At 49.4% G+C, this 56,656-nt stretch carries 64 protein-coding genes and 1 tRNA gene (2 of these 65 only partly in view); 51 read left to right on the forward strand and 14 right to left on the reverse strand.

What is annotated here, in order from left to right; genetic code table 11:
* On the reverse strand, positions 1-2,419 hold the 5' portion of the coding sequence (locus tag NFR55_RS04250; protein ID WP_251546639.1) for a DUF5011 domain-containing protein. The gene continues 2,156 nt to the left of window position 1, outside the view; only the first 2,419 of its 4,575 coding nucleotides appear in the window; its start codon is at positions 2,417-2,419; the stop codon falls past the left edge of the window.
* 186 nt (positions 2,420-2,605) lie between these two features.
* Between NFR55_RS04250 and NFR55_RS04255 the strand changes: the two genes are divergently transcribed.
* Positions 2,606-3,403, forward strand: a complete 798-nt coding sequence (locus tag NFR55_RS04255; RefSeq protein ID WP_251546641.1) for an AraC family transcriptional regulator — start codon at positions 2,606-2,608, stop codon at positions 3,401-3,403.
* A gap of 61 nt (positions 3,404-3,464) precedes the next feature.
* Here the strand turns inward: NFR55_RS04255 and NFR55_RS04260 are convergent, their stop codons facing one another.
* The 3 genes from NFR55_RS04260 to NFR55_RS04270 all read right to left on the reverse strand — a co-directional run bounded on the left by NFR55_RS04260 (position 3,465) and on the right by NFR55_RS04270 (position 7,142).
* Positions 3,465-4,757 (reverse strand): Gfo/Idh/MocA family protein, encoded by a 1,293-nt coding sequence (locus NFR55_RS04260; protein WP_251546643.1) that lies wholly within the window; start codon positions 4,755-4,757, stop codon positions 3,465-3,467.
* Between the two features lie 364 nt (positions 4,758-5,121).
* Positions 5,122-6,351, reverse strand: coding sequence for a HipA domain-containing protein (locus tag NFR55_RS04265; RefSeq protein ID WP_251546645.1), 1,230 nt, complete (start codon positions 6,349-6,351; stop codon positions 5,122-5,124).
* Between the two features lie 203 nt (positions 6,352-6,554).
* A complete protein-coding gene (locus tag NFR55_RS04270; RefSeq protein WP_251546647.1) occupies positions 6,555-7,142 on the reverse strand; it encodes a hypothetical protein in 588 nt (195 codons plus the stop codon).
* 133 nt (positions 7,143-7,275) lie between these two features.
* Here NFR55_RS04270 and NFR55_RS04275 point away from each other — a divergent pair, with 133 nt between their 5' ends.
* From NFR55_RS04275 to NFR55_RS04480, 43 genes are all read left to right on the forward strand, one after another.
* A complete protein-coding gene (locus NFR55_RS04275) occupies positions 7,276-7,449 on the forward strand; it encodes a hypothetical protein (protein WP_251546649.1) in 174 nt (57 codons plus the stop codon).
* A gap of 14 nt (positions 7,450-7,463) precedes the next feature.
* Positions 7,464-7,667, forward strand: a complete 204-nt coding sequence (locus NFR55_RS04280) for a hypothetical protein (RefSeq protein WP_251546651.1) — start codon at positions 7,464-7,466, stop codon at positions 7,665-7,667.
* Complete coding sequence (locus tag NFR55_RS04285) at positions 7,668-8,711, forward strand: phosphoadenosine phosphosulfate reductase domain-containing protein (RefSeq protein WP_251546653.1); 1,044 nt, start codon at positions 7,668-7,670, stop codon at positions 8,709-8,711.
* Positions 8,712-8,930: 219 nt separating this feature from the next.
* A complete protein-coding gene (locus tag NFR55_RS04290) occupies positions 8,931-9,566 on the forward strand; it encodes a hypothetical protein (protein WP_251546655.1) in 636 nt (211 codons plus the stop codon).
* Positions 9,556-9,957, forward strand: a complete 402-nt coding sequence (locus tag NFR55_RS04295) for a hypothetical protein (protein ID WP_251546657.1) — start codon at positions 9,556-9,558, stop codon at positions 9,955-9,957. Before NFR55_RS04290 ends, NFR55_RS04295 begins: the two co-directional genes overlap by 11 nt.
* On the forward strand, positions 9,951-10,682 hold the full coding sequence (locus tag NFR55_RS04300) for a DNA-methyltransferase (RefSeq protein WP_251546659.1): 732 nt from the start codon (positions 9,951-9,953) through the stop codon (positions 10,680-10,682). Before NFR55_RS04295 ends, NFR55_RS04300 begins: the two co-directional genes overlap by 7 nt.
* Complete coding sequence (locus tag NFR55_RS04305; protein ID WP_251546661.1) at positions 10,679-11,698, forward strand: radical SAM protein; 1,020 nt, start codon at positions 10,679-10,681, stop codon at positions 11,696-11,698. Before NFR55_RS04300 ends, NFR55_RS04305 begins: the two co-directional genes overlap by 4 nt.
* Positions 11,685-12,386 carry a DNA-methyltransferase gene (locus NFR55_RS04310; protein ID WP_251546663.1) on the forward strand — a complete coding sequence of 234 codons (702 nt, stop codon included), beginning with the start codon at positions 11,685-11,687 and terminating at the stop codon, positions 12,384-12,386. Before NFR55_RS04305 ends, NFR55_RS04310 begins: the two co-directional genes overlap by 14 nt.
* On the forward strand, positions 12,383-12,976 hold the full coding sequence (locus tag NFR55_RS04315) for a hypothetical protein (RefSeq protein WP_251546665.1): 594 nt from the start codon (positions 12,383-12,385) through the stop codon (positions 12,974-12,976). Before NFR55_RS04310 ends, NFR55_RS04315 begins: the two co-directional genes overlap by 4 nt.
* Positions 12,977-12,990: 14 nt before the next feature.
* The gene (locus tag NFR55_RS04320) at positions 12,991-13,251 is read left to right on the forward strand and encodes a hypothetical protein (RefSeq protein WP_251546667.1); all 261 of its coding nucleotides are present in this window, start codon (positions 12,991-12,993) and stop codon (positions 13,249-13,251) included.
* Positions 13,252-13,374: 123 nt separating this feature from the next.
* Positions 13,375-13,893 (forward strand): hypothetical protein, encoded by a 519-nt coding sequence (locus tag NFR55_RS04325; protein ID WP_251546669.1) that lies wholly within the window; start codon positions 13,375-13,377, stop codon positions 13,891-13,893.
* 1 nt (position 13,894) lies between these two features.
* Positions 13,895-14,131: a hypothetical protein gene (locus NFR55_RS04330; protein ID WP_251546671.1), complete on the forward strand. Its 237-nt coding sequence runs from the start codon at positions 13,895-13,897 to the stop codon at positions 14,129-14,131.
* A complete protein-coding gene (locus NFR55_RS04335) occupies positions 14,115-14,675 on the forward strand; it encodes a hypothetical protein (RefSeq protein ID WP_251546673.1) in 561 nt (186 codons plus the stop codon). Before NFR55_RS04330 ends, NFR55_RS04335 begins: the two co-directional genes overlap by 17 nt.
* Positions 14,675-15,247 carry a helix-turn-helix domain-containing protein gene (locus NFR55_RS04340; RefSeq protein WP_251546675.1) on the forward strand — a complete coding sequence of 191 codons (573 nt, stop codon included), beginning with the start codon at positions 14,675-14,677 and terminating at the stop codon, positions 15,245-15,247. Before NFR55_RS04335 ends, NFR55_RS04340 begins: the two co-directional genes overlap by 1 nt.
* A 404-nt stretch (positions 15,248-15,651) precedes the next feature.
* Positions 15,652-16,521 (forward strand): rolling circle replication-associated protein, encoded by an 870-nt coding sequence (locus tag NFR55_RS04345; protein ID WP_251546677.1) that lies wholly within the window; start codon positions 15,652-15,654, stop codon positions 16,519-16,521.
* A gap of 3 nt (positions 16,522-16,524) precedes the next feature.
* On the forward strand, positions 16,525-17,283 hold the full coding sequence (locus NFR55_RS04350) for a DNA adenine methylase (protein ID WP_251546679.1): 759 nt from the start codon (positions 16,525-16,527) through the stop codon (positions 17,281-17,283).
* Complete coding sequence (locus NFR55_RS04355) at positions 17,262-17,528, forward strand: DUF3850 domain-containing protein (protein ID WP_251546681.1); 267 nt, start codon at positions 17,262-17,264, stop codon at positions 17,526-17,528. Before NFR55_RS04350 ends, NFR55_RS04355 begins: the two co-directional genes overlap by 22 nt.
* Positions 17,513-17,722: a hypothetical protein gene (locus NFR55_RS04360; RefSeq protein ID WP_251546683.1), complete on the forward strand. Its 210-nt coding sequence runs from the start codon at positions 17,513-17,515 to the stop codon at positions 17,720-17,722. The genes NFR55_RS04355 and NFR55_RS04360 overlap by 16 nt, the downstream gene beginning before the upstream one ends.
* Positions 17,723-17,746: 24 nt before the next feature.
* Positions 17,747-18,343, forward strand: coding sequence for a hypothetical protein (locus tag NFR55_RS04365; RefSeq protein ID WP_251546684.1), 597 nt, complete (start codon positions 17,747-17,749; stop codon positions 18,341-18,343).
* Between the two features lie 2 nt (positions 18,344-18,345).
* On the forward strand, positions 18,346-19,041 hold the full coding sequence (locus NFR55_RS04370; RefSeq protein WP_251546692.1) for an AAA family ATPase: 696 nt from the start codon (positions 18,346-18,348) through the stop codon (positions 19,039-19,041).
* 124 nt (positions 19,042-19,165) lie between these two features.
* Complete coding sequence (locus NFR55_RS04375; RefSeq protein WP_251546694.1) at positions 19,166-19,513, forward strand: hypothetical protein; 348 nt, start codon at positions 19,166-19,168, stop codon at positions 19,511-19,513.
* Positions 19,494-21,362: a terminase large subunit gene (locus tag NFR55_RS04380; RefSeq protein WP_251546696.1), complete on the forward strand. Its 1,869-nt coding sequence runs from the start codon at positions 19,494-19,496 to the stop codon at positions 21,360-21,362. Before NFR55_RS04375 ends, NFR55_RS04380 begins: the two co-directional genes overlap by 20 nt.
* 2 nt (positions 21,363-21,364) lie before the next feature.
* Positions 21,365-21,544, forward strand: a complete 180-nt coding sequence (locus tag NFR55_RS04385) for a hypothetical protein (RefSeq protein WP_251546698.1) — start codon at positions 21,365-21,367, stop codon at positions 21,542-21,544.
* A 318-nt stretch (positions 21,545-21,862) separates the two neighbouring features.
* Positions 21,863-23,143: a phage portal protein gene (locus NFR55_RS04390; protein WP_251546700.1), complete on the forward strand. Its 1,281-nt coding sequence runs from the start codon at positions 21,863-21,865 to the stop codon at positions 23,141-23,143.
* Positions 23,143-23,835: an HK97 family phage prohead protease gene (locus tag NFR55_RS04395; RefSeq protein WP_251546702.1), complete on the forward strand. Its 693-nt coding sequence runs from the start codon at positions 23,143-23,145 to the stop codon at positions 23,833-23,835. Before NFR55_RS04390 ends, NFR55_RS04395 begins: the two co-directional genes overlap by 1 nt.
* Positions 23,832-25,037 (forward strand): phage major capsid protein, encoded by a 1,206-nt coding sequence (locus tag NFR55_RS04400; RefSeq protein WP_251546704.1) that lies wholly within the window; start codon positions 23,832-23,834, stop codon positions 25,035-25,037. Before NFR55_RS04395 ends, NFR55_RS04400 begins: the two co-directional genes overlap by 4 nt.
* 68 nt (positions 25,038-25,105) lie before the next feature.
* On the forward strand, positions 25,106-25,363 hold the full coding sequence (locus tag NFR55_RS04405) for a hypothetical protein (RefSeq protein ID WP_251546705.1): 258 nt from the start codon (positions 25,106-25,108) through the stop codon (positions 25,361-25,363).
* A 1-nt stretch (position 25,364) separates the two neighbouring features.
* A complete protein-coding gene (locus NFR55_RS04410; protein WP_251546707.1) occupies positions 25,365-25,775 on the forward strand; it encodes a hypothetical protein in 411 nt (136 codons plus the stop codon).
* Positions 25,775-26,188, forward strand: a complete 414-nt coding sequence (locus NFR55_RS04415; RefSeq protein WP_251546709.1) for a hypothetical protein — start codon at positions 25,775-25,777, stop codon at positions 26,186-26,188. Before NFR55_RS04410 ends, NFR55_RS04415 begins: the two co-directional genes overlap by 1 nt.
* Positions 26,181-26,615, forward strand: a complete 435-nt coding sequence (locus tag NFR55_RS04420; protein WP_251546711.1) for an HK97 gp10 family phage protein — start codon at positions 26,181-26,183, stop codon at positions 26,613-26,615. Before NFR55_RS04415 ends, NFR55_RS04420 begins: the two co-directional genes overlap by 8 nt.
* Positions 26,616-26,617: 2 nt before the next feature.
* On the forward strand, positions 26,618-27,256 hold the full coding sequence (locus tag NFR55_RS04425) for a hypothetical protein (RefSeq protein WP_251546713.1): 639 nt from the start codon (positions 26,618-26,620) through the stop codon (positions 27,254-27,256).
* A gap of 14 nt (positions 27,257-27,270) precedes the next feature.
* Positions 27,271-27,663: a hypothetical protein gene (locus tag NFR55_RS04430; protein WP_251546715.1), complete on the forward strand. Its 393-nt coding sequence runs from the start codon at positions 27,271-27,273 to the stop codon at positions 27,661-27,663.
* A gap of 179 nt (positions 27,664-27,842) precedes the next feature.
* The gene (locus tag NFR55_RS10505; RefSeq protein ID WP_275556908.1) at positions 27,843-27,971 is read left to right on the forward strand and encodes a hypothetical protein; all 129 of its coding nucleotides are present in this window, start codon (positions 27,843-27,845) and stop codon (positions 27,969-27,971) included.
* Positions 27,972-27,975: 4 nt separating this feature from the next.
* Complete coding sequence (locus NFR55_RS04435; protein WP_251546717.1) at positions 27,976-30,138, forward strand: phage tail tape measure protein; 2,163 nt, start codon at positions 27,976-27,978, stop codon at positions 30,136-30,138.
* Entirely contained in the window at positions 30,138-30,995 is an 858-nt protein-coding gene (locus NFR55_RS04440) for a phage distal tail protein domain-containing protein (protein WP_251546718.1), read from the forward strand. Before NFR55_RS04435 ends, NFR55_RS04440 begins: the two co-directional genes overlap by 1 nt.
* A 12-nt stretch (positions 30,996-31,007) precedes the next feature.
* On the forward strand, positions 31,008-32,186 hold the full coding sequence (locus NFR55_RS04445; protein WP_251546720.1) for a hypothetical protein: 1,179 nt from the start codon (positions 31,008-31,010) through the stop codon (positions 32,184-32,186).
* A 10-nt stretch (positions 32,187-32,196) separates the two neighbouring features.
* Entirely contained in the window at positions 32,197-33,294 is a 1,098-nt protein-coding gene (locus tag NFR55_RS04450) for a hypothetical protein (RefSeq protein ID WP_251546722.1), read from the forward strand.
* 3 nt (positions 33,295-33,297) lie between these two features.
* On the forward strand, positions 33,298-34,362 hold the full coding sequence (locus tag NFR55_RS04455; RefSeq protein ID WP_251546724.1) for a hypothetical protein: 1,065 nt from the start codon (positions 33,298-33,300) through the stop codon (positions 34,360-34,362).
* Positions 34,363-34,683: 321 nt separating this feature from the next.
* Positions 34,684-35,736: an RNA-directed DNA polymerase gene (locus NFR55_RS04460; protein ID WP_251546726.1), complete on the forward strand. Its 1,053-nt coding sequence runs from the start codon at positions 34,684-34,686 to the stop codon at positions 35,734-35,736.
* A gap of 6 nt (positions 35,737-35,742) precedes the next feature.
* Positions 35,743-35,961, forward strand: coding sequence for a hypothetical protein (locus NFR55_RS04465; RefSeq protein WP_251546728.1), 219 nt, complete (start codon positions 35,743-35,745; stop codon positions 35,959-35,961).
* A 1-nt stretch (position 35,962) separates the two neighbouring features.
* Positions 35,963-36,304, forward strand: coding sequence for a hypothetical protein (locus NFR55_RS04470; RefSeq protein WP_251546730.1), 342 nt, complete (start codon positions 35,963-35,965; stop codon positions 36,302-36,304).
* 2 nt (positions 36,305-36,306) lie between these two features.
* Entirely contained in the window at positions 36,307-36,699 is a 393-nt protein-coding gene (locus NFR55_RS04475) for a hypothetical protein (protein ID WP_251546732.1), read from the forward strand.
* 2 nt (positions 36,700-36,701) lie between these two features.
* On the forward strand, positions 36,702-37,196 hold the full coding sequence (locus NFR55_RS04480) for an AAA family ATPase (RefSeq protein ID WP_251546733.1): 495 nt from the start codon (positions 36,702-36,704) through the stop codon (positions 37,194-37,196).
* A 33-nt stretch (positions 37,197-37,229) separates the two neighbouring features.
* On the opposite strand, the gene NFR55_RS04485 is transcribed toward NFR55_RS04480, so the two are convergent.
* On the reverse strand, positions 37,230-38,201 hold the full coding sequence (locus NFR55_RS04485; protein ID WP_251546735.1) for a hypothetical protein: 972 nt from the start codon (positions 38,199-38,201) through the stop codon (positions 37,230-37,232).
* A gap of 2 nt (positions 38,202-38,203) precedes the next feature.
* Positions 38,204-38,608 carry a helix-turn-helix transcriptional regulator gene (locus NFR55_RS04490; RefSeq protein WP_251546737.1) on the reverse strand — a complete coding sequence of 135 codons (405 nt, stop codon included), beginning with the start codon at positions 38,606-38,608 and terminating at the stop codon, positions 38,204-38,206.
* Between the two features lie 417 nt (positions 38,609-39,025).
* Here NFR55_RS04490 and NFR55_RS04495 point away from each other — a divergent pair, with 417 nt between their 5' ends.
* The 5 genes from NFR55_RS04495 to NFR55_RS04515 all read left to right on the forward strand — a co-directional run bounded on the left by NFR55_RS04495 (position 39,026) and on the right by NFR55_RS04515 (position 40,931).
* On the forward strand, positions 39,026-39,163 hold the full coding sequence (locus tag NFR55_RS04495; RefSeq protein ID WP_251546739.1) for a hypothetical protein: 138 nt from the start codon (positions 39,026-39,028) through the stop codon (positions 39,161-39,163).
* 129 nt (positions 39,164-39,292) lie between these two features.
* On the forward strand, positions 39,293-39,469 hold the full coding sequence (locus tag NFR55_RS04500) for a hypothetical protein (protein WP_251546741.1): 177 nt from the start codon (positions 39,293-39,295) through the stop codon (positions 39,467-39,469).
* Between the two features lie 13 nt (positions 39,470-39,482).
* A complete protein-coding gene (locus NFR55_RS04505) occupies positions 39,483-39,650 on the forward strand; it encodes a hypothetical protein (protein ID WP_251546743.1) in 168 nt (55 codons plus the stop codon).
* 14 nt (positions 39,651-39,664) lie between these two features.
* Entirely contained in the window at positions 39,665-39,856 is a 192-nt protein-coding gene (locus NFR55_RS04510; protein ID WP_251546745.1) for a hypothetical protein, read from the forward strand.
* Positions 39,857-39,911: 55 nt separating this feature from the next.
* Positions 39,912-40,931 carry a DDE-type integrase/transposase/recombinase gene (locus NFR55_RS04515; protein WP_251546747.1) on the forward strand — a complete coding sequence of 340 codons (1,020 nt, stop codon included), beginning with the start codon at positions 39,912-39,914 and terminating at the stop codon, positions 40,929-40,931.
* A gap of 199 nt (positions 40,932-41,130) precedes the next feature.
* Here the strand turns inward: NFR55_RS04515 and NFR55_RS04520 are convergent, their stop codons facing one another.
* Both NFR55_RS04520 and NFR55_RS04525 read right to left on the reverse strand, forming a co-directional pair.
* A complete protein-coding gene (locus tag NFR55_RS04520) occupies positions 41,131-41,274 on the reverse strand; it encodes a hypothetical protein (RefSeq protein WP_251546749.1) in 144 nt (47 codons plus the stop codon).
* Positions 41,275-41,385: 111 nt separating this feature from the next.
* Positions 41,386-41,471, reverse strand: a tRNA-Leu gene (locus NFR55_RS04525).
* 158 nt (positions 41,472-41,629) lie between these two features.
* On the opposite strand from NFR55_RS04525, the gene NFR55_RS04530 reads away from it, so the two are divergent.
* The gene (locus tag NFR55_RS04530) at positions 41,630-45,910 is read left to right on the forward strand and encodes a 2-hydroxyacyl-CoA dehydratase (protein WP_251546751.1); all 4,281 of its coding nucleotides are present in this window, start codon (positions 41,630-41,632) and stop codon (positions 45,908-45,910) included.
* Between the two features lie 15 nt (positions 45,911-45,925).
* Here the strand turns inward: NFR55_RS04530 and NFR55_RS04535 are convergent, their stop codons facing one another.
* Positions 45,926-46,723 (reverse strand): amidohydrolase family protein, encoded by a 798-nt coding sequence (locus NFR55_RS04535; protein ID WP_251546753.1) that lies wholly within the window; start codon positions 46,721-46,723, stop codon positions 45,926-45,928.
* A gap of 119 nt (positions 46,724-46,842) precedes the next feature.
* Here NFR55_RS04535 and NFR55_RS04540 point away from each other — a divergent pair, with 119 nt between their 5' ends.
* Positions 46,843-48,114 carry an adenylosuccinate synthase gene (locus tag NFR55_RS04540; RefSeq protein WP_251546755.1) on the forward strand — a complete coding sequence of 424 codons (1,272 nt, stop codon included), beginning with the start codon at positions 46,843-46,845 and terminating at the stop codon, positions 48,112-48,114.
* 191 nt (positions 48,115-48,305) lie between these two features.
* Here NFR55_RS04540 and NFR55_RS04545 read toward each other — a convergent pair whose 3' ends face one another.
* The 5 genes from NFR55_RS04545 to NFR55_RS04565 all read right to left on the reverse strand — a co-directional run.
* Entirely contained in the window at positions 48,306-49,883 is a 1,578-nt protein-coding gene (locus NFR55_RS04545) for a CTP synthase (RefSeq protein ID WP_251546756.1), read from the reverse strand.
* 14 nt (positions 49,884-49,897) lie between these two features.
* A complete protein-coding gene (locus NFR55_RS04550; protein WP_251546758.1) occupies positions 49,898-50,746 on the reverse strand; it encodes a hypothetical protein in 849 nt (282 codons plus the stop codon).
* Positions 50,747-51,058: 312 nt separating this feature from the next.
* A complete protein-coding gene (locus NFR55_RS04555) occupies positions 51,059-54,505 on the reverse strand; it encodes a hypothetical protein (protein ID WP_251546760.1) in 3,447 nt (1,148 codons plus the stop codon).
* A gap of 187 nt (positions 54,506-54,692) precedes the next feature.
* Positions 54,693-55,970: a homoserine dehydrogenase gene (locus tag NFR55_RS04560; RefSeq protein WP_251546762.1), complete on the reverse strand. Its 1,278-nt coding sequence runs from the start codon at positions 55,968-55,970 to the stop codon at positions 54,693-54,695.
* Positions 55,967-56,656, reverse strand: partial view of a type III pantothenate kinase gene (locus NFR55_RS04565; RefSeq protein ID WP_251546764.1) — the 3' portion only. It continues 93 nt past the right edge of the window; only the last 690 of its 783 coding nucleotides appear in the window; its start codon lies beyond the right edge, outside the window; the stop codon is at positions 55,967-55,969. Before NFR55_RS04565 ends, NFR55_RS04560 begins: the two co-directional genes overlap by 4 nt.

A 56,656-nucleotide genomic window follows, 5' to 3' on the forward strand; every position in this document is an offset into this window, starting at 1 on the left:
CGTCGAACAACAGTTCCACCTCGGGGAAAACATATTCTTCGAGGATTGATACTTCTCGCACGTCGTCGCCCGTCACGTTGACGGTGCGCACCACGTATTTGCCGTCGATAGACAACCACTTGACGATATTGTCTCTACCCGTCTGCTTGTCGCCGCAATAGGTGGTCACTTTCAACCAACCCGCTTTCATCAGATTTTTATAGCTCTCCGACAAAGCAAGACGCGACCGAACCGCGAGATTTCCGTCGGCATCTTTGACTTCGGCCCACGTCCAAGGCAAATCCGCGCTACCCACGCGCTTTCCGTCCAACCAAAGCATAATGCAACAATAGTCGAGGCTTCCGTCCGCTTTGCACACGTCGATTACTTGATATTCAAGCAAAACGTCTTTATCGTAAAAAGCGTTGCGCAGATTTTCGAACGAAAGCTTTGCCAACATTGTCGTGCCATGTCCCGCCACCCGAACAGTCAAATGATCATGCGGATCTATGAGGATACTCAATCCTTTCGGCCATTCATTCGCAAACGCAGACGTCGGAACATTGCCGAGCGATTCGCCTCCGCGCATATTGATTATTGTAAGGTAAGAACCGTCCCAAATACCGCCGATGGTACTAACGTCTTCGGTGCTGGCAATCGTCCAATCCAACAGCATACTGACCTTTTCACCGTAAATCATTTGCCCCGTATATGCGAAACCGCCTTCGCCGCTTTGGAGCCGAAGCTCATTGGATTGCAAGACTGCGGTACCGCTTTGTATAAAAGCGTCGGGGTTCGCCGTGAGCTGGTTTCCCTTATTTTCTTCCGGAGAAGCCACGGCAAGAGTAAGCGTTACGGTCTTCTCCTTATTCGTCAGATCCGATACCGAATATATAACTTTGTAGGTACCCGCCGCATAGGGAGTGAATTCGCCGCCGGCGCTCGCTTGATAGTTCATCGGTCCAGTAATTTCTACCGAAAGCCGCGAAGTCAAATCTTTGCCGTTGGCATCCTCGCAAGTCGTCACCGCGGGAAGCGTAAGAGCCGTCATCGCCGTGCCCTCAATGATATCTCCGTCATCATATCCGTCTACCGTCAACGTCGGCAGCGCTTCCGTAGGTGCATCGGCGCATAAAATTTCAAACGTTTTGACCGCTATGTTTCCGTAATCGTCGACAACATAGTATTTAAGCGTATATTCGCCGGACTCCGTAAACGTGTACGAACCGTCGATTTTTGTAGCTTCGCCTGCAGCGTTCAGAATAAACATCTCCACTTTGTCGGATATATCCTTGCCGAACGTACCGTCTTTCGCCGTGGCGATAGGGAAACTCGTCGCTTGATTGATGTATAATGTACTTACAGGTTCATCCACACGCAAAACGGGTTTCTCTATTTGTGCCTTTGCATCTACCGTAAACGCCTTTAGCAACAATGCGTCGTTGGCGTCGGACGTATTATTGCGCGTTCCCATAATGCCGAACCAACCGCAAAAGTTTTCTTTGATAAAGAGATTTTCGTCGTATGCTCCTTCGGTAAACTCGTTTGTATACAAAACTTCCACCAACGAAGTAGCCGACGAAACGGGAGAGTCTATCCAAAGCGAATAAGTCACCTTTGTTGCCGTGACGTCGAATTTCGCGGAAATCGTGTGGTCTCTTCCATCCAACAAATTTCTTCCGAGCTCTTTGACGCGCAAACCGTTGCGTACATATACTTTATTTTGTACGATTTCCAAAATGCACGGATAGTTCGTGTCGGAAAGCAACGTAGGTCTCTCCGCAACGTAGCCAGGCGTAAGTCCGAATGCCATGTACCAGGGTGACACGCCGCCGTCCGCGTATGTTGCGTTAAACGCAAACGAAACAATGCTGCCCGCGGCAATCTTTTCTCCCGAATACGCTACGGCGGGATTTCTTTCGACTGCTTCGCCTGCACTAAGAGCGCCTATCGCCAAATAGCCGTCTTGATTGAACGCGGCGTTTCTCGTAATCCAATTTTCTCGCTCGGCTATCGCGTTCATTCCGGTATTGAGTACGTTGACTTTTATCGTCTTTTTCGCGCTTTTGTTCGCGGAATTGACAACGGAGTACGTCACCGCATAAGCGCCGGCAACATCGGGCTTCCAATTCGCGTCCGTTAAGGCAATGCCGTCGCCTTCGGCGGGATACACTATAACGTCGTTTAACCAAACGCTCACACGGATACCGCTTGTAAGATCGCCGTCTTTACCATCCGTAGCGGTAGCCGAAGGAAATTCCATTTCAGCGCCTATGGGAATTGTCACCGTGTCCTCGCTCACTGTGATTTTAGGCGTAAATGTTTCGTCTAAGTTCCCCCCCCCGTTTGTCTCGGGGTTGCCGCCGCATGCCGCCATGCACATAACCGCGGCCATTAGCAATACCGTGATTGCCATGCTCCATTTGAAATTTTTACTCATCAACGTTCCTCCTCAAAGTTTTCGATTTGTTGCCGTTTTTATTTTGAGCATTGAATCATATTATAATTGTAACACATCAAAATACCGTTTTCTCGTCAAAAACATATAGATAATTGACAAAAATTACGATATTATTGACATCCGAAGCTTTTTATGCTATACTTAAAAAAATCTTTCGAGGACTTTATGCAAACCGAACAATACGAAAAAATATGGGATTTCGAACTCTGCCCCATCGTGTCTTTGCATGCCATCGAAAGCGAACCGCATTTTCACAGCGCGATTGAAATACTCATCGGGCGGAAAGGCGCATTGCGCGCGCTCATAAATCAAACGGAATATTTCGTCCGTCCGGGCGATATCCTCGTAACAAATTCTTATGACGTACACGGCTACACGTTTTGCGGCGAAGAATCGCCCGTCGTAAACGTCGTTATTTTTCCGCTCGACTATGTGGACTATTTTTTCAAACTGCGCAAAAACAGGAAATTCGCCATGCACGTTTTACGCGACGACGCTATCTACAAAAACGCCACCGAGTTACTCGACATGTTCGACATAGCCAGAACAACGAAAAAACCGTCGCTTGCCAAATGTCTCGGTCTTGCGCTCTTCGAAATGATAGCCGTAAATATTCCTCTCACGCAAAATAAGGACGAACAGGCTGACCTTATAAAAGATATTTTGCACTATTTATACGCAAATTACCGCGAGGATATCTCGCTCTCCGCACTTTCCAAAAAATACGGTTATTCTCCCAACTACTTTTCAGCGCTATTCCACTCCTATCTTAATATAAATCTAAACGAGTTCGTCAATCGCTTAAGGTTGAACGAAATAATAAAGCAAGTCCACAACGGCGCCGATCTCATTACCGCCGTTTTCGACGCCGGTTTCAACTCTCTGCGAACATTTTATCGCGCTTTCCATAAAAAATTCGACATGACGCCCAAAGAGTACTTTCGGCAATCGCAACATACGTGATAAAAGGGCGTACAACAGCCGAAGCTATTGTACGCCCTTTGCATATCGTTTGTTTGCTTTCTCACTCGACAAACTTCACCACCGTGCCTTTTTGCATCGCCTCGTCCGCACGGTATACCAACACGTGACCGTTTATCGAATCTTCTATCGATGTATACGATACGGACGGCGTTTTGCCCGCAAGCACGTCGCAAAAATCAGCCATCAATCCTTTATCTCCGCCGAAATGACCGCCCGTCTCTCCGTAAAGCTCGCAGAAATCGAATTTTTGCTCGGTATACGCTGATGTTTTGCGATCGTAATTACGCAGAAACAGTATGCCGTCATCCGCTCTGCCCTCTATCTCCCCTCTTGTGCCCGATATCCATATACTGCGTCCCGGTTTGGCGCAACCGAGAACCATCGTGTGCACCGCCGTAGAACTGTTGGCGAATTTTATGCTCACTACTTGATGATCCACTATATCCCCGCCCGCCTTAAACGCGCACACGCCGTGCGGGTTATATGTTTTGAGCGAATCGATTTTTTCCTCGTCAGATATTTCACGATAGTCCTTTCCCGTGCACTGCCATGGATACCATGGCAAAAGGCAGTTGTTCAAATACATGGGCGTCACATCGAAAATACAGTTACGGCGCACTTCTTCCGAGCAATCCGTAAGGCAACGCGTGCCCGCGCCATCCGGCGCGTTTTCCGGCGTGATAAAATCCCGGCCGCCGAAACTCGACACCTCGTCGGGAACGGTGGAATTATTCAGCCAACACAATAAATCGAGATCATGACAACATTTTGCAAGCAACAGCGACGAGCCGCACTCACTCTCTTTACGCCACTTTCCGCGTATGTATGACATGGAAGAATGGGCATATCCCACCCGCTCGCTCGTCTGTATACTAATCGGCTTTCCTATCGCGCCGGCGAGTATCGTTTCTTTGATTTTTCGGTAAAAAGGCGCAAAACGAAGTACGTGACATGTCATGAGAATACAGCCGTGTTCGTCCGCGATTCGCTTTATTTCCATTAAATCCGCTTCATTATTTACAATCGGTTTTTCAAGAAGCATGTGATAACCTTGTTCCAAAAAAGGAATAGCAGTCTGCTTGTGGTATTGATCCATAGTGCCGTTTATTACGCAATCGGCTATCTTTCCCATTGCCAAAAGCTCATCTTGACCGGTAAAACACATTTTTGCCGGCACACCGAAATGCTCCCGCATATATTTCAATCTGTTTTCGTCGGGATCCACCGCCGCAACTACTTTTATTTTTTTTAGCGAAAATACGCCCTCTTCCGCATAAACGCATGCTCTGTCCCCGCAACCTACGACTACTGCGGTTATTGCTCCTATTTTCATAAACGCCTCCGATATATAAAGAGTATATCATGTTTTTCGCATGTTTTCTTGCCATCTTTTTAATTTTATGTGCCACATATTACGTTTTTCGCAAAATAGTAAGTTTTACGGTATTTCAAGTTCGTGTTTTACACGTTATTAGGTAAACGGCAAGTGAGGTTATTCACTTATTCGCCCAAAACCGTTATAAGGAGAAATTCAACAATGGATTTAATTCAAACCAAAGTCTACTTTAACGGCAGTCATTACATAGCCATATAAAAGAAAACACCCAATCAAACACAAAAGGTTCGACTGGGTGGGGCTTGTAAAGCGACTACGAAAAAGATATTTTGCGATTTTTCGTGGTGTCTTGAACTCAAATTTATTGCTTATGAATATAGTCTGCCGCTATATTCTTGTCCACGTCGTCATCTGTGGTCAACTTTATCAGGGCATGTGACTGCGCAATACTTTGTAACACTTCCACGCGCCTAGCCACCGATTCGGCTATGGCTTCTATACGTTTCTCTCCCACGCGCTCTTTTGCTCGCTCGGCGGAGAATGCACTTTTTACAATATCTTTTATGTCGGATAGCTTTCCGAAGTCTATCCAACCGAAATCCGATACCAGCTTCACCTGTTCATCGTGGTGCTTCTTAAACGGCTTACAATCTATTCCGCTCGACACGCTTATTTGCGACGCGAGCTTATCATAACCGAGCGAACTGCCGCTGTCGAATATAGGCGCAAAGCCAAGCCATTCAAGCGTTTCGGCGTTACGCAACAATCCGAAATTATTCAAATGTCTGTCCTCGTTAGCTATAATGTAATCGAGTACAATCATCCTATCAAGCATAGGCACGACGTCAGGCGCGCCGAGCAATTTACAACAGTACACGAAATGCCCGTACACCGACATACTGTTGCTCTTTTTCTGCGTTTGCATAATGCGCCATGCGCTGACGAGTTCGGTATCTTTTGTAACAAAATCCTCGCAAACGCTGTACGGCTCGTCTCCGTCCCAAATCACCATATACGGCACGTGCGGAATATTCAGCCGTTCCATGATTTCAGATGCAATCACTTCGTTGAACGGTTGCTGAACAAACGGATTGCTTCCGCCTTTAATGAGGCAACGCTTTCCATTGATGATTTTCCACCGCTTTTTAAGGCAACCATCCGAAGTGTTATCCGGCGAGGAGAAGTCGAATCCATCCGTCTTTTTCGTTCTGCCGAACAACGCGTCGCCTATATCGTCCGAAAAAGGATTGTCAAAAAAGTTGACGTCATCCCACTCAATTTGCGCTCTCTCGGGGCGAATCCAATATTGGTCGGACAGGCTCAACCCGAAGCACCGCGTAAGCAGTAGCTTGGTATCCGCTACATTTAAGGTTTCCAACGCCTGTCTCACACCGCTTCGACTTGCGGGTATTGCTCTGTCCGTCCACCATTCGTTGAGTGAGGCTCTATCCACAACGCCGCCGCGCACGGAAATACCGACAGGCAAATGTTGCGGCGCATATACTTTTTGTATCTTTTGTATCGTGCCGGTTGCATCATCTAATGTAATGTCGGCAACGGCAATCCTCTTATGCAACAACGTACATTGCATCGGTACTCCTCCTTTTTCTTGAAATTTGCTTTTTCATTATACCACAAACAAAGCGTCTGCGTCAATGCTTAATAAACAAAAATGCCGCAATCGAATTTTCGACAAATTGCGACATTTTCCGTTGTAAACCGGCTACAAAAAAGATATTTTGCAATTTTTCAAGAGGAGTTGAACTAAAATCCATAATTACAATAGAATTCTGCTTATACTATCAAATCTTTAATTTTGCTTGCTTTTATAGATTTTAATTGCACATTTAATAACGGATTCTCGTCACCTAAAAGTTTTTTAAGCTCTAACGGATATTCTTGATAAGCTACAATTTCTTTAATATCTTGAACAATATATGTTTTTACTATATTAGGAAAAGCCATATATATTTCTAAATCTATATGCCATAAATCAACGGGACTAGTAATGTATAATATTCCAAAGCTTGTACTATGATTTTGCGTTTTATCGACACGCAACTCAAATAACTCAGTCTCTAATCTTTCTGTTGGAAAATGAACCGTTCCTTTTCTAATACATTCTTCAAATGGCTCACTACCAGCTCTCTTTTTCCCACTAATATTTTTTAATTCAACTCGATTAAACTCACAATCATCTAAGCTATATGTCGGTACATAATATCCAGAACTCTTCTTCAAAGTATCTATTTCCAACTCATAAATATCTTGATTGCCATAATCACTGTCTTGATAATAGACAACTTGAACATTCAAATTCTCAATATCCACTAATGCCGTTATCGTAACAAAAATAGAATTAGGATATACTGAATATTCCAATTTCAAATCATTTTTGCTAATTTACAATAGGTTTGTTAAAAAAACAAGCCTATTTTTGTTTTATTCGGGTTTTTACCCTTGCAAAGTGGGTTTGTTGCAACAAACCCACTTTTATTTTTTAGGAGGTACACCTATGACCGAAGCAACCACGACCGCAAAAATCAAGCAGGAACGCGTCCCCGTAACGGCGTTTATCGGGAAAGATACCCGCGACGCATTGTTGCGTATAGCCGCCGAAAAAGACTTGACATTAAGCGATATTTTGCGGGCGGCGTGCAACGAGTACGCAAAGAAAAACAACGATTAAAAGGAAGGCGCAAAATGAACAATCAAATCAAAAACCCGTTATTAGCGTTTGGCACACCCGCAAAGGTCGTTATTAACGGGACGCAAGCAACGCACCCGCAACTCATTGAAGCGTACACAAAGGTAATTGCAGAAAACCCCGAACACATACGCGCGATTGCTTTTAGTATTATTAACGGCGTTGTAAAAATCTACATCAAAACGACGGTGGAGGCATAAATGACCGCACACGACGAAATTAAAAACCTTGCCGAATTAGAAGCCTTTTTCAAATGTGAGCGACATTTATTTTTACATCGCAAAGTTATGGTGTCTATAAGCGGCGGGTCGGATAGCGACATAATACTTGATTTAATACTGCGCGTGATTGCCGCCCGGTACAATGACTATACTTGCGAATTGCATTTTGTATTTTTCGATACGGGCATAGAGTACGAAGCGACAAAACGGCACTTGCTTTATTTAGAGCAAAAATACAACATCACTATTGAACGTCGCCGCGCGGTAACGCCCGTCCCGAACGGTTGCAGAAAATACGGCGTGCCGTTTTTGAGTAAATACGCAAGCGAAATGATTAACCGCCTACAAAAGCACAATTTTGATTTTTCGCAAGGCGACCGCCCGTTCGACGAACTACTCGCGGCATATCCGCAATGCAAAGGCGCGTTGCGTTGGTGGTGCAGTATCAACGGCGAAAAGTCAGCGTATAGCATAACGCGGTTTTATATGTTGCGCGAGTTTATGATTGAAAACCCGCCCGACTTCCTTATATCTTGCGAATGTTGCAACGGTGCAAAAAAGAACAACGCAAAAAAGTATGAACGCGAGAACAATATCGACCTCAACGTGTTAGGCTTGCGCAAGGCTGAAGGCGGCGTGCGGACGGTTGCAATCGGGACGTGCTTTACCGAAGGGGTCGGTTATCGCATAGACACATATCGCCCGATATGGTGGTTTACAGATAAAGACAAAACCGCATACGAAACGACGCACAATATCACGCACTCCGACTGTTATACAAAATACGGCTTGCGCCGCACAGGTTGCGCGGGTTGCCCGTTCGGGAGCGACTTTGAAAACGAATTAAACATCATACAACAACACGAGCCGAAACTATATAAAGCGGTTTGCGCGATATTCGGCAAAAGTTACGAATACACGCGCAAATATCGGGAATTTGTAAAAAAGCACAAAACAGGCACACCCGACAATCAAATGAATTTATTTGACATATTCGACGGAGGCGAAAATGGACTTGCTTAACGAACTACAAAAGCGCGTCCGCAAATGCGGCGACGACGTAAATGCAATTATCGAAATATCAAACGAAATGCACAAATACGATTGCCGCGTTTGCCCGCGCAATATGTATCAAGACGAATTATCAAAAACAATATGCCCCGCACATCGCGGCAAACCGTGTCGGCGTGATTTTGCGGTATGTTGGCGGGCTTATTTTAAGAAAAAAGCGGAGGCGGAAAAATGAAACATTGTTGTATATGCGGTCAACTTTTTGAAGGTTACGGAAACAACCCCGCGCCCGTCGAAACACGCGGCGAATGTTGCGACGATTGCAATATAAACATCGTCGTCCCCCGCCGCTTGCTTGACGCGAAAAAAGCGCAGATACTGACGGCGGCGGACTCGCTTACATCAACGCCGTTGCAACGTGCGGAAAGCGCAAAATTAAACGCACTCATCGGCAAGGTGGTTGAAATCGAATACACCGACGGCGACATCGAAGTCGGCATTTTACACAAAGACACGCCCGCAATAAAGTACCAAAACCCCGACGGCGACAATACGACGATATGCGGATATTGGCTCGACCGTATCAACGGCGAATTGCACTTCAAAAAGACGCACGTTAAAACCATACGACCGACGGAAGCGGCGCATACATCGCAGGAAAGCAAGCAATTAAACGAACTTTGCGGCAAGTCGGTATTTATCAAGTTTAATGACGGCTCGGTGGCGGCGGGTTTTTTGCATAAGCAAACAATAATAACCGACAATAATGCGCCGATAATTCGCTATTGCCTTGTAACGCCTATTCGCAACATCGTTTTCTTTAATTCGGACATCAAGTCGATACGGGAGGAGCGTTATGGAAATTAAAAAGTGTAAATTTTGCGGTGCGCCTATCGTATGGCTCAAAACACAAAACGGTCGCGCTATGCCGTGCGACGCGGACGCGGTCAAGTATCAAGAAAATTACAAGGGCAAGGACGTTATCGTTTTATCGGACGGCAAGGTTATAAAGGCAACCGTCGTCAACCCGAACGGCGGCGGGCTTGCACCTATTGTCGACGGCGAAGGTTACATATCGCATTTTGCAACGTGTACGCACGCGGACGAAGCGCGGCAACCGCGCCGCACGGAGTCCCCCACTTCCGCCCCGCCCGAACAAAAGCCCGCCCCGACCTATCCCGACCCAGACGCGGGCGATTATTACGCCGATTTATACACTATGGCGGAAGCGGCAAGCAAGGAGCGGCGCAAATGGTAACGGGCGGCGGCGCATACATCGCAAACGGCTTGTATAACGCCGATTGCATAACGGCAATGCGCACAATGCCGAACGAGTGCGTCGATATGGTTTTAACCGACCCGCCGTACAACATCAATTTTGTACCGCAACGTACCGCCGAGCGCGGCGCAATACTTAACGACAATTTATCGGTGGCGGACTTTGATAAATTACTCGGCGACTACTTTACGGAATGTTACCGCTTATTAAAACCCGATACCTTCCTTGTATCGTTTATGTCTTGGGCGACGATACCCGCGTTTGAAAAGGCGATACGGGCGGCGGGTTTTCAAATCAAGTCAATGCCGATATGGGTCAAAAATAACTTCGGTATCGGGTATTACACCCGCCCGCAATACGAGCCGATGTACCTTGCAATCAAGGGCAACCCCGCCCCGCCCGAAACGGCAATATCGGACGTACTGAATTACGCCCGCGTCGTCAAGCAAGTACACACTTGCGAAAAGCCCATACCGCTATTGCAACGGCTTATAACGACGTTTTCGCACGAAGGCGACGTTGTATTCGACGGGTTTGCGGGGGGGGTACAACCGCTATTGCCGCCCGCAAATTGCGGCGTAAATATATTTGTTTTGAACTCGATAAAAACTACTTCGATATTGCGACATCGCGTATCGAAAACGAATTTGCGCAAGCGTCGTTTTTATACGATTAACGGACGCGGCGAAAGGAGGCAAATGTGAAAATTGGTATATACGACGTTGACAGTCATAACTTCCCAAATTTGGCACTTATGAAAATATCCGCGTGGCACAAACAAAACGGCGACGATGTGGAGCGCGTTATGCCGCTTTACAAATACGACCGAATATATGCGAGTAAAGTTTTCGGCGACGAATACACGACCGTCAAAAATCTTTGCTTACAATCGGACGATGTACGGCTCGGCGGTACGGGTTTTGCAATCACAGTCGAAAACGGCAAAGAAGTTTACCACAAAGAAAAAGACGGCGACCTTCCGTATGAAATTGAGCATATATACCCCGACTACTCGCTTTACCCCGAATTAACCAAAAACACCGCTTACGGGTTTTTGACGCGGGGTTGCCCGAATAATTGCGGGTTTTGTATAGTGAGCAAAAAAGAAGGCTTGCAGTCGCGCAAAGTTGCCGACTTGTCGGAATTTTGGCGGGGGCAAAAATACATAAAACTTTTAGACGCAAACATACTCGCTTGCCGCGACCGTATCGAACTATTAAAACAACTCGCCGACAGCGGCGCAAAGGTTGATATTACGCAGGGACTCGACGCACGGTTTATTACCGACGAAATCGCCGACTTACTCATAAAAATAAAAACCGACTGTTTTCACTTTGCTTTTGATTTTATGAAAAACGAAACCGCTATTGTGCGCGGTTTACAGACGTTCAAAAAGGTATGCAAAAAACATATTAGCCGCTTAACGGTTTATATGCTTACGAATTACGACACCACGATTGACGAGGACTTGTACCGCGTCAAGGTAATAGAAAGTTGCGGATATACGCCCGATGTACGCATATATCGAAAGCCGTCCGCGCCGCAAATACTCAAAGACTTGCAACGGTGGTGTAACAATCGGTACATACACGGCTCTTGCGACTTTATGAACTATGTGCCGCGCAAAAAAGACGGACGCACCATACGCGAATTGTACTTTGCGGGGGGGGCAATAAATGACCCTCGACCGCAATCACGTTTACAATATGAATTGCCTTGACGGTATTCGGCAAATGATTGCGCAGGATATGCGCGTCGATTGCGTCATAACCGACCCGCCGTATTTGATAGACTACAAAACCCACAGGCGGCAAGACAAGCAACATAAATTTTGCAAGGCAATTCAAGGCGATACCGACCCACAGTTGATTATTGACCTCGTCCCCCTTTTATTCGATGTAATGAAAGATAATACCCCGCTTTATATGTTTTGCGGGTGCGACAAAGTCGATTTTTTCAAACAGCAAGTCGAGCGATACTTCACTATAAAAAACCTTATTATATGGGATAAAGGCAATCACACGGCGGGCGACCTTGACGCGCAGTACGGCAAGCGGTACGAAATAATCATTTACGCAAACAAAGGACGCGCCCCGTTTAACCCCGAAATGCCCCGATACGACGATATATGGAAATACAACAAAGTTACGGGCGAAAAGCAAATACACCAAAACCAAAAGCCGACCGACCTACTATCCCGCATTATTCGGCAACACACGCGCGAAGGCGACTTGATATTGGACGCGTTCGCGGGAAGTTGCTCGACGGCGGTTGCGGCGTATCGGTTGCAACGTGATTATATCGCGTTTGAAATATCGCCGACCGAATACGCCGACGGCACGCAATGGCTTGACTCGGTACGGTCGCAAGTATCAATTTTCGATTTAATTAAAGGAGGCACAATATGAACAATCAAACCACAACCACACAACAAACAGCGACGATACGGTACGCCGCACCCCGCCCCGTCAACATCGGCGACGTATTCTATCGCGTCGAACGCGGCGAAGCGCAACACTTCCGCGAGCCTTGCCGTGTGTGCGGCGACAAACGCAAATTAACGGTAAACGGCGTTACGTTTAATTGCCCTTGTTGTGATATGGAAAAAACGACGATTAGCGTTGCACCATACGTCGTCCGCCGCTATCGCGTAAACGTAATTAAAGAGGAGGCTCTCGACGGCGAGTGGAAACTCGGCGACCGTTATGTGCATTTTCGCTTTTATCGCAAAGTCGGACGCGGCTATGCGTCGGGATATTGGAGCAGAAACGGCGGCTCGTTTGAAATGCGGTCGGACGACTTCGAGCGTTGTTACAATGCACCATACAACGACAAACTCGAAAAATGCAACGGCGTTTATGACGATTATAAACTCGCGGTAAAAATTGCCGAACAATACACCGCCCGCGAATTACAACGCTTGCAGGAATACAACGAGAAATTCGGCACAACATACGTCGCGGAATTTAAGGACGAACACGACCCGAAATCGAATTGACGGAGGCGGCAACAATGGCAAAATACGGTTACAAGAAAACAAAAAACGGGTTTTCGTTTTACGGCGACCTTCAAGAATGTATAAACGCCGCAAAGCGCCGGCTCGAAAACTTACACAAAAACACCGCTTATATTGTGCGCGTTTACGACGAAGCAAGAAGCAGACGCGACGCGCATTTTAAGGCGATAGAAACCGCAACGGACTTTATCGAAGTTGCGACCGAACATCTTAAAAAACAGGCGGCGGAAAATGAAGCAAACAAAACCGACGAATAAAAAGAAATCGAAACCCGCACCAAAACCGCAGCCCGACTATTGCTTGACGTGCCGCGTACCCGTCGGCAAATGTAAAGGGAATTGCACCAAACAACAACAAAAATTAAACGGAGGTATATAGAAATGACAAACAACCCGCTCAACGGGTATCAACCCGAATACGCCGACGCAATCGCGGACGCGCAGGAGCACAACATCGAACACGCGAAAGCGTCGCAGGGCGGCGGCTCGCCCGACTCCCCCATTTTGCCGACGTGCCGCTTTTGCGGGCGGCAGATACTCCCCGTCGACAAATACGCCGACGCGGAAGCGGCGAACGAAGCGGCAACGCGACAATGCGATTGCCCGCAAACCCGCGAATATCAAGCGGAACTCGAACGGGCGGAAAAGCGCGAAAAGAACATCAACAAATTGCGCAAAGCCCTTGACGATGTATCGGCTTACTTTACGAAAGAGCGCGGGGTCGAATACACCGACGCGCTTTACAATCTTTTATTTAATTGCGGCGTTGCCGTAATCGACGCGCAGGTCGAAAAAGCAAACTTAAACTTCGGGCGCGTGAAGGTCGCAATATCCACGAACAGCAAGGGCGCAATCGTAATCGCGCTTGCGTATTCCGACGGTTTTCGCGTGGAGGTTTGATATGGCAAGTTTACCGCAACGCGTCGACGTTGCTTTTACAATACCGATTGAACAAACCATAACGCCCACAATGCCGAAACCCGACGGAAGCGGCGGGCAAGTGCGGCTCACTATGCGGGCGGACATCACAAAGACAAAACGCTTTTTTAGGCGGTTACAAAAACTTTGCAAAAAGTACGGTTACACTATCGGCGAAATACAACCCGCGAAGGAGTCCCGAAATGAAAAACCCGTATAAAAAAATTGTTGCCGTCGACTTTGACGGTACACTATGCAAAGACGCATACCCGAACATCGGCGAGCCGCTCCCCTATTCCTTATATTATATAAAGGAACTCGCAAAAGACGGCGCAATACTTATTTTACACACTTGCAGGAGCGGCGCATTGTTGGACGCGGCGGTCGCGTGGTGCAACGAGCGCGGCGTTGTGTTTGACTACATCAACGAAAACGTCCCCGAAAACATTGACCGATACGGCGGCGATACGCGCAAGATTTACGCGGATATATACGTCGACACAAATGCGGTCAACCCGCGCCGCCTTTTCGGTATCGGCGAATTTGACGAGAATATCGGCATATTTGAACTTGCGGACAAAATCGCCCGCCGAGAACTTTGCAACACTCGTTGTCTTTGCCCCGATATTCGGGCGGCGGGCAAATGTTGTAATTGCGATGTGTTTTTTACCTTGCGGCAATATCACGCATTGAGAATTATCGAAAATGCGGAAGCGGAAGCGGCAACGGACGAGCCGCCCACATCGGCGGCGGGAGGTACATAATGCCCCGTTACAAAAAACTAATGATACAACGCGGCGTAATGCAAAAGGCGGTTGCCGAAAAGGTACACAAAACCGACCCGCGCGTCGATACGTCTTTAATGAGTAAATTCGTAAACGGCGTTTGCTTACCCACGCCGCACACGCTTGCAACGATATGTAAAACGCTCGCTTGCGACCCGCTCGATATTTACGACCGCGACGAAATCACGCTTGCGCCGCCGCCTACAATCAAAATCGAAGGACTCGACGCAAAGATGTCGCCCGCCGAACTTGCGGCGGCTATAAACCACGATGTACGCCTTTTTATGGCAAATGCGAACAACCCCGCGCCGACGGCGGAAGCGGCAAAGAAACGCGAACGTCGCCGCGTAAAAGGCTTGTACAATCTTACGGTCGAAATACCCCGCGACGTTGCCGAGCGCGTATTTGCGCCCGAAGCGTTGCGAAAACTCGGCTATTTAAGTAAAAGCGACTTTGTGCGGCAAGCGGTCGCCGCGCTCGACGCTCGATTATCCGCAATCGAAGCAAAAGAAAAAGCCGACAGCGCAGGAACGCCGAACGGCAACAAGTAAATAAACCACAATTAAAGACAAGGAACGGGCGGTCGAAATTGGCACTTCCGACCGCCCGCGAAACTTGACACAAAATGCGTATCAATCAAACCGATAATATTATACCACATTGGCGGCGAAGTGTCAATGTTTTGCAAGCGAAAAACCGTGCTTTTGCGTCCTCGTAATGAAGTATTATCGTATCAACGACGCAAGCAGGAAAAAAGACAACGCGCCCCGCGCTCCTTCCCCCTTATCGGTAAACTACATCGGGGGTCGAGAAAGGGGGTGGCGGGGGAAAACATCGGGGGCGTTTGATAAACTCGATAAAGAAAGAACAAACCCCCTTTTAGCCCCCGCGTGTTGTCCCCCGCTTTTTTGGCTATTCTTTGTCTTTTACGTTAAAGCAATTTATCGGAGGCAATATGGCAAAACGCTACTACACACTCGACCCGCACAAATACGACTATGACGAGATATTCGGCGACGAAGCGCGGGAAGCGGAAAGCGACGCTCTCTTGCAATCGTTATCCGACCCGCACATCGTCAAGTATCGAACAAAGACGATTAAAAGCGGCAACGTGCTTGAAGTCGAGGTTTACCCGATATGGGAAACGCACACGTCGACATCAAGGGCAAGAAAAACAAAGGAAAGCCGCGAAGCGCAAAAGCGGCTCAATTACAAAAATGCAGTCAAAACCGTTGTACGGCTTATCAATGCGAATTTTACCGACGCGGACTTTTGGGCGACGTTCACTTACAGCGAGAAGCGACTCCCGAAAACGTATGCGGACGCACAAAAGGAAATGCAAAAGTTTATTCGCAGATTAAAGCACTATGCCGAACGACACAACTTCCCGCCGCTCAAATACGTTTATTGGACGGAATTTGAAAACGACGAAAAGAAAGGCAAACACCGTATGCACCACCACCTCGTAACGAACTTTGCCGACCGCGACAAAATGGAGGACTTATGGGGCAACGGCGGGCGCAACAATGTACGTCGGCTCGTTGCGGACGACAGCGGTTACGAGGGTATGGCGCGGTACTGTATGAAAGACCCGAAAGGACTCAAACGATACGTCGCGTCAAAGAACTTGAAAAAGCCGCAAATCACGGTATCGGACACAAAGTTTACGCGGCGCAAGGTAAACCGCATTATATACGACAAGGTCAACCCCTATTCCGTTTTTGAGGGCTTATACAAGGGCTATCAAATGACGGACATCACAAAAAAAACAAGCGAATACACGACGGGCGCGTATGTGTACGTCAAAATGAAACGCAAGGAGTGAAAAATGAAATACATCGGCAGTAAGGCAAAAATCGCAAACGAAATCGTCCCGATATTGCAACGCTACATATCCGCGTACAACATCAAGCAGTACGTCGAGCCGTTTGCGGGCGGTTTTAACGTGATTGATAAAATACAATGCGAATACAGGCTCGGCAACGATATTGACCCGCTTGTATGCGAACTCGTCGAAGCGTGCCGCGAAAACCCCGCACTTTTGGACGAATTGGAAACGCCGACCCGCGCCGAATATTACGACGTGCGGGACAACCCCGACAAATACGCCCGTTGGTATCGGGCGGCGGTGCTTTTATTCGGCTCTTACAATGCCCGCGTGTACGGCGGTTGCTATGGCGCGACGGCAGTCATAAAAGGCGGCAAAACGCGAAATTACTTTATCGAAGCACGCGAGAATTTTCGCCGTCAATTACCCGCCTTGCGCAATATCCTTGTCGGCAACGCCGATTATCGGGAATTGCGACTCCCCGAACGGGAGCGCGTGCTTGTTTATTGCGACCCGCCGTATTCGGACGGTATCGGTTACGGCGGCGGCAAATTCGATACGACGGAATTTTGGAATTGGTGCAGGAAGCAAACGGCGGCGGGACATATCGTAATCGTAAGCGAATACACCGCGCCCGACGACTTCGTTTGTATTTGGCAACACGAAATAACGACGCACTTAAACAACCGCGACAAGCAAAAGCGCGTCGAAAAATTATTTATTCACGGAGGCGCAAAATGGCACAAATACACGACTTGAAAATTTTACCCGAATATTACGCCGCAGTTGACAAAGGCGTAAAAACTTACGAATTGCGGTTTGACGACCGAAATTACGCCGTCGGCGATATGTTGATATTGCGCGAATGGGAAAACGGGCAATATACGGGGCGGCGGCTTACGGCAACAATAACGCACATCTTGAAGGACTTTGTCGGCTTGACCGACGGTTGGGCGGTTTTAAGTATCAAGAAAATCGGAGGTAAAAAATGCTTAAAAAAATAATATCGGCAATTTACGTCGTTACGTTGCTTGTAATTGTGGTTTGCGTGCCGCTATCGGCGATATTCGTCGTTTGTAAACTTTGCGGCGCGACTCCCCTATCTTGGCTCGGCGCGTGCGTGCCGCTTTTAATCGCATTTGCCGTTTTGCCGTGCTTTATTCTCTCAAAAATTTTGCTTGACATCGGCAACAAATAAAATACCGAAACAAGGAGGTCAATAATGCCGAAACAACCCCGAAACGACACCGAAAAGAAAACAGCCGCGACAAAGGGCAAAAAACAGCCCGTCAAGGCTCGAAAGAAAGCGGACGCAAAACCGCCCGCCGAAGCGGAAAACGCCGCAGAAACGGGCAAGCGCGGCGCAAAATCGCAATACGCAAATAAGGTTTTACCTTATTTGGCGGATATAGAGCGTTATGCGCGATGTATGGTTACTGAAGGCGATATATGCAAATTTTACAAAGTCGGTAAAACGCAATGGGCGCAATACAAAAAAGATTATCCCGAACTAACCGAAACGCTTTTACGCGCGCGCGAAGCGGGAAAAGCCGACTTACTCGATAACGCATACCGCGTCGCGGTCGGTTATTACTACGAGGAAACCCACACGACAACGGTCATTATCGACGGCAAACCGCACACCAAAACATACGTCGACCGCAAGTACGCAAAGCCCGACGCGGGTATGATACAATTCTTGCTAATCAACCGTTTTTCGGGCGAATTTGCACGCGACCCGCAAGCAATCGAATTACGCAAAAAGGCGTTGGAACTTGCAAAAGAAGGCAAGTTGCCCGACGGTTGGGAGGGTATTTGATTATGCCGCTTGACCCGATACACGCCTTTTATTGCCGCAAAGATTATTTAACGCTTGCACAGTATTGCAAGATAAAAAGCGGAGGCATTTGCGCCCGTTGCGGCGGCGTATTCGATATTGACGAATTGCGCCCGCACCATATAACCGAACTTACGCTCGACAACATCGACGACGTAAATATCACGCTAAACCCCGCAAACATCGAAGTATTGTGCCACGATTGCCACAACGCGGCGCACGCGCGTTTTGGTAATGTTGTCGGTCAAAAGCACGTTTACGTCGTTTACGGCGCACCGTGCGCGGGCAAATCAACGTATGTACAAAGCGTTGCCACACGCAACGATATTGTTGTCGACCTTGACCGAATACACGGCGCAATATGCGTATGCGGGCAATATGATAAACCCGACGCAACAAAGCGCGTCGCGTTCGCCTTGCGTGATTATTTACTCGACGAAATACGCACGGCAACGCCGCGCCGCCGTTGGCAAGACGCGTACATAATCGGCACATATCCCGACCGCATAGACCGCGACAGCCTTGCGCGGGAATATCCGCCCGACGTGATAAACTTTGTACACATCGACACATCGAAGGCGGAATGTATCAAGCGGGCGCACGAAACAATCAAGCAAGCGGCAACGCGCGACGCGGTTGTCGGTTGGATAGAAAAATATTTTGCACGTTATACGGAATGATACCCCCCTATCCTTGCAAAATTTTTGAAACCCGAAAAGACTCCAAGCCGCAGGTAAAAAAAATTCACACCGAAGTTTTGACTTTTCGGGTGAAAAGTTTTCAAATTCCAAAAAGGAGGCGGAAATGAAAAAAAGCAAAGACAAAAAAACGCTTGCCGACGACGAATACAAGCGGCTCGTCGACTTATACAAGGCGGCGGGCGTGGACGAAATCAAGTTACAAATTTACGACGAACTTATCCGCAAGGTTGCGGAGGTTTTTGCGTGTTTGGAAGCAATCAAAGAATTGCCGTCGATAATTTACGACCCAAAAAACCCGTCAATACAACGGGAAACGGCGGCGGGTCGGGCGCGGGTCAAGTATATGGCGCAATACACTTCGGCAATGCAAAAACTTAACAAGGAATTGCTCGGCGGCTTAAACGGCGACGACGACGGCGATTTAGAAAAATATGACGACGACAACAATTAACGGCACGGAAGCGGCTACACCCGCCCCCGCAGATTGGACGCTTGTAAACCCCGATATTGACCCGCTTACGGGTTGGCAAGTGTTAAGCGACGACATCGGCGGCAAGCATAGTTTTTTAATCGAGTATTACAAGCGTTGCCGTTCGGGGGAAATTATCGTCGGGCGCGAACTGAAAACAACGCTCGAAATGTTGATACAAGACATATTTTGCGGCGGCGGCAAGTATCGTTTTATACTCGACGCGGCACATCGGCGCATTGACTTTATCGAACACGAAATAAAGCATTTTCAAGCCCCCTTCGCGGGCAAGCCGTTTATTATGGCACTTTGTCAAAAGGCATTTACGGAGGCGATATTCGGGTTTTATGTTTACGATACCGAGTTATCATACGGCGCGGGTTGGGTACGGCGTTTTCAAGAGGTTTTATTCCTTGTCGCTCGCAAAAACGGAAAAACCCCGCTCGTCGCCGCGCTTGTGCTTGCCGAGTGGTTTTGCGGCAAAATGGGGCAAGCGGTAATGTGTGCGTCAAATGATTATGCGCAAGCCGCGCTCGTATTCAACGCAATAAACGCCTTCCGTGAAGAGTCCCGCACAATATCGCGCGTTACGCGGAAAAACAACAAAGGTATATTTTTCGGCAACCCGAAGCAGCGCCGCAAGACGGGCAAATTCTCGAAGCAAAACAAGGGGTCAATCGAATTGATGTCGGCGAAGCAGGGCGCAAAGGAAGGTCGAAACCTTACGCTCGTTATTGCCGACGAAATTCACGAAATGAAAGACAACTCGACCGTGTTGCCGCTTATAACGTCGGTATCGACGCAGGACGAGCCGCTTTATTTTGAAATCACGACCGAAGGCATTGTGCGCGACGGCTACCTTGACGCGCGGCTATCCGACGCGCGAAAAGCACTTAAAGGCGAAGCGGAAACCGACCCGTCGCGTTGGTTGATATGGCTATACACGCAGGACAGCGAGGCGGAAATATGGGACGACGAGCGCAGTTGGACGAAATCAAACCCGATGTACGGAATTGCGAAAAAGCCGTCGTATTTGCGCAAAAAGGTTGATACGGCACGACACAGCGGCGCAGACCGCGCGTTTATTCTTGCGAAAGATTTTAATATAAAGCAATTAGCGAGTAACGCGTGGTTAGAGGAAAAATACATTGATTGCCCCGCCACGTTCGATATTGCCGACTTTGCGCATTGTTGGTGTGTTGTCGGGGTCGACCTTGCCGAAACAAACGACCTTTGCGCTTGCACGTTTTTATTTATGCGCCCGAACGACCCCGTCAAATACTTGCATACGATGTACTTTGTTACGGCGGTTAAAGCGGGCGACGGGCAATCGACCGACTCCCCCACTAACCCCGAAAAAAAGAATTACATCGAATGGGCGGACGCGGGGTTGGTGCGCATTGTGCAAGACAACGTAATCGACGATACGGTTGTATCAAATTACATTTGGGATATATTCAAGCAATACAATATACGCCCGCTTACGGTCGGTTACGACGAATGGCACGCAAAGGACTTCGCGAAAGAAATCGCGCAAAAATTCGGTAAAGAAGTGCCGCGCAAAATACGAATGACGACCGACGCGCTTAACGTGCCGACCCGCAACATCGAAACCGATTTACGGGCGCGGCTTATCAATTACAACAACAACGATATTTGCCGTTGGAACTTCCGCAACACAGCCGTCCGCGTTGATAAAAACGGGTTTGTAATGCCTTGTAAAATAAACGGCTACATCGGCAACAAGATTGACGGCACGATGTCAAAAGTAATCGCATACGCCGCGTTGCGGGAAGTCAAGTCGGCATTTATGGCGAAAATCGGAGGCTAACTATGGGCAACAAAAAAACACCGCAAAATCAAGACGAAAAATACACGAGGAGCGTGCGTTGCCCCGTACATCGCGCCGTAATCGGCAAATACGATATGCGCGACGGGTTGATTAACGCGGTTTTTCTTTGCCCGAAATGTCGCCGCGAATACACCTACACGATACCACCCCGCAAACCGTGAAAAAACTTCTTAAAAAATATTAACGAAAAACCGTTGACTTCGCCCCGCCCGACGAGTTATAATGCGGTCAAACTGAATACCCGCACCACCACCGCCGACGCGGTGAGTGCGCCGCAATCGCCTTGTATTGCCGCCCGTTCGGGCGAGTGCGCCGTTGGTGTCTGATTGTTGCATTATCCACCGCCGACGCGGTGAGTGCGCCGCGATTATCCTTTAATCGCCACATTAAAAAAACGTGAGTGCGCCGATATTTACGAGTATTTTTGCTCGTCTATATCGGCGCACTTTTTTGTTATTTTTCGCAAGGAGGCAAGCCGATTGTCAACGCTTAAAAACGCTATACACAATTTGCTCGGTTGGGATAGACCGACCGCATACAACCGCGTTGTGAACGCAAACACGGTTTTATTTTCGTCGTTCGGCAAAGACGTTACCGCGTCGGACATCGTAAAAACGGCGATACATCGCGTTTGCGAGGAAGTATCGAAATGCAGTATCAAGTCGGTTACGGAAACACAAAACCCGCACCGCGTAACGGTTGCGGACGACGACATCAATAGCGTTTTGCTCGGTCGCGTCAATCCGTTATGCGGGCTTAAAGATTTTTTATACAAAATCGCGTACATAACGCTCGTCAATCGAAATTGTTTTATTTATTGGGCGTATGACGAAGTGCCGATAAAGGTTGACGGTAAAGACTACGTCAAGCGCGTTACGCGCGGTTTTTATCCGTTGGAAAAAGCCCGCGTAAAACTCTACTATGCGGGCGACGAAATGCGGGCGGAATTGCAAAGCACGACGGGCGGCGGCGTAACGCTTGACTTGCCGTATAGCGATTTAATTCACTTGCGACTCGGTTATGGCGCAAACCCGTATTTAGGCGGCGACGCAGACGGTCGCGCCGATTGGCGGGCAATTCTCAAAAACTTACAAACATTGCACGTCATACAAGAAGCGATACCGAAGTCGCTCGAAGCGTCCTTATCGTTGCACGGCGTTTTGACAATGCGCACCGTTGCGGAAGCGGACAAACGCGAAATATCCCGCAAGGAATTTGAAGAGCATTTATTTAACAGCGAACTCGGCATTGTTGCAACCGACTACGAGTCCGAATTTACGCCGATACAAATTGCGGCGCAGGACATACCGCAAACCGTTTTAACCTTTTTGCGCGACGAAATTTTGTCGGTATTCGGCGTTAGCGTGCCGATATATCTCGGCAAATATACCGACGACGACTTTACGGCGTTTTATCAAACGGCGGTCGAGCCGTTGCTTATGACGATTGTCAACGCTATGAAAATAACGCTCTTTACGCCGAAGCAACTCGCATACGGGCGCACGATAAAGTTTTACGACAAAATTGTGCAATCGCTATCGTTCGCGCGTCGGTTGGAAATCGCAAAAGCAACGCAAGAGGACGCGCTACTATCACGCCCCGAACGGCGCGAATTGTTGGGCTATGACCCCGACGACGAGCCGACCCGCGTATCGTTGAATTACATCGACGTATCAATCGCAAATACCTATCAATTAACGGCGTTGTCGCAGGGCAAGAAGCCCGCCGCGCCGAAACAAAGCAAGGAGGACGACGAATAATGCCCGACGAAATCAAACCGTACACCGCGCCGCAGTACATCAAACGCGCCGCGCCCGACGGAAACCCCGCGCAAATCGACCCGTTAAAGGGCGTAATCGAAGGTTGCCCGATAGTATTCAATCAACGGACGGCAATCGGCGACTTGTTTTACGAGGAAATCGACCCGCACGCGCTCGACGACGCGGATATATCCGACATCAAGTTTATGGTAAACCACGACGACGGAATGATACCGCTTGCACGCCACAGGCGCGGGAAGCGGTCGACTATGGACGTTGAAATCAAGCCCGACGGTTTACACATCAAAACAACGCTCGATATTGAAAACAACGCGACTGCCCGCGAACTTTGCTCGGCGGTTACGCGCGGCGACATCGAGGATATGTCTTTTGCGTTCGGCGTTTTGGTATCGGGCTACGAATGGCGCGACCTCGATACGGATATGCCGACGCGCCGAATTACCAAAATATCAAAGGTTTTCGAGGTTAGTGCCGTAAACGACGGCGCATACCCGCAAACTTCGATATATGCCCGCTCCCCCGCCTCGTTGGATAACGACAAAATTGCGTTGGATAACGCAAAGGCGGCGGCGTTGGAAAATGAACAAAGGCGGCAAACCGCCGACTCGCAAGCGGCGTTACAACTTGCGAAAGAAAAATTTATTTTTGTGGAGGAACAAAAAACACTATGAACATCAAACAGTTGCTCGAAGAGCGTGCCGCCCTTTTGCAGGAAGCGGCAAAACCCGAAACCACCGCCGAGCGTCTTGCGGAAATTCGCGCAAGGGTTGAAGCAATCAACTACACCGTAACGGAATTGCGCAGGGACGAAGCGGACGCAAAAGCCGAAGAGGAAAAACGCGCGGCTCGCCCCGCAAACGGCGGCGCACCCGCCCCCGCTCCCGTCGTTGTACACGACGACGCACAGGTCGACGCGCAGAAGCGTACCGCCGCAAATGCGGAAGTAATCGAGAAGCGCGGAAAGGCACTTAAAAACGGCGAAAAGGTGTATATCGAACATCGCGCCGTCGCGTCCACGTCTACGGCTCTCGGTACGGTTGCAAGCGGCGACATCACGCCCGCGTTTGAACAGGTCGGAACGCTTGACACGCTTGTCAACGAAGTACACCTCGAAGGCACGGGCGCGGAAAGTTACAAGAAGCCTTTTGCAAAGACTATCGGCGAGGGCGGCATTACCGCCGAAGGCGCGGACGCAACCACCGCCGAGCCGACGTTCGACTATGCGTCGATTAACAAGGTCAAAATCACGGCTTACGCCGAAGTCAACGAGGAAGTCGAAAAGTTGCCCGCCGCGCGGTACGACGCGGAAGTTAGCAACGCCGTCGTCGGTGCGTTGCGTAAAAAGATTATCGGACAGATAATCGGCGGAAGCGGCACGGACGAACTTGTCGGCATTGTAAACGCCCCCGCGAGCATTATCACGGCGGCACAGCGTAAAACCGTTGCCACCGTCGACGAAAACACGCTCGACAACATCATTTTCGATTATGGCGGCGACGAAGATGTCGAAGGCGACGCTTACCTTGTACTCAACAAATTGACGCTCAAAGAATTTGCGAAAGTCAAGGGAACGGACAAACGCCGCGCATACGACATCGTTGTACGCGGAAATTCGGGAACGATAAACGGCATACCGTTTGTTTGCACGTCGAAACTTGCCGCCTTCGGCGCGGTCAAGGCGGGCGACCCCTACTTGATTTACGGCAAATTGAAAGGCTACGAATTGGCGTACTTCGCCGACATCGAAGTCTTGAAATCGACCGAGTACAAATTCAAGCAGGGCGTTACCGTATTCAAAGCGTCGGTAATGTGCGGCGGCTCGCCCGCGATGTACAACGGCTTTATGACCGTGCAGAAAGCGGCGAAGGCTTGATAATTCGGTTTTTGGTTGCGGGTCGGCGCAAGAGCCGATACGAAACGGTATTACGTTAGGAGGTCGAAATGCAAGAAGTCGACGAAATCTTATACAAATTGGGCTACTATGACGCAGACCCGCAATTAAAACAAACCGTACAAGGCTACATAAAGACGGCGGAGGAATTTATGCTCGACGGCGGCGTGCCGCAAGAGCGTTTATCGACGCAACGTGCGCGTGCGGTCAAAGCACTTTTCGCCGACGCGTTCGATAAAGGAACGCCCGACGACGTAATCAAGAAGGACGGTATGGTTGTCGCGCTTATTGCGCAGTTGCGGAGGTAATATGGCAAAGCAAACGGTCAAGGAACGGCGCACGCTTGTCAAATTCGCCGTACAACGCACGACGCATATTGCAGGAAGCGGCGCGGCGACAACGTGGGAAACAATCGCGGTCAAAATAGGCGAAGCCGACGACGGCTCGCCTATAATGACCGATTGCTTTTATTGCGAATGGTTGAACGCATACGGGCAAGCGGCGACGCAACAGCAAGCCGACGGCGTTATACGCCCCGCCCGCTTGCGCTTGCCGTTCGTAAAAGCACTTTACGACGCGCTCATCACAAAGGACGTGCGAATTTATTTACACGGCAAACGCGACGACGCGCATACGTTTTGTCTTGCAGGGGCGGCGGATAACTACCTCGAACAATGCAAAATGATTGAACTACAAGTCAAAAAGTACGAGGGCAAATAATGAACGTAACGGCGATAATGCAACAAATACTCGACGAAACCCTTTTACCGTTCGGCGTTTTATCAAACCACTTGCGGCGGGTTGAAGCGGATAATATCGCAAATTCGCAAGTCAAGGTCAACGGCGACGAGTACGTCGTTTATAAAATCGTATCAAATCGCCCGAAAACATACGGCGACGGCAAAGCAAAGACGCGCCGCGTGTACATCGACGTGAATTACTATTACTTGTACGAAAAGACCGACCCACGCTATTCGAGCATTGACGAACGCTTAAAGGCTATCAAACGCGCCGTATTGCAAGACCCGCATTTTACGATTGCGAACGACGAAAGCGATATACCCGACAGCAACAACCCGTATCGCGGCGTAAACATCGAATTTGTGTACATCGGGGCGGTTGATTATGGCTAATAAAGGAATATCGACGGGACATATTCCGCTCGGCGAATTGCCCGACGCGTTGACGGGACTTTTAACCGATTTTCAACACGCGAATTTTGAAGCAAGGCAACAGGCGGTACAACGCGGCGCGGAGGTTTTCAAAAGCACGGTCGAAGCCGTAACGCCCCGCGACACGGGCGAAATGGCGCAGTCTTGGCAAATCAAGACAAAGTACAAAGACCGCCGCTACGTCGGCAATACGCGCGTTGCAAGCGGCGACGTGCGCCGCAAAACAAAAGACGGCTCGAAAGGCGAAGCGCGAAGCGGAGTACCGTTGTCAAACGTGCTTGAATATAGCGACAACCCGCACGACGGTTTTATACGCCGATGTTTTGACGAAACCGAGCCGCAAATCTTTGAAGCAATCAAAAACACCATTAAAAACGGAGGTAAATAACAATGACAAACACAAACGCGGCGGCTACGCCCGCGCAAAATCTTATTCGTTTTAATATCCGCAACGCGAAGTACGCCTTCCCCACGCCCGACGGCGGTTGGGGCGACTTTGTGTCTATGGGTACGTCGACGAAAATGGCACTTGAAACCGACTCGTCCGAAAAGGAAGTTTACGGCGACGGCGAGTGCATTATCCACTACGTCAACGAAAAAGGCAAGACGGGAACGCTCACGCAAAACAACATTTGCAACGCTTACGAAATCGCGTGCGGGCGTAAAATCTTGCTTGAAAACGGGCTTGCCGACATCAAGCCGACCAAAAACACGCCGCACGTCGTTTATTTTGAAATATGCGAAATGGACGGCGACAACGAAATATCGGTCGCAAAATGTATGTTGTACGGCGTAACGTCCACCCGCCCGTCGGAAAGTTACGACCAAAACAACGGCGAAATCAACGAGTCCTCGTTCGATACCCCGCTCAAAATCAAGGGTATCAAGGTACTTGCGGCGGACGGCAAGGTTTACGTCGACGAAAAAGGCAACAACCGCCTCGTATGGCAGTTGACGAAAACGCCCGATATGGAAGGTTACGCGGACTTCGGCAGTACGGTCGTTGTGCCGAAAATGAAAGCGGCATAACCGGAGGCGGCAATATGATAAATACCACTTTACCCGTGTTTGAAACCACGCTCGACGAAACGAAGGGCGAACTTATCCATAAAACGCGCGACATCAAGGTGCAAATCGACGTATCGCTTTTTGCCGAGAAGCGTTGGGAAGAGAACTTCCCCGCAAACGCGAAAAACGAAACGCTTTTTGCATACGTCGAGCGTATCGGCGACAAGGGCGCGAAAAACCCCGCTTACCTTATGTCGAACTTAAAGGCGGTTTATTGCTTTATCGTAAGCGACGAAATCGCCGACTTCGGCGCGTTTTTGCGCCTTTTCGATATATCGGGCGGCGAGTGCTTTACGCGACTTTTAGACAAGATAAAGTTTGTTTTTGAAATCGCGTTAAAGGCGGCGGCAAGCGCAAAAAACTCATAGAGCACGGTCAAGAATATACGCGGCTATCGGGAATATACGCGAAATTAAACCCGCGCCCCGAAGCCGCAAAACCCTTGACCGTGCCGCGATACATAACCATTGCGCAAAAGTGTGTCGAGCATAGAATACCCGACGCAATTATCACAAATTCACATTTTAACGACCTTTACGTTTTGATTATGTCGATTGATATTGCGAACTTAAAACACGCGATAGAACAAGCGCAGAAATCGAAAAGTAAAAACGGCAACCGCGTTGTGCGCGATGTATCGGCGGCGGAAGCGGTCAAATTCTTAAAAGGAGGCTAACACTATGGCGGACAATATTCGCGGCTTAACGGTTGAAATCGGCGCGGACGCGTCGACGTTTAACAAAGAATTGAAAAACGCACGGAACGAAGCGAAAGCGACGAAAACCGAATTAGACGCCTTGCAAAAAAGCCTCGAATTAAAGTTTGACGCGGATAAATTCGCGCGGGCGCAAAAGGTCGCTCAACAGGCAATCGACCAAACGGCGGCGACGGCGGACTTGTTGCGCCGCCGTTTGGCGTACTTGGAAGAGTCGGGAAACATCGACACCGACGCATACCGCAAATTGCAAGCTGAACTCGCAAAAACCGAATTGCAAGGACAGCAGTTGCAACAGCAACTCGAAAAAATAAACTCTATCAAGTTTACGCAACTCGGTAATCAAGTATCGAAAGTCGGCGGCGCAATTACGGGCGTCGGGCAAGCGTTGACTCCCCTATCCACACTCGCGGCGGCGGGCGTTACCGCTCTCGGCGGCTTAAACGTCGCGGCGGCAAGCGCGGGCGCGGCGGTCGACGACCTTGCTTTACGGCTCGGCATATCCGCCGAAAAAGTACAAGAATATCAATACATAACGGCGCAATGCGGGGTCGAGTGGAGCGTCTTTGAAAAAGCAATGATAAAAGCCCGCGCCGCAATGCTTGACTTGTCGACGGGTACAATGAACGCCGCGTCGCAAGCGTTACAATCGCTCGGCTTAAACATCGCCGAATTTGAAAGCAAAGAGGCGATGTTTGACGGCATTATCGACGCTTTATCGAATATGCAGGACAAAACCTTGCAAGCGGCATACGCAAACGAGATTTTCGGCGACAAGGTCGCAAATCAAATGTTGCCGTATCTTAACGCAGGGACGGACGCAATCGCGCAATTTAGGGGCGAATTTGAACAAATCGGCTATTTATCGAACGAACAGGTCGCCGCGCTTGCAACGCTTGACGACACGTTTTTTTTGCTGAAGGAGTCGATTAAAAACGTCGGCTTGCAAATTGGGACAGCCCTTGCGCCGCTTATGCAACGGCTCGCCGAAAACATACAAACAAACTTGATACCGAAATTACAACGGCTTGCGGAGTGGTTTAACGGTTTATCGGTCGCGCAACAATCTTTTGCGTTAAAGGCAATGCTCGTCGTCGCCGCCCTTGCGCCGCTGACGCTCGGTATCGGTAAACTTATCGGCGCGGTCGGCAACATCATAAAGATATTGCCCGCACTACAAGCGCAATTAACCGCGCTTGCGGCTAACCCGATAATTTTGATTATCGCGGCAATCGTCGCAATACTTGTCATTTTGTACAACCATTGCGAAGCATTCCGCGAAGCGATAAACAACCTTGTATCGGTTATCGGTCAAGCGTTGAAGCCCGCGCTCGACGCGGTAATGCAAGTGCTTGACCTCGCAATGCAAATCATACAACCGATAATCGACCTTGTCGGCGGTATCTTGGCGGTCGTCGTCAATCTTGTATCGGAGGCGTTGCAACCGTTCGTCGAAATCATACAAATGATTTTCGGCTTGTTACAACCGCTTTTCGATATGCTCGGTATGGCGGTCGATATGTTTTTAATGCCGATACAAATTGCTATATCGGCGTTATTTAGCGTATTACAACCGCTTTTAAGCGTCGCGCTTATCCCGATTAAACTTTGTTTACAGGCGTTGCAAGTGCCGTTAAAAGTGCTTGGCACGTTGCTCGGTTGGCTTACGCCGCTTTTTTCGCTTTTCGGCAAAGTTGTTACGACGATATTTAACGGCGTTGTAAAAGTAATCAACTTTGTACTCGGTTTTATCGAGGACGCAATCAATTTTGTAATCGGCATTATAAACGGGCTTATCGACGGCGTAAACGGTGCGCTCGGTTGGCTTGGCGTACACATCGACCGCATTGCCGAAGTAAAGTTACGCATTGATACAAGCGACATCGAGGATATGGACGACGTAAACGCTATTATCGACAGCACCCCGCCCGACACGTCAAACGTGGGCGGCGGCGGTACGGTTTACGACGGCGGAAGCGGCGGCACATACGGCGATACTTACAACTACGACAACTCCACCACGAACAAAACGCAGAATATACAAGTCGTTATACAAAACTATGCCGCCGAAGTCGACACCGACGCGCTTGTACGCGACATCAACATTAAACTTGCGGAGGCGATGTAATGCGTAAATTTATTTTGCACACCTACGACAAATCGAAATCGTTTGACTTGAATACCGAAACCGCGCTTGCCGCCGAGCCGCAAGGACTCGGCAACAAATTCTCGCTATCGTACAAAGAAAGCGAAAAAGGCAAGCATTTAACGAACGTAAAACCCGACTTTGAACAAATACAATTAACCGTATATTTTAACGCCGACGGCTCGAACGGTTACGGCAATTATAAAAGTTTGTTGTTATTCTTTGCGGAGTGCGGTACATCGCCGTTTTTGTTTGAATACAACGACGGAATTACCGACAAATTTTGCGAAGTGGTATTGAACACGATACCGAAGTCGGAAATCGACGCGGAGGGCATTTTTGCCGAAACGCTTGTATTTGACCGTCAAACGTATTGGTACGAACGCGTCGAACAATCTTTTGCGTTGAAGCGCACAGACGCGGCAAATACTGCCTTCCCCTTGCACTTCCCTTTTGGTTTTGCGGGTATGGTTTTCAAAAACAAATACAAGGTATCAAACCCGTTTTTTGTGGACGCGCCTATCGTCATAAAAATTACGGGCGACATCGCCGCAAATATCCGCCTTTACTTGGCGGATATGAACGACCGCGTCGTTGCCGAAATAGCGTTATCGACGAACAACACCGACGGCACGGAAATTTTGATTGACCCCACTACTAAAAAAATAACCGTTACAGACACCGACAGCGGCGCAACGTCGAACGGTTACGGGCTTACCGATAAAACAAAGCAATCGTTTTTATACTTGCCGCAGGGCGAGTATTACATCGGCTCGAATATGACGGCGGACGACGACGGCACAATCGAAATGTCGATAAAGCGTTATTTATTCGATTAAGGGGGCGGCGGCGTGTATATAGCAATTTACGACGAAAACAAACGGCATATAACGAACGTCGACAACGCGACGTATGACTTGACGACGCGCGTTTACGATAATGACTCTTTTACCGCCGAAGGCGTGAACGACGAGGACGTGAACGACGCAAAAATCGTTGTTTTGAACGACGACGCGGGCAATTATCAATACGCTTGTTTTGCCGACGAAGTTACCCCCGAAAACAACAAACGCAAGGTAAAAGGACTCGACTTCAAAACTTTGTGGGACACCGAAATATTGCTTGATTTTACCGCCGACGGCAGTTTTGACGCGCGGTTATCGAAAATCTTTGAAAAGGTAAAAGCGGCGGTATTTAACGGCGCGGACGCGGCAACGCGTTTGATACCAGTCGACGTGATTATTCCGACCGACAATACCGATACGACCGATACATACGGCAGTTTGCAAGGAACGTATCAACTCGTAAACGCGTACAAGTTTTTGAAATGCTACTTGAAATATTACGAGTACAACATCGAAAGCAAGTACAACGTCGCGGCGGGCAAAATCGTTTTTACGTTCGTTAAGTGCAACGACCGCGTAACAATCAATTTAAGCGACTTTATACACGAGTTGACAACTACATCGACCGCAACAAACAAAGCGGTTGCAACTATCAAATACAAGGTTGACACGCCCGAAACGGACGCGGACGGCAACATCGTTTACACCACCACGCAAAAGACCGACGAAAACGGCAACCCCGTATTTAACGACGACGGCTCGCCCGTATATATCCCGAAATATAAACCCCGCCCGTCCACCCTTGCGACCGTGTATTATTACCGAACGAAAAACAACGATATTGTACAGGCGGACGCAAGCGGCAACATCGCGGGCAGATTATACCCCGTAAAGGCGAAATATTACGAGTCCGAGTATTTAGCCGACGCGCAGTTTAACGCCGTCAACGAACTTGCAAACGCCCGATACGTCGATAATATCATAATCGACAATAACGCCGTAATCGACCCGCTCGATTTTTCGGGCTATCGGCTATATACGAAGGTTGCGCTATACTACGACGGCAAACTTTACAAGACGCTCCCCATAAGCGAAAAAATAACGACGCTAAACGGAAGCGGCAAAAGCACCAAAATTAAACTCGGTTTTAAGAAAATACTTTTGACCGAAATAATCAAAGCATAGGAGGCAAGCAATGATAAAACCCGTTACTTTTCAAGGGCAAAGCAATTTTAACGCGAATTTATACGCGCTCGAAGTAAAATCGCGCTTTATCGACCAAAACAACGCGCACGGCTATTATTTGAATTACGGCGACGAACTCGCCGCAAGCGTCGTCGGCGGCAATCAAATTCAAGTCGGGACGGGCGCGTTTGTGGTTTGTGCGCGTATGGCGGAAATTACCGCGCCCGAAATCTTGCGCCCGCAAATTTTCGACACGTTCAAGGGTTACGTCGTCGCCCGTATCGAAACGTACCACCCCGCCGACGAATTGAACGTAACGCTCATTGCGAAAGTGCAAACGTCTTGGGAAGCCTTAAACCGCGAACTCGAACAAAACGACGTTTACGCGGCGGAAGCGGACAACGTAAATACGGCATACGAACTCCCGATATATTCCTTTGAAATATCGGGGACGCAAATCGTAAATTTAACGCGCTTGATAAAACCCGTTTGCGATTATGCCACAATGAAGGCAATCGTCGACAATGCGCTTGCAACCGCAAAAAACGCCGTTACAACGGCAAATAACGCGGTTGATACATCGAACGACGCACGCACCAAAGCGGCGGCGGCAGTTACCACAGCAAACGGCGCAAACACAAAGTCCGATAATGCGGTATCGACGGCAAATGCGGCAAAGACAAACGCCGATAATGCGCTTGCAACCGCAAACGGACTTGACGCGCAAATCAAGTCGGCAAACGATACGGCGGCGGACGCAGTCGATACGGCAGACGCGGCGGCGGAAACAGCAACCGCCGCAAGCGACAAGGTCGCCGAACTTGAAACGCAAATTGCCGAAAAGCAAGGCACGAAGGTTACACTTAACGGCGAGCCGCAAGCGACATACCCCGCCGACGACCTTGTACATAGCGGCGACAAAATCGCAAAAGCCGCGCACGCGGACACCGCCGCAACCGCAACCGAAGCGGAAGCGGCAAAAACCGTTATTTACGCGGCGCAGGCGGCGGAAGCGGAAAAAGCCGTCGGATATACGCGCGGCGGCGAAATCGACAAAGTATTCAAAAAAATATTTGCGGAAATATCCGCCCTTAAAGGAGGCAATTAAACAATGTTAAACTTTGAAAAAGCGAAAATTTACGGCGTTGATAAAGTCGGGTCGTCTAACCCCTCCGCCCTTATCCGCACAGACGACGCGGTCGGGTTAAACGTAACGGTTGGCACGACCGATATTACGTCCGACTTCGACCGTTGTTATCCGTATTGCGATATGCAGGAAGTAACGGACGCGGCGGGCAACGTATTTATCAAGATACCGAAATTTTACGCGAAAATCACGCCGAACGCCGACGGCACGTTTAAGCACCAAATATCGGGTGTGCGGTACGACGGTTTTTCAACCCTTTTCGTCGACGGCGAAGGCAACGAACTTGATTATATCCTTGTCGGCAAGTACGAAGCGAGCGGCAATTCGTCCCGCGCCTACTCCAAAACGGGCGCGACCGTGCTTGTAAACATCACTTGCGACGCGCTCCGTACCGCTTGCAAAGCGAACGGCGACGGCTATCAACAGTACGATTTTTTGATTGACTTGATAATCAAAGAATTATGGCTCGTTGAAATGAAAACGACGAACTCGCAAAGCATTATGTACGGATATGCAAACGGCAATTCGGCGGCGGTTGCAACAGGCAGAACGGACGCGGTCAAAACGCCGTCGGGGTCGGAGGTTAGTAACACCGACGGAAAACACGCTTGCAAATATCGCGGTATCGAGAATTTATGGGGCAATACTTATACTTGGTGCGACGGTATATCGTTTGGCGGCGACAACAGTTACAAAGAAAAAATATTTGTTTGCACCGACCCGAAATCTTACGCGGCGGGCAAAATCACGTCGCCGTATGTTTATCACGGAAACCGCACGTCGGGCGGCTACATAAAAAAGGTCGCTCCGCTTAACCGAAACCCGCTTATACAGTACGCCGCCGAAACGAGCGGCGGAAGCGCAACAACGTATTTTTGCGACTACTCGAACTCGGGCGGCTCGGTGCTGTACGTTGGCGGTGATTGGCTCAGCGGCACGAGCGCGGGTTTGTGGTCTTGGGACGGTGGTTATTCGCCGTCGAGCGCGTACGCGTTCATCGGGGGTCGCCTTTGCAAAAAGCCTCTTTAAGGGGGTTTGTTAAGGGGGACTCCCCCCTTAACGTATAAATCAATTTAACCGAATAATAAAGGGCAGTCGGCACACTCCCCGCTCGAACTCGGGCGGCTCGGTGCTGTACGTTGGCGGTAATTGGAACAACGGCACGAACGCGGGTTTGTGGAATTGGAACGGTAATTATTCGCCGTCGAACACGAACGCGAACATCGGGGGTCGCATTTAATCTTGATATATTCGCTTAAAGCGCGGACAGTCCTTGCCACTTGGCAAAAAACACTCCACAAAGAGGGCGGTTTAGTAAAGAATTGAACGACCGCAAGGAGATTAAAGGAAATGAAGCGGGTCGGTCATTTGTACGAAACTATGTGCGACATCGACTTTATCAAAAAGGCGATACGCAATGCGGCAAAGGGCAAAACCGACCGCGCCTATATACGTCAGATAATAGACGACATCGACCGCTATGCGCAGGAAATCAAAACAATGCTCGAAGCGGGCGACGTGAAATTATCGCCGTCGCAAACGTGCGTAATATACGACAATTCTTGCCGCAAGCAACGCACTATTACGATACCGAAATTTTACCCCGACCAAATTATACATTGGCTCGTTATAACGGCGTTGCAACCCGTAATAATGCGCGGTATGTATCGGTATTGTTGCGGGAGCATACCAAATCGCGGCGGCATTGACGCGAAGGCTTACGTCGAAACGGCAATACACGACGGCAAAATGCGGTATTGCGCAAAACTTGATATATCAAAGTTTTTCGACAGCGTGCGCCCGCCCGTCTTGCTTGATATGTGGAAGCGCAAAATTAAAGACGGGCGAATGTTGGAACTTATCGGCAAAATACTCGAAAACGGCGGCGACCACTTACCTATTGGCTACTATACGTCGCAATGGTTTTCAAATTTTTACTTGGAGGGACTCGACCACTATGTAAAAGAACAATTACACATCAAATATTATGTGCGGTACGTCGACGATATGGTTTTAATCGACAGCAACAAAAGAAAGTTGCGCCGAGCGGTCGCGGCGATAAACGAGTATTTGCACGGTATCGGCTTAAAGTTAAAAGATAATTGGCAAGTATGGCGGTTAAACTCCCGCCCGATAGACTTTGTTGGGTATCGCTTTTATAAGCACAAAACCATTTTGCGCAAGCGCATATTTTTTCGATTATGCCGCCGCGTGCGCAAGGTCAAAAAGACGGGTTATATCACGGTGCGGCAAGCGATGAGTCTTTTATCGCTTATCGGTTGGTTATCGCACATAAACGCTTGCGGGTTTTATAAAAAGTACATTTACCCGTATGCGCCGAAAAGTAAACTCAAACGCATTGTAAGCAACTACACCAAAAAGCAAAATAAAAAACGGAGGTAATTTATTATGGCAAACAAGCAGGAAGCAAAAAGCGGGACGGCGGTTTTTAGTGTTGACAAATGGCTCGAAACCGCGAACGCAGACAAGGCGAAGGGCATACTCACGCAACGCGAAATCGACGACGCGCGGGAAATATGGGTAAACGCCCTCGACGGCAAAACAAAGGACGAAATCGCCGCAAGCGGGCAAACGTCGTTACGCGACGAGTGGTTTATCGAGGTGTAACGTGAACATCGCGGCAACCATTTTAACGGCGTTTATAAGTACCACCGTCGGGGTCGTCGTAACGGCGGTTATCGCGCATTTTAAGTCGGGCAAACAGCGGCACAAAGCCCTCGAAAACGGCACGCAATGTCTTTTACGCGCCGAAATCATACGGCAAAATGAAAAGTGGGTCGAGCGCGGCTATTGCCCCGTTTACGCGAAGGACGCGGTGCGGCGCGAATATGAAGCATATCACGCGCTCGGCGGCAACGGCGTTATAACGGAACTTTACAACGACATTATGGCGTTGCCCGAAACACCACCGAAGCAGGCAAAGCAAAATAAAAAATCGGAGGACGATTAACTATGAATTGGCAACAAATTTTAATCAACATCGCAATTACGGTCGCCGCCGCGTTGCTTACCGCGCTCGGCTCTTGGGTATTGGTTAAGGTCAAAACGCTTGTATCGACCAAAATCAAAAACCAAAAGGCGCAAGCCCTTTTATCGGGCATTGTGGACGTTATCGCGTCGGTCGTCAAGGCGACGTATCAAACCTATGTACAAGCAATCAAAGGTACGGAAGCGTGGACGCAGGAAGCGCAAAAACGCGCCTTGCAACAGGCGGCGGAAGCGGCGCAAGCGCAGTTATCGACCGAAGCAAAAGACTACATACAAGCGAACTTCGGCGACGTGGGCGCGTGGGTACAAAACCAAATCGAAGCGACGCTCTACGACTTGAAAAACAAGAAGGTGTAATTATGGACGTTGTAATTGTATGCGGTGCGCCCGCAAGCGGCAAAACGCGTTACGTCAAAGAAAATATGCAACTCGGCGACTTCGTTGTTGACCTTGACGCGATACGGGCGGCGGTAAGTTTTTACGACGGCAAAATGCCGTTAAACAATTTGAACGCTACAATATTCGATATACGCGATTATATTTATGCCTTGATAGAACAAAGCGCAATCGACGCGCCCCGTTGTTGGGTTATCGCGGGTTTACCGAAAAAGGCAGACCGCGACCGACTTGCCGCCCGCCTAAAAGCAAAGGTCGTATTTTTGAATACTACGGAGGACAAGTGCGTGCGGCGGGCAATCGCGGACGATACGCGCACCGACAAAAATTTTCAAATCAAAATAATTACGGAGTATTTTACGACGTATTACAAAGACGCAAAAATCACGCCGCGCGAAAGCCGCGACAAAACGATTGCACGCTATACGGCGGCACTATACAAAACGATTAACGACTAAAAAAGCGGGACGCATATTTGCGCCCCGCTTTTACTATGCTTGCGATAAAATCATTATATCGACTCCGTAATTCTTACCACCGCCCCCGCCGTATATAGACGTTATAACGCCGTTGAATTTGCAACCCGCTTTATATTTTTTTAACAGTTTTTCGCCGTTGTCGCTCGGTATCACACCACAAGAAGCGTCAAGCGCGACATTAAACACTTCGACGGTATTCGGGTATTCGTCGTTCGGGTTATGTTTTATCAATACGCTATCCCCTACGACCGACGCGGCGAGCGTATCTTGCCGCCCGTTAAACGTAACACCGTTTAATTTTGTTATAAGCGGCAATTTGCTATCTTTTATGAACGGCAAGTCAATGTTTACCGATATATCGTATTTGCCGTCGTTATTTTCGATTGACGCAATCGAACAAGGATAGTCGCGCCCGCCGTAAATTGCCCGCAAATATTTACCGTATGGGAATAAACCTATTTTTACGTCGCCGATATAACAATTTGCGTCGATTATAGGATAGCCGCCGCTCGACCGCATAACCGCGTCGCCCTCATACTTTATAACAACCGCGTCGCCGACCTTTACATCAATTCCCGCGACACGGCGGTCAAATGGCGTAATTCTAACCGTTGTCGGGTATGTATTAAGCGGCGCGGGCTTGCGCTTTTCGGGAGCGCGTATTGCCGCGTCGGACATTGTAACAACTGAAGGTCGCCGTACATCGGCGGCGGGCGGCGTATCTTTTTGCCGTTCGGGCGCGGCGGCGGGTTGCGCGTCCCGCTCCGCTTGCTTTTCACGCTTGCGGGCAAGCACGGCAAAAACCGTAAACACCACGCCGACGGCAAGCAAAAGCAAAAATACAATCGCTTGCCACGTTTGCAAATTCTCGGCGTTTTCGCCGATGTCGCCCCCGATAATGCCGCAGAATATGAACACGGGCAACCACGCAACGACGGCAATTATAACCCGTACCGACCGTTTAAGTTTGTAAAACCACATCATAATTAAAAGCCTCCTTCGCTTTTTATTTGTTTTTTAATTTGATATGCAAAGTTTAATAATTCGGTTTTGCGTCGCATATCGAACGCCCCCGCAACTTTTAATAATTCACGCTCGTATTCCGTAAGCACCGCCCCCGTCGCGTCGCCCGCTATGGCGGTATTATTCGAGTTATTGTTGCCGATAATTTGTTGTACGGGTGCGCCGCGCGGCTCGCGCCCCGTAATTAGGTAATCAAGCGAAACGCAGAAATAGTCGGCAAGCGTTACGCAATGCTCGACCGTCGGCGCGTACTTGCCTTTTTTCCACTCCGACACGGTTGTCGGGCGCACGTTAAGCAATCGGGCAATATCCGTTTGCGACTTGCCTTTTTGTTTTAATAGGTCGAATATTCGGTCGTTTAGCGTCATAGAAAAAGACTCCTTGTACGGGTTATTTTTTCTTATAACGCGCTCAAGAAGCCTTGACAATCTCGGTCAACCGATATATAATATAAGCAAGGTTGTCGCAAGACCGATAAAAAGGTTTTTGCGGTATTCCGTTAGCCTTGCCGCGTTTGGCGGCTCTTGCGCGTGTATAAGGTTTGTAGCAAAATTATTATACAACTTCCGCAAGGGTTTGTCAATGCGACGCGGCTATAAAATTATGTGTTGACCGTTATCGGCACACCGAAAAACGCCCCAACATCGGGAGCGTTTTTTGCTTAAAAAAAGTAAAAATTTTTTTGAAAAAGTGCGTTAAAAGTGTTGACATATCATAGGCACTATGATATAATATAATCACAAGGTAAGGAAAAAGACCTTGAATAATTAAAGGAGGTGCGCGTTATGGAAAACATAACAAAAGCCTTGCAGGACTTGGCGAAAGCGGTTGAAAGTAACGACACGGTGGAACGAGTCAAAGTTACGATAACCCTCAAAAAGCCGAAGCCGAGCAAGGCAACCACAACAACCGATAATAAATAATCGGTTATAGGCAGAGCGGGGCGGGCGCAACCGCCCCACTCGTAAGACCTATTATAGCATATCGGGCGGCGGGTTGTCAACCCGTATAAAAGCACATTGACGGCAAATAATTAAAAAACGGAGGTAATTATGGCAAGCGCGGAAACAATGCACGCAAACAGCGCGGACGAATTAAAGAAAATACACAAACAACTTCGCGCCGACGGCTACAAGAAAGAATACGACGGCTACGTCGAAAAATGGACGCGCCACGAGTGGACGAAAGACAGCGACGAAAAGACAATTTACGTCGAAATTGATTTTTAACGGGAGGTATTATATGACTATCGAAAAAGACGGCAAGGTTTACACGGTACGCGAAAATAAAGCGTCGTGGACGGTATCAAAGACGGCGGAGCGCGTAACGGTTAGCGCGAACGTATCAAAAGCCGATTGCCCCACTTTTGAAAGTTTGAAGGCATTTGTCGCCGAAAACGATATTTTTTAAGGGGGGGGGCGGATATGGCACGAAGCGAAGCGCAAAAAGCCGCCGACAAAAAGTACGCGGCAAAAATCAACGGCAAATACGAGCGTTTTCTTGTAAACCTATTGCCCGCCGAATACGAGCGTATTTGCGCCGCTATCGCGGCGGCGGGTATGGGTAAAGCAGAGTTTTTACGTTGGGCGGTTGAACAATTAGAAAAAAAGCAATAAAACACGCAAGCGGGCGACACATCACGGTCGCCCGCTTTTACTTCACGGAGGAATTATGAAAGGTATCAAATTCACGGCACGCGAAAAACAAAAAGCCCTCGAATTATGGGGCAAATGCGGCGACTACTTTTACGCCGCGAAAAAATCAAAATGCACGGTACAAAGCCTTTACCGTTGGCGGCGGCAATACGACGGCACGCTTGCAAGCCTTGAAAACAAGTCGAGCCGCCCGCATACCCCGCACCCGAACGCACACACGGACGCGGAAGCGGCGCACATCGCCGCCGTTTTCGCCGAACGTCCCGACATAAGTTACGCGGAAGCGTTGGGCGTATTGCGCACGCAATACGGTTACTCGCGCACATACGGCGGTTTTTATCGGTATTTAATGAAGCACAAACTCCGCCCCGCCCGCGAATACGACGGCTATATCCCGCAACCGTATGACACGCCGCAAATGCTCGGCGTAAAAATGCAAATGGACGTAAAATACGTCCCGCGCGAATGTTACAAAGGCGTTGTACCGACCGACGAAAAACGGACGCGATTTTTTCAATATACAATGATTGACGAAGCAACGCGCGAGCGGTTTATTTACCCTTATACGGAGCAATCGGCAAGGGCGACGCGCGACTTTATAAAGCGTGCAATCGTCTTTTTTGGGTATATCCCCGATTGTATTCAAACGGACAACGGCGGCGAGTTTACAAACCCGCGCGGGGCGGGTTGCAAAAAGGTACATATCGCCGACGAAATAATGAACAAGTTAAAAATCAAACATCAACTCATACGGGCATATACGCCCCGTCATAACGGAAAAGTCGAACGGTCGCACCGTACCGACAGCGAAAATTTTTACCGCTTTTTGACGTTTACAACATACGAGGAATTGCGCGAAAAAATGCTCGATTGGTGCAATCGGTACAATAATTGCCCGCACTCCGCGCTCCGCGATAAAAACGGGCGGCGGGCTTGGCAAACCCCGCTCGAAAAACGCGCCGAATTGTTGGACGAATTGAAAAACGCGGCGGCGGGAGTTTATCACGTTCGATTATTAAAGCCGAAAGCGGCGTAAACACTTAACCTACACCGACAGCAGCAACATTGGGCGAACGCAACCGCGCCCGAACGGGCGGCGGTGCTTTTGTGCGCCCTTTTTTCGATATTCGGCGGTAAAATCGCCGCAAATGCGGCTCACTCGCCCGCCCTTCGCTTGACTTTTCGCCCGTTTTCGGGTATATTTAAGAAAAAATAAAAAAACTTCTTAAAACCTATTAAAAAACGCTTGACAAAATAACAAATTTCAAATCATTTTCATTTATATCTTTACTAAATGAATCTATATTAGTCGCATCGCACCCATATAAACTATATGCTAATAATAAAGCTAAAACTAAATATATTCCGAATTTTTTCATATGAAAAGTATATCATACAAAAACCAATATTGTCAATTCAATTTATTTCATCACTCAATAATATAAAAAAGTCGCAATCTGTCTTTTTCGACGAATTACGACATTTTTCGTTGGTGCGGAGGATGGGATTTGAACCCACACGAGAATTAACCACAGGCGTCTGAAACCTGCGCGTCTGCCAGTTCCGCCACCTCCGCGTATTTTAGCGCCGACTGATAGCAAATTGCGCTCGAGCCGACTGTTTATGTATTATACAACAATCGGTGCGGCTTGTCAACAGCTTGACAGAAAATTATTTTCGTTATATAATGAAATGTACGCTTTGCCGTTACTCAACACACACGAGGTATACACAATGACTAAATACAAAATAGGGCTTGACGTAGGTTCTACCACCATAAAAACCGCCGTGCTCGACCAAAACGGAAACTTATTGCACTCGAGCTACGACAGGCACTATTCGGATATAAAGGCGACTCTCGCGTCGGTACTTCGCGGCGTACTCGAAAAGTACGATGATTTTACCGTAATGGTAACGGGCAGCGGAGGCATATCCGTTTCGGAGTGGCTGGGAATACCGTTTATACAAGAGGTTATCGCGGGCGTGGAAGCCATAAAAACGCTTATACCCGAAACCGACGTGGCGATAGAGCTCGGCGGCGAGGACGCGAAGATAACCTATCTTACGGGCGGAATAGAACAGCGCATGAACGGCACTTGCGCGGGCGGCACGGGCGCGTTCATAGACCAAATGGCGAGTCTTTTGAGCACCGACGCTTCGGGACTTAACGAGCTTGCAAAGAGCCATACCATTCTATACCCCATCGCCTCGCGTTGCGGCGTGTTCGCAAAAAGCGATATTCAGCCGCTCATCAACGACGGAGCGAAAAAGCCCGATATAGCCGCGTCGGTTTTCCAGTCGGTTGTGAATCAAACCATATCGGGTCTTGCATGCGGCAAGCCCATACGCGGCAACGTGGCGTTCTTGGGCGGACCGTTGCACTTTCTGACCGAGCTCGGCAAGCGTTTTACAGATACGCTCAAGCCCGAAAAAGCGATATTCCCCGAAAACAGTCAGGTGTTTAACGCCATAGGCGCGGCGATAAGCGGCAAGGAAGCGTTCCGCTCCGCCGACCTTCTCCGTAAACTCGAGGCACTCAAAGATATCGACTCCCACGAGGTGGAACGTCTTCCCGCCCTCTTCTCTTCAAAAGAGGAGCTCGAGCAGTTCCGCACTCGTCACGCAAAAACCAAAATACCGTTTGCCGATATCAAAACCCACGAAGGCCCTTGCTATCTCGGCATAGACGCGGGTTCTACCACCACGAAAGCCGCGCTCATAAACGAAGACGGCGCGCTTTTGTACTCTTGGTACGGCAGTAACAGCGGCGACCCGCTCAAGTGCATAGTGTCCGTTCTCAAAGAGATATACTCCCTTCTCCCCAAAGGCGCGTTCATAGGGCGCAGTACCATTACGGGCTACGGCGAGGGCATGATAAAGTCGGCTCTGCACATAGACGCCGGCGAAATAGAAACCATGGCGCACCAAACGGCGAGTAACGCCATATTGCCGGGAGTAGAGTTCATACTCGACATAGGCGGGCAGGATATGAAATGCCTGCGCATTAAAAACGGCGTTATTAACGATATTCTTCTCAACGAAGCGTGCTCGTCGGGTTGCGGCAGTTTTATAGAAACTTTCGCGCACGCGCTCGGCATGTCGGCGGAAGAGTTCGCAAAAAAAGGACTCGAATCTTCCGCGCCCGTAGACCTCGGCAGCAGATGCACAGTGTTTATGAACTCGCGCGTAAAACAGGCGCAAAAAGAGGGCGCGACGGTTGCGGATATTTCGGCGGGTCTTGCCTACTCGGTAGTGAAAAATGCGCTGTTCAAGGTTATCAAACTGCGCGACAGCAGCCAAATGGGCGAAAAAGTAATAGTTCAGGGCGGAACTTTCCTCAACGAGTCCGTTCTTCGCGCGTTCGAGCTTGTTTCGGGCAGAGAGGTTATCCGCCCCGACAAAGCGGGGCTTATGGGCGCATACGGAAGCGCGATACTCAGCCGCAACAATTACCAAGGCGGCGAGAGCACGCTCTTAAAAGCGGACGAGCTCGACGGATTTTCGGTATCCAAAACCAACAGTCGCTGCGGAAAGTGCGGCAACAACTGCCTGCTCACCATCTCCAAATTCAACGACGGCAGAGAGTACGTAACGGGCAACCGTTGCGAAAAGGGCGCGGGCGAAGAGGAAAAGAAAACCGACCTTCCCCCCAACCTGTTCGCCTCCAAATACAAGCGGCTGTTTTCGCACTATAAGCCGCTCGACGAAACGCACGCCAAACGCGGCAAAGTGGGCATACCGCGCGTACTCAACCTGTACGAAAACTACCCGTTTTGGTTCACCTTCTTTACCGACCTCGGCTACCGCGTGGAATTGAGCCCCCGCTCGTCGCGCGCCATATACGACCTCGGCATAGACACCATGCCCAGCGAGTCGGTTTGCTATCCCGCAAAACTCGTGCACGGGCACATAACCGCGCTTGTAAACAAGGGAATTAAATTCATATTTTATCCCTGCCTTCCCTACGAAATGGCAGAGGACAAAAACGCCGACAACCACTACAACTGCCCCGTTGTGGGAACTTACCCCGAAGTTATACGCAACAACATGAACGAGGTGTTCGGCTCGAGCGTTAAGTTTATGGCGCCGTTTTTGCCCATTGCCACGCCCGAGCGCATGATAAAGCGTTTGGCGGAAGAGTTCCCCGAAATCCCCGCAAAAGAGCTCAAACGCGCCGCACGCAAAGCGTACGCGGAGAACGAAAAGTTCAAAAACGAAATACGCAAAGAGGGCGAAGAAACGGTTGCCTATCTCGAGCGCACGGGAAAGCACGGCATAGTGCTTGCGGGACGCCCCTACCACCTCGACCCCGAAATAAATCACGGCATACCCGAAATGATAAACGCTTACGGATTTGCGGTGCTCACCGAAGACAGCATAGCGCACCTTAAGCGCGTGCAACGCCCCATACGCGTTGTGGACCAGTGGACGTATCACAGCCGGCTGTATTCCGCGGCGGAATTCGTGCGCACGAGCGACTGTTTGGACCTCGTGCAACTCAACTCGTTCGGTTGCGGACTCGACGCCGTTACCACCGACCAGGTGCAGGAACTGCTCGACGAAGCGGGCAAGATATACACCGTACTTAAAATAGACGAGGTGAACAACCTCGGCGCGGCGCGTATACGCGTGCGCTCGCTCATGGCGGTGCTCGAAGAACGTACGCGCAGAAATATCCGCGCCCCCAAAGAAGTGGTTTCAAGCGGCGAACGCGTGCTTTTCACCAAAGAAATGAAGAGCAACTACACCATTATCGCGCCCGAGATTTCGCCCATACATTTGCGCATACTCGAGCGTGCGATGCACAAATTCGGCTACAACATAAAGGTTTTACCCGAAAGTTCAACGGCGGTGGAAACGGGTCTTAAGTACGTTAACAACGACGCTTGCTACCCCACCATAATCACCGTAGGACAAGTTATAGACGCGCTCATGAGCGGGCAATACAACCTCAACAGAACCGCCGTAATGCTCACGCAGACGGGCGGAGTTTGCAGGGCGACAAATTACATAGCCTTGCTGAGAAAAGCTCTCAAACAGGCTAATATGGCGCAGGTGCCCGTAGTTTCGCTCAACTTTGCGGGACTCGAGAAAAATCCGGGCTTCAAAGTAACCATTCCGCTCATGCTCGGCATGGTGTATTCGGTGCTTTACGGCGACCTGTTTATGCGGTGCTTATACAAGGTGCGCCCCTACGAAAAAGTGAAAGGAAGCGCGAACGCCGTATACGAGAAATGGAACGAAATAGTTTCGGCGGAAATGGAACGCGGCGAAACCAAGCGTTTCAAGAAAAACGTGGCGGCCATAGTAAAAGATTTCGAAGCCGTAGAAACGCTCGATATCGTAAAACCCAAAGTGGGCATAGTGGGCGAAATACTCGTTAAGTTCCACCCCCTTGCCAACAACCACGCGGTGGAGCTCATAGAGCGCGAGGGCGGCGAAGCGGTTGTGCCCGACCTGCTCGATTTCTTCATGTACTCGTTCTACGACGACACCGTGCGCTATCGCCTTTTGGACGGCACGCGCATGGGCAAGTTCAAATCCGATTTCTACATTTGGTTTATAGAAAAACTCAAAAAGCCCATGCTCAAAGCTCTTAAAGGCACAAAATTCGGCGCCCCCACCCACATATCCAAAATGGCGGAAATGGCAAGCGAGGTTGTGTCGCTCGGCAACATTGCGGGCGAAGGCTGGTTTCTCACCGCCGAAATGCTCGAGCTCATGCACAACGGCACGAACAACATAATCTGCATGCAACCGTTTGCCTGCCTGCCCAACCACGTTACGGGCAAAGGCGTAATGAAAGCTCTCAAGGCGCACAATCCGCAAGCGAACATCGTTGCCGTAGACTACGACCCCGGCGCAAGCGAGGTAAATCAGGTTAACCGAATTAAGCTCATGATGAGCGTGGCTTTCGCAAATCTGAAAGGCGAACAGCCGCCCGAGCTTCCCGAAGAACTCCCCGCCGACTGCTCTTGTCACAGTTGCGTCGCAGCCACCAAAACCGAAAAATAATACGCAAAAAGCCTTTTATGCGTTGAGTCCCAATAAACGGGCGGCGTTTTCGCCCATTATTTTACTGTATAACTTTGAGTCTTTTACGCGCTCTTTCATCATTTCCGCGTCGTGTTTTTGCGATTGCCACGGGCTGTCGGTGCCGAATAACAGCTTGTTGCCGTCGTGCGAGTCCGTAAAGCGTTTCAACTGCTCTCGGGTGAGCAAACCGAAACCGTAAGACGCGTCGAGGTAAACGTCAAGCCCGCAAACGTGCTCGAACACCTCGCTCCACATGCCTTGCCCGCCGAGGTGCGCTCCCACAATCTTTGCGCTCGCAAAGTCGCGAGCAACGCGAGCGAACTCTTTGGGCGGACAGTTGCATTTCATGCGCGGGTCGAGGTCTTTGCCGCAGTGAAACAGCATAATAAAGCCGTACGCCGCGACTTTTTCGTATATTTTATACATGCGATTATCGCACGCCGCAAAGTCTTGAAAATCGGGGTGAAACTTAATGCCTTTCACTCCCGCGGCTTTCAGGCGAGCCAACTCCGCGGCGATATTTTCGCAATCGGGGTGCACCGAGCCGAACGGAATTATGCCGTCGGCTTTCGTAAGCTCTATTGCAAAGTCGTTTACGTTAGCGGTCTGCTTCGCGTTTGTGGCAATGTTCAGCACAACCGAATAATCGATGCCCGCCTCTTTCATGGAGCTTTTAAGATTGGCAACCGTGCCGCTTAGCACGGGCGGATACTGCGAACTAGCCGCCAAACTTTCCATAGCCCGCGGCGCGAGAAAATCGGGAAACGCGTGAGTGTGAAAATCTATAATCATAAATACATTTTAATACTATCGAGAGCAATTGTCAAATGTTACTCACGCACTGCCATTGCCTTGACTATTCGAGCCGATTGTGATATAATATATAGGTATTTTTCGTTTCGGAGGCAAACATGGCAGTTACCGCACTCGTAGGCGCACAATGGGGCGACGAAGGCAAAGGCAAAGTAATAGATATATTGGCGCAAAAGTCGGATATGGTGGTACGCGCACAGGGCGGAAACAATGCCGGGCACACCGTTGTTGCAAACGGAGTTACCTACAAACTCCGCCTTATTCCGAGCGGCATACTCTATAAAGGCGCGGTGTGCGTTGTGGGCAACGGCGTAGTTATAGACCCCGCCGTGATACTTTCGGAAATGGACGCGTTGAAAGACAGCGGCGTAGACGTTTCCCGCCTTAAAATAGACGCGCGGGCGCACGTTATTTTGCCCTATCACCTCGCGCTCGACGAATTGAGCGAAAAGGCTCGCGGCGCGGGCGACATAGGCACGACAAAGCGCGGAATAGGCCCTTGCTACATGGACAAAGCCGAGCGCATAGGCATACGCATGTGCGACCTTATAAAACCCGCCGTGTTCGAAGAAAAACTCAAACGCAACGTGGAAATCAAAAACAATATAATCACAAAGATTTACGGCGGCGAACCTATATCTTTCGAGAAAACTCTCGCCGACTACAAACAATACGCCCAAAAGCTTGCGCCTTACGTGTGCGACACCTCGGTGCTTGTGTTTAACGCGATTAAGAGCGGCAAAAACGTGCTGTTCGAGGGAGCACAGGGCGCACTCCTCGACTTAGACGTGGGAACTTATCCGTACGTGACGAGTTCGCACCCCGTATCGGGCGGCTTTTGCGTGGGCGCGGGCGTTGGTCCTACCCTTATAAAAGAATGCCTCGGCATTGCCAAAGCGTACACTACCCGTGTGGGCAAAGGTCCTTTCCCCACCGAGCTCGACGACGAAATAGGCGAGCGCATACGCACCGTGGGCGCGGAATTCGGAACGGTTACGGGCAGACCCCGCCGTTGCGGTTGGCTCGACGCGGTTATACTCAGATTTGCCGTGCGAGTGAACGGACTTACGGGAATTGCGCTCAACAAGCTCGACACTTTAACGGGCATAAGCAAATTGAAAGTTTGCGTTGCTTACAAAAAGGACGGCGCACAAATATGCGATTTCCCTTCGGATATTTCGGAGCTTGAAGGTTGCGAACCCGTTTACGAGGAGTTCGACGGCTGGACGGAAGACGTGACGGGAGCAAAGAGCCTTAACGACCTGCCCGCAAACGCCGTGAAATATCTTCGCGCAGTGGAAAAACTGATTGACTGCCCCATTAAAATGGTGGGCGTGGGACCGGACAGAACGCAGAATTTCGAAATATAAAAAGCGCATGCAAAAAGGACGGCTAAGTAACCGTCCTTTTTCCATGTCATTGCGAGCGAGTTTACGAGCGTGGCAATCTCAGGCATAAGGCAAGTGCAGTTGCCATTACTTTCTCATGTATGGGATTGCTTCGTCGGGCTACGCCCTCCTCGCAATGACAGAGAAACATAAACGTGTCATTGCGAGCGAGTTTACTTTTTATTTTTTGCGGCGGAGATGAATGCCGTGATTAAAGGGTGCGGATTATCGGGGCGCGACTTGAACTCGGGGCGAAACATAACGCCTATATAGAACGGGTGCGCGGGAAGCTCGAACGCTTCGTATATTTTGCCCGACGCGGACTTTGCCGAGAACACAAGTCCCGCCTTTTGCAACTCCGCGGCAAACGCGGGGTTAAACTCGTATTTGTGGCGGTGACGCTCCGAAAGAGTGTCAGCGCCGTATATCTCGCGCAAACGCGATTTGGGAGCGAGAGAAGCCGTATACGCGCCCGTACGGAAACGCGGCGCGTCGTAGGGCGAATACACAACGGGATACGGCGTTTTGCGGTCGAACTCGGTGCTGTTCGCCTTTTCCATGGAGTGACTGCGGGCGTATTCCACAAGTCCCGCCTGCGCTCCCATGCCTATCATGAGCGCGGGTATGCCGTTTTCACGCGCGAATTTCGCCGCGTTCACTTTGCCTTCGAAACCGCGTTCGCCGAAGCCCGCGGGTATAACTATGCCGTTTAGCGAGGCAAGGCGCGAAACCGCCGCGGGAGTCATCTTTTCGCTGGGTATCCAAACTATTTCAACGCCCGTGTTCATGGCAATGCCGCTGTGGTCGAGAGCCTCGGTAAGCGACACGTAAGCGTCATGCAGTTCAACGTATTTGCCCACAAGACCTATGCGCAACTTTTCGCTTCCGCCGTGCACCTTTTCGGCGCGGGCGCAGAAATCGCGCCATGAAGCCAAATCGGGCTCGCAGTCGTCGAGCCGCAGTTTGCGAACCGCCGCGCGTGCAAGTCCGTCTTCTTCGAGAGCGAGCGGCACGTTGAATATATTGTCGGTGGTGAGATTTTGAATTATGCAGTCGGCTTCCACGTTGCAGAAAAGACCGAGCTTGCGCTTGCTGTCCGCCCCTATCGGATAATCGGAACGGCAAACTATGATATCGGGCTGTATACCCACGTTTTGCAACTCTTTAACGCTGTGTTGGGTGGGCTTGGTTTTTTGTTCGCCGCTCATTTCTATATACGGCACAAGCGTTACGTGAATATAGAGCACGTTGCCTTTGCCCGCCTCGCTCTTAAACTGCCGTATCGCTTCCAAAAACGGGTGGCACTCTATATCGCCCACCGTGCCGCCTATCTCCACGATTATTATATCGCTGTCGGGCGTGGCAAGCGAGTATATGCGTTCTTTGATTTCGTTTGTGATGTGCGGCACAACTTGCACCGTGCCGCCGTTGTAATACCCTTCGCGCTCCTTTGCAATCACCGACGAATAAATTTGACCGCTCGTAACGTCGTTTTTAATTCCGAGGTTTTCGCCGAGCAAACGCTCGTAATGCCCCACAACCAAATCCACCTCGCCGCCGTCTTCGGTAACGTATACCTCGCCGTGCTGATACGGGCTTAGGTTGGAGGTATCTACGTTAAAGTACGGGTCAAATTTTTGAAGCGTAACTTTGTGTCCGCGAGCTTTGAGTAGCCGCGCAAGACTCGCCGCCGTAACGCCTTTGCCGAGTCCCGACACCACGCCGCCCGTAACGAAAATAAACTTAGCCATAACCGTGTTTCTCCTTAGTTCTTTTCGGGCGATATAGTAAAGCCCGTTTCTTTGAGTTTTTTAGCGTTGTAATTTATTATCTCGCAAAGCCCGTCGAAAATCTTTTTTGCGGCGGCTTTGTCGTTTATAACTCTGCTTGCGCCCGAGAGCGAGTTGTCGGAATGGGCGTAAAAGTTGCGCTTTTCGAAATATTCCACATACAGCGCGCTCATCACCTCGGAATAAACAATGCCGTTCTTTTTGCGATAACACTGCTTGAGCACGTGCCGCCCGCTATCGTTCTTTTCATACGCCTGCCCTATCATTTTTACGGTTATTTCCCGCGCTTGTTGGAGGTCGTATATAAACCGTTCGAGCCCGCGATACGGCGGCACGAGCAACACCGAGTAATCGCTGAGCTTTACGTTCTCGTTGCCTATATCCGTCATGCCTATGCCGAGGTCGGTTTTGGACTGTTCGCCGAGCAGGTCGAAAGCGTCGGGCAACAGTTTGCGGAGCTTGCGCATTACGCTTGCCGAAACTTTTTCTTGCGGGGGCGGAACTTTCTTTTGCGGTTTGGGATTTTGGGGCTTTACTTTCTTTTTATGTAACGGCGGTTTGGGTTTCATGGCTTTCGCCGAGCGTTCGAGCAACTCGGCTTGAGCCGTGAGAGTGAGCATTTGCGCTTTGGTATCGTAAACCACGCTTAGCTTTTCTTTTCCGCACGCAAAGTTATAGCGTTCGAAATGGCAGTTTTCCGAGGTGGGCAAAAAAGATTTTAAGGAAAAGCCGCGGCACGCTTTAAGAGCCGCTAAACGCCGTTCTTTTTCTTCGGCGGTTACGCTATTTATATTTTGCCTTGCTATTCCTTTTTCTTCCGCCATATATGCTCCATACGCTATTTTTCGAGAGACTTTTGCTTTCTCATGCAGGGGATTGCTTCGGGTGCAAGCACCCTCGCAATGACAGGGAAAACTTGTGCACCCTCGCAATGACAGATAACCGAGGCGGCGCAGAATGGTGCAGATATGCACAACAGGCGCAGTGCACGCACGGGAACGTACTTAAACGTACGTGACCACGTGTGCACAAGCACGTAGTGCATAGATGCGCCATTATGCGACGCCGTAACAAATATAAAAGCGGCAAAATAAGAGTATCGCCGCTTTTATTTATCGTTTGTTAGAGGTTATCGCTTATTTGCTTTTTACTTTGCGGAAACGCACAAAGTAAAGTATTACGCCCGCGATAAGGAGCACGCCTACTATTATGAGAATTGTGCTGATTATCTTGGTGGAAATGGGGCTGGAAACGTTTGCGGCACTTACGGTAATAGTTTCGGTATAAAGCGTTTCGTTGCCCGCCTGGTCTTTCACCGAATATTCAACGGTGTAATGACCCGTTTTGGTAAAGGTGTACTTGCTGCCGTCGGTGGGTTTGGTAGCCGAAGCGTAGCTCGGGCCCGTACCTTTCACCGTATACACCGCCGTACCCGCAGGGTCTTTGAGCGTTTTGGTGAAAGTCATTTTGCTTTCGCCGTCTTCGTTCTCGCCGAGTTTTATCGCGTGGAATTCAAACGTATCGTTTTCGGTAGCGGTAGTGGCATGCTTGCCTTGCACGTCAAAATCGGGAGGAGTAACGTCGCCGGCTTTTACAACGTATTCAACGTCTACCGAGCCGTTATCGCCGTAGAATGCCGAATACTTAAAGGTATAAGTTCCGTCGCTCTTAGGCGTAAACGTATACTTGCCGGTCTCCTTATCTATGCTTATGTCTTTGCCTGTTTCATCTGCGGTTTTGGCAACGGTAAGCACTTTGGTATCAGAACCCGCGGGCTTAAAGGTTGCGGTGAGTTCCACTTTTGCGTTGGCGTATTCGGTGGAAGCCACGAGTTTGGGCAAGGAAACTGCTTCGTTGAGCTTAACGTAGGTGGGCATTTTATCCTGCAAGTTCCATACGGGAGTTGCGGTTTCGGATATAACGATGGTGTCTTTTGCTCCGTTATTGAAAAGCTCCAACTCATTGGTTTTATTGCTCCAATAGTATTCGGAGAACGTGAACGAACCCGCGTTGTATGCGCTGAAACGGAAGCCGGTAAGAGCGAATTTGCCGTTACCCACTATTTCGCGAACAACGTAATTTTTACCCGTAACGATATTTTCGGGAGTTTGCAATTCTCTGTTCTTTATAGTGTATTCGGTATAAACGGTGCCTTCGTTGCGCCAATCGATTGCGGAGGTAGTTCCGCCGCTCGCGTCCTTCTTGGTTACCTTTATAACCTTGCCCGCTATAGTGCTCTTCCCCGACACGCTGTACGCGCGAACGAATACAATCACTTGGTCAACTCTCGGAGCGGCAAACGTAATATCGTCTACATGCAACGCATTACCTGTCCAATACGTTTTGAGAGTAACCTCTCCCGCCGTCCAAAGCTCGGGAGTTCCACCGTCTTTCACGGTGTAAAGGCTGATTTCAAAGCCGTAGAATTCGCGGTTTTTATCGGCATCGGCATCGGCAGGCTTAACGGTGAAGCCGCCTACGGTGGTGCGCACGCCTTCTTTCATTTCGATTTCAAATCCGTCGGTATCCGTAGCACGCGCAGCGGGCGCGGAAGGATTGGAGGTTTGTGCGGACGTTTTAGGCTCAAATTTGAGCGTGGGAGCGGCAAGGTTGCTACCGTTTACTACGGCAATCAAATCCTCTTTCTTAAAGTCAGCGCCCTCTTTCTTGTTGCTCAACGTAGCTTCGTTGCCAACGTCGTCGGTTGCAACTATGGAATATACAAGATATTTATAGGTAGTACCGTCAAACTTTATAACTTTGTCGTCGTCTACGGTAAGCGTGGGAACGCCTTCTTTAAGTTCGAGCTTTGCGGTTTCGCCGCCCTCTACCGTAATCTCGCTATTATCACCTGTTTTTGCCGCGCCGTTTTCATCTGCCGCGTAGAGCTTGTACTCAACGGTGGGTTTTGCGTCGTTATCGTCGGAAACCTCAAGCACGGGAATATTGAAATCGGTTTCTTCGTTAGTGAACACGATGAACTTATCGTCAAACTTAACGTCGTTAATCAAGGGAGCTTTGGTATCCGAAAACTCGTCTTGAATATCAATGTTATAGGTTCTGCTCGTTGTGTGGGGAACGCTGTCGCGGGCTTCGTAACGAACGGTGTATTTACCCGTTACGGTCTTGCCCTTCATGCTATCCAACTCGGTATATTTTGTAAGGTCTAAACCGCCAGTACCGCCAGTAACAAGGCTTTCCCAAGTTATAACATTTTCGCCCTCGGTGGGATAAAGCCCCGCACTGGGCTTGCTCGAAGAATACTTGTATTTTGCTCCGTCGCCTTCTTTATCATTGATGTTTTCGAAGCTGATAACCACGTTGTTGTTCACGGTGTCGCGAAGTTCGAATTTAACTTTGGGAGTTTCGCGGCTGTTGTCTACAAACTCGGGGGTCGGGAACTTTAAGAGCGTGGAAACATTTTCGTTCTTCTCGCTTTTCACCGATTTAAGTCCCCAAACGGTGGGTATTTTGTCTTCGTCTATGTTCTTGAGCACGGGAGCGGTTCTATCGCTCGCGGTTGTTTCATATACGTGTTCGCTTACCACGGGGTTGCCCGCGTCGTCTTCCGCCTTATAGGTGATTTTGTATTTGGTAGCGTGTACGGGATAGAAACTGAGGTTGTAATCGTTTTCAAATACCTCGTCTTCAAGTTCTGCGTACTCTTCATCTTTATCTTTATAATCTTTGCCGTAACCGTCTTCGTCAGGCACAACGTGCTTAACGGGCACATATTTGCCGTTGAGGAACTCTTCAACGGTTATAGTAACTTTAACATTCTTATCGTAGTTATCGGTAGCCGTAGCTTTGGGAAGAGTTACTTTTGTGTTAAGGCTGATGTTTGTGGGAACATTTACCAAACCGAGCGTAGGAGCGGATTTATCTTCGAATTTCTTCTGCACGTTTACGGTGTAATCTTTGAAGATATATTTAGAGCCGCCGTTTACTTTGCAATAGTAATGCACCGTGTAGGTCTGCGCATTCGGCAAAGTTATCTCGTATTTGTCGGCACCGTCTTTTTCGGGGTTGTAATCGCCGCTTACTATAATATCACCGGTATGAGCGTTCCCTTTATATTTTACGGTTGCCCCTTCTATTTCGCAGTATACGGTTGCGATTTTCGCATCGATTTCTTTTTCGTAGTCTATATATTCATTTTCGGACTTATACCACATAGCCGCCGCGGGAAGGGTAAACGTACCGCCTGCCTGCAAATACGTGGGTATATCCGCGCCGTTATGCGCTACGCGGAGTTCGTAATCTTTATCGAGCGTGCAAGAAACTACGTAGCTGTAGCCGTTTGCGAATTTAACGGTATAAGCTCCGATTTCATTAAATTTCGGTTCGGCTTCTTTAAAAATATCTTTTCCGCTGGGCGAAATTATTTCTTGTGCACCTTCTATTTTGCTTGCACTATCGCCGTAATTAACTTTACGAACAAGCGTTGCTTCCTTGCTCGCGCCATAATTAGGCGTAGCGGAGTCCGTATCGGCAAATACGCTTACGGTGGCGGTGCCAACCAACATGGCAACTGCGAGTATCACCGTAACAACGGTAAGCAAAATGCCTTTGAGTTTCTTCATTTCAAATCTCCTATGGTAAGAAAGTAAAAAAAATTATATGCAACAGTACAATTATACAATATTGCCAAAGGGTTGTCAAACAATTTAATTAGTCATTTAACAAACAATTTAACAATAAATGCAAAGTTATTATTTGCCCCGCGCCTTTTTTTATGCAAAGTATTTTAGGAAAAAGAATGGTACCCCATCACAAACAACGTATCAGGCTGTCTACGCTGCGCACGTATTCGAGCTTTTCTATTTCGGCGAGCGCCGCGGAAACCGACTTTTCGCCCGCTTCGTGAGTAAGGAAGGTTATATTCGCGGTTTCGCCGCCGCTCCCCTTTTGCAAAACCGTACTTATGGAAACGCCGTAGCCCGCGAGCACCTTGCTCACAGCCGAGAGAACGCCCGCGCGGTCGAACGCGGTGAGCGAAATATAATACTTGCTCGTAAAGTCGCCGCTCGAGTCAACGTCTTCGCCCGCTTTATCCGAAATGCCGAAATCGGTATATTCGTGCTCGGTGCGTTTGGCGCAAAACACCACGTCGGATACAATCGCGCTTCCCGTGGGGCGCGCGCCCGCCCCTCTGCCGTACAGCATTATATCGTCTACGAAATCGCCCGTAAGCAACACCGCGTTGAACGCGCCGCGCACGCTGGCGAGCGGGTGGTCTACGGGCACGAAGGTGGGATGAACTCGGGCTTCGATTTTGTCGCCGTTTCTGCGCCCTATGGCAAGCAATTTAATTACGTAGCCGAGGTCGCGCGCGCACTTAATATCGCCCGCCGTAACGCGGGTTATACCCTCGCGGTACACGCTCGTATACGGCACTGACGTGTGAAACGCGAGCGACGAGAGAATACTGAGCTTATACATGGCGTCGAACCCGTCAACGTCCGCCGAGGGATTGAATTCGGCGTAGCCGAGCTGTTGAGCTTCGCGCAACGCGGTTTCGTAGCTAAGTCCTTCCTCGGTCATTTTGGTGAGAATATAGTTGGTTGTGCCGTTTATTATGCCGTAAAGCTCGCAAACACGGTTTGCCTGCATGCTCTCGGTGAGCGTGCGTATAACGGGCACGCCGCCAACGCAACTCGCCTCGAAATAGAGCCCCGCGCCGTGCGCTTTGGCGCACCGTTCGAGCTCGTGCCAATGCTTGGCGATAAGCTCTTTGTTTGCCGTAACCACGCTTTTTCCGCTCTCGAGCGATTTTATTATAAACGATTTGGCGGGTTCTACGCCGCCCATGGTTTCTATCACTATGCTTATAGAGGAGTCGGAAACCACGTTTTCTATATTATCGGTGAATACGCTCGGCGACACTCCCCTGCCGAGCACTCGCTCGCGGTCGCGGTCGAGCACGCGCTTTACCGCGATATCCACGCCCTGCGTGCGCTTTATGTAGTCGCGGTTTTGGGTAAGAATATCGTATGTTCCGCCGCCCACCGTGCCGAGTCCCATTATTGCCACGTTCACCGTTTTCATTGCTTGTCCCTCGCTGTGTTCATTTTGTATATTATATTGAGTCCGCGCAAAGTGAGCGTGCGGTCTATCACGTCTATTGCCGCGCTCTCCTTGCCTATAAGCTCGCTGAGTCCGCCCGTTGCTATAACTTTTGCGGCGAAATAGCCCGTTTCCTCTTTGATTTTGCGTATTATGTGCCCCACCATGCCCTCGAAGCCGTTGATTATGCCCGACTGCATGTTGGTTATGGTAGACTTGCACACCACCGTGGGCGGCGCGGCAAGCTCTATTTTGGGCAGTTTGGCGGTGCAACCCGAAAGAGCGTCCGCGCTTGTTTTGAGTCCGAACGATATAAGCCCGCCCAAAAACTCGCCCTTTTCGCTTATTACGTTGAAAGTTGTGGCAGTGCCGCAGTCTACCACTATTACCGGTCCGCCGTAGGTTTGATACGCCGCAACCGAATTGACTATGCGGTCGCTCCCCACCTCTTTGGGGTCGTTGTAGCGGATAAACAAGCCCGTTTTTATGCCGGAGCCAACCAACATGGGCTTAACTTTGAAATAGTAGTGCACCATGTGCTCGAACGTATAGTTTAGGTTGGGATTAACGCTGCTCATTATTACCGCGGTGATATCGGAAAGAGATACGCCGCCGGCATTGAGAAGTTCTTTTACGTTCAAGCCGTATTCGTCGCTCGTTTTGCCCAC

Source organism: Pumilibacter intestinalis (assembly GCF_943193005.1).
In the GTDB taxonomy this organism is placed as follows: Bacteria; Bacillota; Clostridia; order Christensenellales; family Pumilibacteraceae; genus Pumilibacter; species Pumilibacter intestinalis.

What these genes read in the sequence shown, in the direction of transcription:
- NFR55_RS04255 (WP_251546641.1), top strand. Translation starts at nt 2,606, where the DNA reads ATGCAAACCGAACAATACGAAAAAATATGGGATTTCGAACTCTGCCCC.
- NFR55_RS04260 (WP_251546643.1), bottom strand. Translation starts at nt 4,757, where the DNA reads ATGAAAATAGGAGCAATAACCGCAGTAGTCGTAGGTTGCGGGGACAGA.
- NFR55_RS04265 (WP_251546645.1), bottom strand. Translation starts at nt 6,351, where the DNA reads ATGCAATGTACGTTGTTGCATAAGAGGATTGCCGTTGCCGACATTACA.
- NFR55_RS04275 (WP_251546649.1), top strand. Translation starts at nt 7,276, where the DNA reads ATGACCGAAGCAACCACGACCGCAAAAATCAAGCAGGAACGCGTCCCC.
- NFR55_RS04280 (WP_251546651.1), top strand. Translation starts at nt 7,464, where the DNA reads ATGAACAATCAAATCAAAAACCCGTTATTAGCGTTTGGCACACCCGCA.
- NFR55_RS04285 (WP_251546653.1), top strand. Translation starts at nt 7,668, where the DNA reads ATGACCGCACACGACGAAATTAAAAACCTTGCCGAATTAGAAGCCTTT.
- NFR55_RS04290 (WP_251546655.1), top strand. Translation starts at nt 8,931, where the DNA reads ATGAAACATTGTTGTATATGCGGTCAACTTTTTGAAGGTTACGGAAAC.
- NFR55_RS04295 (WP_251546657.1), top strand. Translation starts at nt 9,556, where the DNA reads ATGGAAATTAAAAAGTGTAAATTTTGCGGTGCGCCTATCGTATGGCTC.
- NFR55_RS04300 (WP_251546659.1), top strand. Translation starts at nt 9,951, where the DNA reads ATGGTAACGGGCGGCGGCGCATACATCGCAAACGGCTTGTATAACGCC.
- NFR55_RS04310 (WP_251546663.1), top strand. Translation starts at nt 11,685, where the DNA reads ATGAATTGCCTTGACGGTATTCGGCAAATGATTGCGCAGGATATGCGC.
- NFR55_RS04315 (WP_251546665.1), top strand. Translation starts at nt 12,383, where the DNA reads ATGAACAATCAAACCACAACCACACAACAAACAGCGACGATACGGTAC.
- NFR55_RS04320 (WP_251546667.1), top strand. Translation starts at nt 12,991, where the DNA reads ATGGCAAAATACGGTTACAAGAAAACAAAAAACGGGTTTTCGTTTTAC.
- NFR55_RS04325 (WP_251546669.1), top strand. Translation starts at nt 13,375, where the DNA reads ATGACAAACAACCCGCTCAACGGGTATCAACCCGAATACGCCGACGCA.
- NFR55_RS04330 (WP_251546671.1), top strand. Translation starts at nt 13,895, where the DNA reads ATGGCAAGTTTACCGCAACGCGTCGACGTTGCTTTTACAATACCGATT.
- NFR55_RS04335 (WP_251546673.1), top strand. Translation starts at nt 14,115, where the DNA reads ATGAAAAACCCGTATAAAAAAATTGTTGCCGTCGACTTTGACGGTACA.
- NFR55_RS04340 (WP_251546675.1), top strand. Translation starts at nt 14,675, where the DNA reads ATGCCCCGTTACAAAAAACTAATGATACAACGCGGCGTAATGCAAAAG.
- NFR55_RS04345 (WP_251546677.1), top strand. Translation starts at nt 15,652, where the DNA reads ATGGCAAAACGCTACTACACACTCGACCCGCACAAATACGACTATGAC.
- NFR55_RS04350 (WP_251546679.1), top strand. Translation starts at nt 16,525, where the DNA reads ATGAAATACATCGGCAGTAAGGCAAAAATCGCAAACGAAATCGTCCCG.
- NFR55_RS04355 (WP_251546681.1), top strand. Translation starts at nt 17,262, where the DNA reads ATGGCACAAATACACGACTTGAAAATTTTACCCGAATATTACGCCGCA.
- NFR55_RS04360 (WP_251546683.1), top strand. Translation starts at nt 17,513, where the DNA reads ATGCTTAAAAAAATAATATCGGCAATTTACGTCGTTACGTTGCTTGTA.
- NFR55_RS04365 (WP_251546684.1), top strand. Translation starts at nt 17,747, where the DNA reads ATGCCGAAACAACCCCGAAACGACACCGAAAAGAAAACAGCCGCGACA.
- NFR55_RS04370 (WP_251546692.1), top strand. Translation starts at nt 18,346, where the DNA reads ATGCCGCTTGACCCGATACACGCCTTTTATTGCCGCAAAGATTATTTA.
- NFR55_RS04375 (WP_251546694.1), top strand. Translation starts at nt 19,166, where the DNA reads ATGAAAAAAAGCAAAGACAAAAAAACGCTTGCCGACGACGAATACAAG.
- NFR55_RS04380 (WP_251546696.1), top strand. Translation starts at nt 19,494, where the DNA reads ATGACGACGACAACAATTAACGGCACGGAAGCGGCTACACCCGCCCCC.
- NFR55_RS04385 (WP_251546698.1), top strand. Translation starts at nt 21,365, where the DNA reads ATGGGCAACAAAAAAACACCGCAAAATCAAGACGAAAAATACACGAGG.
- NFR55_RS04395 (WP_251546702.1), top strand. Translation starts at nt 23,143, where the DNA reads ATGCCCGACGAAATCAAACCGTACACCGCGCCGCAGTACATCAAACGC.
- NFR55_RS04400 (WP_251546704.1), top strand. Translation starts at nt 23,832, where the DNA reads ATGAACATCAAACAGTTGCTCGAAGAGCGTGCCGCCCTTTTGCAGGAA.
- NFR55_RS04405 (WP_251546705.1), top strand. Translation starts at nt 25,106, where the DNA reads ATGCAAGAAGTCGACGAAATCTTATACAAATTGGGCTACTATGACGCA.
- NFR55_RS04410 (WP_251546707.1), top strand. Translation starts at nt 25,365, where the DNA reads ATGGCAAAGCAAACGGTCAAGGAACGGCGCACGCTTGTCAAATTCGCC.
- NFR55_RS04415 (WP_251546709.1), top strand. Translation starts at nt 25,775, where the DNA reads ATGAACGTAACGGCGATAATGCAACAAATACTCGACGAAACCCTTTTA.
- NFR55_RS04420 (WP_251546711.1), top strand. Translation starts at nt 26,181, where the DNA reads ATGGCTAATAAAGGAATATCGACGGGACATATTCCGCTCGGCGAATTG.
- NFR55_RS04425 (WP_251546713.1), top strand. Translation starts at nt 26,618, where the DNA reads ATGACAAACACAAACGCGGCGGCTACGCCCGCGCAAAATCTTATTCGT.
- NFR55_RS04430 (WP_251546715.1), top strand. Translation starts at nt 27,271, where the DNA reads ATGATAAATACCACTTTACCCGTGTTTGAAACCACGCTCGACGAAACG.
- NFR55_RS10505 (WP_275556908.1), top strand. Translation starts at nt 27,843, where the DNA reads ATGTCGATTGATATTGCGAACTTAAAACACGCGATAGAACAAGCGCAG.
- NFR55_RS04435 (WP_251546717.1), top strand. Translation starts at nt 27,976, where the DNA reads ATGGCGGACAATATTCGCGGCTTAACGGTTGAAATCGGCGCGGACGCG.
- NFR55_RS04440 (WP_251546718.1), top strand. Translation starts at nt 30,138, where the DNA reads ATGCGTAAATTTATTTTGCACACCTACGACAAATCGAAATCGTTTGAC.
- NFR55_RS04450 (WP_251546722.1), top strand. Translation starts at nt 32,197, where the DNA reads ATGATAAAACCCGTTACTTTTCAAGGGCAAAGCAATTTTAACGCGAAT.
- NFR55_RS04455 (WP_251546724.1), top strand. Translation starts at nt 33,298, where the DNA reads ATGTTAAACTTTGAAAAAGCGAAAATTTACGGCGTTGATAAAGTCGGG.
- NFR55_RS04460 (WP_251546726.1), top strand. Translation starts at nt 34,684, where the DNA reads ATGAAGCGGGTCGGTCATTTGTACGAAACTATGTGCGACATCGACTTT.
- NFR55_RS04465 (WP_251546728.1), top strand. Translation starts at nt 35,743, where the DNA reads ATGGCAAACAAGCAGGAAGCAAAAAGCGGGACGGCGGTTTTTAGTGTT.
- NFR55_RS04475 (WP_251546732.1), top strand. Translation starts at nt 36,307, where the DNA reads ATGAATTGGCAACAAATTTTAATCAACATCGCAATTACGGTCGCCGCC.
- NFR55_RS04480 (WP_251546733.1), top strand. Translation starts at nt 36,702, where the DNA reads ATGGACGTTGTAATTGTATGCGGTGCGCCCGCAAGCGGCAAAACGCGT.
- NFR55_RS04485 (WP_251546735.1), bottom strand. Translation starts at nt 38,201, where the DNA reads ATGATGTGGTTTTACAAACTTAAACGGTCGGTACGGGTTATAATTGCC.
- NFR55_RS04490 (WP_251546737.1), bottom strand. Translation starts at nt 38,608, where the DNA reads ATGACGCTAAACGACCGAATATTCGACCTATTAAAACAAAAAGGCAAG.
- NFR55_RS04495 (WP_251546739.1), top strand. Translation starts at nt 39,026, where the DNA reads ATGGAAAACATAACAAAAGCCTTGCAGGACTTGGCGAAAGCGGTTGAA.
- NFR55_RS04500 (WP_251546741.1), top strand. Translation starts at nt 39,293, where the DNA reads ATGGCAAGCGCGGAAACAATGCACGCAAACAGCGCGGACGAATTAAAG.
- NFR55_RS04505 (WP_251546743.1), top strand. Translation starts at nt 39,483, where the DNA reads ATGACTATCGAAAAAGACGGCAAGGTTTACACGGTACGCGAAAATAAA.
- NFR55_RS04510 (WP_251546745.1), top strand. Translation starts at nt 39,665, where the DNA reads ATGGCACGAAGCGAAGCGCAAAAAGCCGCCGACAAAAAGTACGCGGCA.
- NFR55_RS04515 (WP_251546747.1), top strand. Translation starts at nt 39,912, where the DNA reads ATGAAAGGTATCAAATTCACGGCACGCGAAAAACAAAAAGCCCTCGAA.
- NFR55_RS04520 (WP_251546749.1), bottom strand. Translation starts at nt 41,274, where the DNA reads ATGAAAAAATTCGGAATATATTTAGTTTTAGCTTTATTATTAGCATAT.
- NFR55_RS04530 (WP_251546751.1), top strand. Translation starts at nt 41,630, where the DNA reads ATGACTAAATACAAAATAGGGCTTGACGTAGGTTCTACCACCATAAAA.
- NFR55_RS04535 (WP_251546753.1), bottom strand. Translation starts at nt 46,723, where the DNA reads ATGATTATAGATTTTCACACTCACGCGTTTCCCGATTTTCTCGCGCCG.
- NFR55_RS04540 (WP_251546755.1), top strand. Translation starts at nt 46,843, where the DNA reads ATGGCAGTTACCGCACTCGTAGGCGCACAATGGGGCGACGAAGGCAAA.
- NFR55_RS04545 (WP_251546756.1), bottom strand. Translation starts at nt 49,883, where the DNA reads ATGGCTAAGTTTATTTTCGTTACGGGCGGCGTGGTGTCGGGACTCGGC.
- NFR55_RS04550 (WP_251546758.1), bottom strand. Translation starts at nt 50,746, where the DNA reads ATGGCGGAAGAAAAAGGAATAGCAAGGCAAAATATAAATAGCGTAACC.
- NFR55_RS04555 (WP_251546760.1), bottom strand. Translation starts at nt 54,505, where the DNA reads ATGAAGAAACTCAAAGGCATTTTGCTTACCGTTGTTACGGTGATACTC.
- NFR55_RS04560 (WP_251546762.1), bottom strand. Translation starts at nt 55,970, where the DNA reads ATGAAAACGGTGAACGTGGCAATAATGGGACTCGGCACGGTGGGCGGC.